The sequence below is a fragment of the Nitrospiria bacterium genome, from assembly GCA_035517655.1.
Taxonomy (GTDB): Bacteria; Nitrospirota; Nitrospiria; order JACQBZ01; family JACQBZ01; genus JACQBZ01.
This window is the reverse complement of sequence record DATIYJ010000044.1, coordinates 57053-103018: the sequence shown is the minus strand read 5'-3', so window position 1 is coordinate 103018 and position 45966 is coordinate 57053. Positions and strand designations below refer to the sequence as shown.

Annotated in this window: 49 protein-coding genes (1 of these 49 running past the window's edge); 24 read left to right on the top strand and 25 right to left on the bottom strand. The window is 60.1% G+C overall.

Annotated features, from left to right (window positions below):
* Positions 1 to 263 precede the first annotated feature (263 nt).
* Both VLY20_08805 and VLY20_08800 read right to left on the bottom strand, forming a co-directional pair.
* The gene (locus VLY20_08805; protein ID HUK56740.1) at positions 264 to 596 is read right to left on the bottom strand and encodes an addiction module antidote protein; all 333 of its coding nucleotides are present in this window, start codon (positions 594 to 596) and stop codon (positions 264 to 266) included.
* Between the two features lie 305 nt (positions 597 to 901).
* On the bottom strand, positions 902 to 2323 hold the full coding sequence (locus VLY20_08800) for a phospholipase D-like domain-containing protein (protein ID HUK56739.1): 1422 nt from the start codon (positions 2321 to 2323) through the stop codon (positions 902 to 904).
* Positions 2324 to 3145: 822 nt separating this feature from the next.
* Between VLY20_08800 and VLY20_08795 the strand changes: the two genes are divergently transcribed.
* Positions 3146 to 3784, top strand: a complete 639-nt coding sequence (locus VLY20_08795; GenBank protein HUK56738.1) for a hypothetical protein — start codon at positions 3146 to 3148, stop codon at positions 3782 to 3784.
* On the top strand, positions 3753 to 3929 hold the full coding sequence (locus VLY20_08790; protein HUK56737.1) for a hypothetical protein: 177 nt from the start codon (positions 3753 to 3755) through the stop codon (positions 3927 to 3929). The genes VLY20_08795 and VLY20_08790 overlap by 32 nt, the downstream gene beginning before the upstream one ends.
* A 26-nt stretch (positions 3930 to 3955) precedes the next feature.
* Here VLY20_08790 and VLY20_08785 read toward each other — a convergent pair whose 3' ends face one another.
* The 12 genes from VLY20_08785 to thiS form a co-directional block, all read right to left on the bottom strand.
* Positions 3956 to 4264, bottom strand: a complete 309-nt coding sequence (locus VLY20_08785; GenBank protein ID HUK56736.1) for a non-heme iron oxygenase ferredoxin subunit — start codon at positions 4262 to 4264, stop codon at positions 3956 to 3958.
* A 45-nt stretch (positions 4265 to 4309) separates the two neighbouring features.
* Positions 4310 to 5353: an NAD(P)-dependent alcohol dehydrogenase gene (locus VLY20_08780; protein ID HUK56735.1), complete on the bottom strand. Its 1044-nt coding sequence runs from the start codon at positions 5351 to 5353 to the stop codon at positions 4310 to 4312.
* 71 nt (positions 5354 to 5424) lie between these two features.
* Positions 5425 to 5970: a tetratricopeptide repeat protein gene (locus tag VLY20_08775; protein HUK56734.1), complete on the bottom strand. Its 546-nt coding sequence runs from the start codon at positions 5968 to 5970 to the stop codon at positions 5425 to 5427.
* A complete protein-coding gene (locus VLY20_08770) occupies positions 5967 to 8345 on the bottom strand; it encodes a PBP1A family penicillin-binding protein (protein HUK56733.1) in 2379 nt (792 codons plus the stop codon). Before VLY20_08770 ends, VLY20_08775 begins: the two co-directional genes overlap by 4 nt.
* Positions 8323 to 8739 carry a M67 family metallopeptidase gene (locus VLY20_08765; GenBank protein HUK56732.1) on the bottom strand — a complete coding sequence of 139 codons (417 nt, stop codon included), beginning with the start codon at positions 8737 to 8739 and terminating at the stop codon, positions 8323 to 8325. The genes VLY20_08770 and VLY20_08765 overlap by 23 nt, the downstream gene beginning before the upstream one ends.
* A gap of 13 nt (positions 8740 to 8752) precedes the next feature.
* Complete coding sequence (gene moeB, locus VLY20_08760) at positions 8753 to 9553, bottom strand: molybdopterin-synthase adenylyltransferase MoeB (GenBank protein HUK56731.1); 801 nt, start codon at positions 9551 to 9553, stop codon at positions 8753 to 8755.
* Between the two features lie 97 nt (positions 9554 to 9650).
* The gene (locus tag VLY20_08755; protein HUK56730.1) at positions 9651 to 9890 is read right to left on the bottom strand and encodes an NIL domain-containing protein; all 240 of its coding nucleotides are present in this window, start codon (positions 9888 to 9890) and stop codon (positions 9651 to 9653) included.
* The gene (locus VLY20_08750) at positions 9878 to 10183 is read right to left on the bottom strand and encodes a MoaD/ThiS family protein (GenBank protein HUK56729.1); all 306 of its coding nucleotides are present in this window, start codon (positions 10181 to 10183) and stop codon (positions 9878 to 9880) included. Before VLY20_08750 ends, VLY20_08755 begins: the two co-directional genes overlap by 13 nt.
* Positions 10183 to 11427 carry a threonine synthase gene (gene thrC, locus VLY20_08745; protein HUK56728.1) on the bottom strand — a complete coding sequence of 415 codons (1245 nt, stop codon included), beginning with the start codon at positions 11425 to 11427 and terminating at the stop codon, positions 10183 to 10185. The genes VLY20_08750 and thrC overlap by 1 nt, the downstream gene beginning before the upstream one ends.
* A 16-nt stretch (positions 11428 to 11443) precedes the next feature.
* Positions 11444 to 12244 (bottom strand): molybdopterin-synthase adenylyltransferase MoeB, encoded by an 801-nt coding sequence (gene moeB, locus VLY20_08740; protein ID HUK56727.1) that lies wholly within the window; start codon positions 12242 to 12244, stop codon positions 11444 to 11446.
* A 38-nt stretch (positions 12245 to 12282) separates the two neighbouring features.
* Complete coding sequence (cysK, locus tag VLY20_08735) at positions 12283 to 13212, bottom strand: cysteine synthase A (protein ID HUK56726.1); 930 nt, start codon at positions 13210 to 13212, stop codon at positions 12283 to 12285.
* Positions 13213 to 13216: 4 nt separating this feature from the next.
* Positions 13217 to 13621 carry a sulfur carrier protein ThiS gene (gene thiS / locus VLY20_08730; protein HUK56725.1) on the bottom strand — a complete coding sequence of 135 codons (405 nt, stop codon included), beginning with the start codon at positions 13619 to 13621 and terminating at the stop codon, positions 13217 to 13219.
* Positions 13622 to 14114: 493 nt separating this feature from the next.
* Here thiS and mraZ point away from each other — a divergent pair, with 493 nt between their 5' ends.
* From mraZ to VLY20_08620, 22 genes are all read left to right on the top strand, one after another.
* Positions 14115 to 14582 (top strand): division/cell wall cluster transcriptional repressor MraZ, encoded by a 468-nt coding sequence (mraZ, locus tag VLY20_08725; protein HUK56724.1) that lies wholly within the window; start codon positions 14115 to 14117, stop codon positions 14580 to 14582.
* On the top strand, positions 14507 to 15523 hold the full coding sequence (rsmH, locus tag VLY20_08720; protein HUK56723.1) for a 16S rRNA (cytosine(1402)-N(4))-methyltransferase RsmH: 1017 nt from the start codon (positions 14507 to 14509) through the stop codon (positions 15521 to 15523). The genes mraZ and rsmH overlap by 76 nt, the downstream gene beginning before the upstream one ends.
* Complete coding sequence (gene ftsL, locus VLY20_08715) at positions 15520 to 15855, top strand: cell division protein FtsL (GenBank protein HUK56722.1); 336 nt, start codon at positions 15520 to 15522, stop codon at positions 15853 to 15855. The genes rsmH and ftsL overlap by 4 nt, the downstream gene beginning before the upstream one ends.
* A complete protein-coding gene (locus VLY20_08710) occupies positions 15852 to 17573 on the top strand; it encodes a penicillin-binding transpeptidase domain-containing protein (protein ID HUK56721.1) in 1722 nt (573 codons plus the stop codon). Before ftsL ends, VLY20_08710 begins: the two co-directional genes overlap by 4 nt.
* Before the next feature lie 23 nt (positions 17574 to 17596).
* On the top strand, positions 17597 to 19132 hold the full coding sequence (locus VLY20_08705) for a UDP-N-acetylmuramoyl-L-alanyl-D-glutamate--2,6-diaminopimelate ligase (GenBank protein HUK56720.1): 1536 nt from the start codon (positions 17597 to 17599) through the stop codon (positions 19130 to 19132).
* Between the two features lie 10 nt (positions 19133 to 19142).
* Positions 19143 to 20633 (top strand): UDP-N-acetylmuramoyl-tripeptide--D-alanyl-D-alanine ligase, encoded by a 1491-nt coding sequence (gene murF / locus VLY20_08700; GenBank protein ID HUK56719.1) that lies wholly within the window; start codon positions 19143 to 19145, stop codon positions 20631 to 20633.
* Between the two features lie 6 nt (positions 20634 to 20639).
* Positions 20640 to 21713: a phospho-N-acetylmuramoyl-pentapeptide-transferase gene (gene mraY, locus VLY20_08695; protein HUK56718.1), complete on the top strand. Its 1074-nt coding sequence runs from the start codon at positions 20640 to 20642 to the stop codon at positions 21711 to 21713.
* 4 nt (positions 21714 to 21717) lie between these two features.
* Complete coding sequence (murD, locus tag VLY20_08690) at positions 21718 to 23082, top strand: UDP-N-acetylmuramoyl-L-alanine--D-glutamate ligase (protein HUK56717.1); 1365 nt, start codon at positions 21718 to 21720, stop codon at positions 23080 to 23082.
* Positions 23083 to 23085: 3 nt separating this feature from the next.
* The gene (ftsW, locus tag VLY20_08685) at positions 23086 to 24276 is read left to right on the top strand and encodes a putative lipid II flippase FtsW (protein ID HUK56716.1); all 1191 of its coding nucleotides are present in this window, start codon (positions 23086 to 23088) and stop codon (positions 24274 to 24276) included.
* Positions 24264 to 25361 (top strand): undecaprenyldiphospho-muramoylpentapeptide beta-N-acetylglucosaminyltransferase, encoded by a 1098-nt coding sequence (gene murG / locus VLY20_08680; protein HUK56715.1) that lies wholly within the window; start codon positions 24264 to 24266, stop codon positions 25359 to 25361. Before ftsW ends, murG begins: the two co-directional genes overlap by 13 nt.
* Positions 25351 to 26730, top strand: coding sequence for a UDP-N-acetylmuramate--L-alanine ligase (gene murC / locus VLY20_08675; GenBank protein HUK56714.1), 1380 nt, complete (start codon positions 25351 to 25353; stop codon positions 26728 to 26730). The genes murG and murC overlap by 11 nt, the downstream gene beginning before the upstream one ends.
* Positions 26727 to 27638: a UDP-N-acetylmuramate dehydrogenase gene (gene murB, locus VLY20_08670; protein HUK56713.1), complete on the top strand. Its 912-nt coding sequence runs from the start codon at positions 26727 to 26729 to the stop codon at positions 27636 to 27638. Before murC ends, murB begins: the two co-directional genes overlap by 4 nt.
* A 3-nt stretch (positions 27639 to 27641) precedes the next feature.
* Entirely contained in the window at positions 27642 to 28577 is a 936-nt protein-coding gene (locus tag VLY20_08665; protein HUK56712.1) for a D-alanine--D-alanine ligase, read from the top strand.
* Positions 28578 to 28670: 93 nt separating this feature from the next.
* Positions 28671 to 29534 carry an FtsQ-type POTRA domain-containing protein gene (locus VLY20_08660; protein HUK56711.1) on the top strand — a complete coding sequence of 288 codons (864 nt, stop codon included), beginning with the start codon at positions 28671 to 28673 and terminating at the stop codon, positions 29532 to 29534.
* Between the two features lie 76 nt (positions 29535 to 29610).
* Positions 29611 to 30861 (top strand): cell division protein FtsA, encoded by a 1251-nt coding sequence (gene ftsA / locus VLY20_08655; GenBank protein ID HUK56710.1) that lies wholly within the window; start codon positions 29611 to 29613, stop codon positions 30859 to 30861.
* A 39-nt stretch (positions 30862 to 30900) separates the two neighbouring features.
* Positions 30901 to 32028: a cell division protein FtsZ gene (gene ftsZ / locus VLY20_08650; protein ID HUK56709.1), complete on the top strand. Its 1128-nt coding sequence runs from the start codon at positions 30901 to 30903 to the stop codon at positions 32026 to 32028.
* Between the two features lie 28 nt (positions 32029 to 32056).
* Entirely contained in the window at positions 32057 to 32791 is a 735-nt protein-coding gene (gene pgeF / locus VLY20_08645; GenBank protein ID HUK56708.1) for a peptidoglycan editing factor PgeF, read from the top strand.
* 68 nt (positions 32792 to 32859) lie between these two features.
* Positions 32860 to 33573 (top strand): YggS family pyridoxal phosphate-dependent enzyme, encoded by a 714-nt coding sequence (locus VLY20_08640; GenBank protein ID HUK56707.1) that lies wholly within the window; start codon positions 32860 to 32862, stop codon positions 33571 to 33573.
* Between the two features lie 2 nt (positions 33574 to 33575).
* Positions 33576 to 33875: a YggT family protein gene (locus VLY20_08635; GenBank protein HUK56706.1), complete on the top strand. Its 300-nt coding sequence runs from the start codon at positions 33576 to 33578 to the stop codon at positions 33873 to 33875.
* A gap of 46 nt (positions 33876 to 33921) precedes the next feature.
* A complete protein-coding gene (locus VLY20_08630; protein HUK56705.1) occupies positions 33922 to 34446 on the top strand; it encodes a DivIVA domain-containing protein in 525 nt (174 codons plus the stop codon).
* A gap of 21 nt (positions 34447 to 34467) precedes the next feature.
* On the top strand, positions 34468 to 34707 hold the full coding sequence (locus VLY20_08625; protein HUK56704.1) for a type II toxin-antitoxin system HicB family antitoxin: 240 nt from the start codon (positions 34468 to 34470) through the stop codon (positions 34705 to 34707).
* Positions 34676 to 34990 (top strand): DUF167 domain-containing protein, encoded by a 315-nt coding sequence (locus tag VLY20_08620; GenBank protein HUK56703.1) that lies wholly within the window; start codon positions 34676 to 34678, stop codon positions 34988 to 34990. Before VLY20_08625 ends, VLY20_08620 begins: the two co-directional genes overlap by 32 nt.
* Before the next feature lie 9 nt (positions 34991 to 34999).
* Here the strand turns inward: VLY20_08620 and VLY20_08615 are convergent, their stop codons facing one another.
* The 11 genes from VLY20_08615 to hemC form a co-directional block, all read right to left on the bottom strand.
* On the bottom strand, positions 35000 to 35749 hold the full coding sequence (locus VLY20_08615) for a cytochrome c3 family protein (GenBank protein HUK56702.1): 750 nt from the start codon (positions 35747 to 35749) through the stop codon (positions 35000 to 35002).
* A gap of 56 nt (positions 35750 to 35805) precedes the next feature.
* Positions 35806 to 37179, bottom strand: coding sequence for a phosphoglucosamine mutase (gene glmM, locus VLY20_08610; GenBank protein HUK56701.1), 1374 nt, complete (start codon positions 37177 to 37179; stop codon positions 35806 to 35808).
* 1 nt (position 37180) lies between these two features.
* Complete coding sequence (locus VLY20_08605; GenBank protein ID HUK56700.1) at positions 37181 to 37843, bottom strand: CdaR family protein; 663 nt, start codon at positions 37841 to 37843, stop codon at positions 37181 to 37183.
* On the bottom strand, positions 37840 to 38655 hold the full coding sequence (gene cdaA / locus VLY20_08600) for a diadenylate cyclase CdaA (GenBank protein ID HUK56699.1): 816 nt from the start codon (positions 38653 to 38655) through the stop codon (positions 37840 to 37842). The genes VLY20_08605 and cdaA overlap by 4 nt, the downstream gene beginning before the upstream one ends.
* Positions 38648 to 39535: a dihydropteroate synthase gene (gene folP / locus VLY20_08595; GenBank protein HUK56698.1), complete on the bottom strand. Its 888-nt coding sequence runs from the start codon at positions 39533 to 39535 to the stop codon at positions 38648 to 38650. The genes cdaA and folP overlap by 8 nt, the downstream gene beginning before the upstream one ends.
* Before the next feature lie 90 nt (positions 39536 to 39625).
* Positions 39626 to 41410, bottom strand: a complete 1785-nt coding sequence (gene ftsH, locus VLY20_08590; GenBank protein ID HUK56697.1) for an ATP-dependent zinc metalloprotease FtsH — start codon at positions 41408 to 41410, stop codon at positions 39626 to 39628.
* A 104-nt stretch (positions 41411 to 41514) separates the two neighbouring features.
* Positions 41515 to 42078 carry a hypoxanthine phosphoribosyltransferase gene (hpt, locus tag VLY20_08585; protein HUK56696.1) on the bottom strand — a complete coding sequence of 188 codons (564 nt, stop codon included), beginning with the start codon at positions 42076 to 42078 and terminating at the stop codon, positions 41515 to 41517.
* 186 nt (positions 42079 to 42264) lie between these two features.
* Entirely contained in the window at positions 42265 to 43203 is a 939-nt protein-coding gene (locus VLY20_08580) for a bifunctional riboflavin kinase/FAD synthetase (protein HUK56695.1), read from the bottom strand.
* A 17-nt stretch (positions 43204 to 43220) separates the two neighbouring features.
* Positions 43221 to 44195, bottom strand: a complete 975-nt coding sequence (hemB, locus tag VLY20_08575; GenBank protein HUK56694.1) for a porphobilinogen synthase — start codon at positions 44193 to 44195, stop codon at positions 43221 to 43223.
* 17 nt (positions 44196 to 44212) lie between these two features.
* Positions 44213 to 45751: a uroporphyrinogen-III C-methyltransferase gene (gene cobA / locus VLY20_08570; protein ID HUK56693.1), complete on the bottom strand. Its 1539-nt coding sequence runs from the start codon at positions 45749 to 45751 to the stop codon at positions 44213 to 44215.
* A 4-nt stretch (positions 45752 to 45755) separates the two neighbouring features.
* On the bottom strand, positions 45756 to 45966 hold the 3' end of the coding sequence (gene hemC, locus VLY20_08565) for a hydroxymethylbilane synthase (protein HUK56692.1). 716 nt of this gene lie beyond the right edge of the window; only the last 211 of its 927 coding nucleotides appear in the window; its start codon lies beyond the right edge, outside the window; the stop codon is at positions 45756 to 45758.

Below are 45966 nucleotides of genomic sequence, written 5' to 3'. Positions count from 1 at the left end.
GAGGTTGAAAAACTTCTCAAGCTAGTTCGGCGGATACGGAATAACCTGTTCCACGGCGGAAAGCACGACGTTCCCCATAACGAAGCTAAGAGAACAGAAACCCTATTGAGGCATGGGCTCGTTATTTTAAATGCGTGTCTTGATCTGTCCCCAGAAGTCAGAGCCACCTATGGAGACGCTCGAATTTAGAAAAACAGGGAATAGAAACCCAGTACACGTATATTATATTTTGACCCCGCGTACGTCGGGCCGGGGCGGCGGAGTTAAGCGGCCTTTCTGATCTTTGATGATTTGGCCCTCTTGTTTTTCGGCTCGACGGACAGTTTCAGCCCCATCGATTGCAGTAGACGTAACACACTTTTGATTTCAGGGTTTCCTCGCTCAGAGAGCATGCGGTAGAGGTTCTCCCTATTCAAACGCGCTTTCTCTGCCACCGATGCCATGCCGCCGTGCGCTTCCGCGACATTCCGCAGAGCGAGCAGGAAGACGGCGCGGTCGTCTTCCTCCATCGCGGCGTTCAGATAAGCTGCTGCCTCCCGAGGTTTTTTGAGGGCCTCGATCAAGTCTTCCTGATAGGTCGTTATCTTGTTAGCCATGAATGGATTGTAGCGTATCGACTACAGCCATGCAAGGCAAATAACCTTCGCTCTAACCTTCGACGTCCAACTGTTCGTGTTATTTGTTCGTTTCCAAAACCCTTTCAATCGTATTCCAATTTCGCGTGGTGATCTTCCGGCCGAACTCTTTTTCGAAAAAATTCCAAATTCCGAAATTCCAGGGACACGATACTTAATTCGGTTATATTAAAGCCGGGGAGTTTTATTTTTAAACCCCACCCGCGTTGGGCCGGGGCGGCGTTTGAATTTTTTGACCGTGCGGAATTACGCTCGGGGCCCTGTCGCTATAGATAGGGGGCAAAGAGTTTGGTCGTGGCGTCCCGAAGCTTGATCAGGAACGGGCGGCCGCCCACCTCCGCAAGCGTCGTGAGCCGGGAGCGGCCGCGCACCTCTTCAAAATGTTTCCGGAGGGCGGCGATGGTGGCGCCGTCATAAATTTCCAGATTGAACTCGAAGTTCAATCGAAGGCTGCGGGGGTCCAAATTGGACGAACCGACGAGGGCGTAGGCGCGGTCGATCAGCAGATATTTGGTGTGGACGAACGGCGGGGGTTGGTAGGAGATGCGGATGCCGTGCTGCAACAGGTCCCACAAGAGGGCCTGCGAGGCCCAGCCGACGTAGGGCAGGTTGTTGCGCTGCGGCAAGATGATCTCGACCTCGACGCCCCGGAAAGCCGCGGCCGTCAGGGCGGAGATCAGCGACGCGTCGGGAATGAAGTAGGGCGTCATGATCTGTACGCGGGTTCTGGCCGCGGAGATGGCGCCGGCGATGATCAACTGGAGTATTTCGAAGTCGTGATTCGGTCCGTCGCTGATCCCCCGGCAATAGGCCTCGCCGGCGCCCGCGGCCCGGGCCGGGGGCGACGTGGGTTCGGAATCACCCGTGGCAAAACGCCAATCTTCCAGAAAGACCTCCTCCATCTGCATGACCGCCGGTCCGTCGATCTGAAAGTGGAGGTCGATCACGCGCCGGGGGTTTGCCTCGTTCAGCGCCAGATGGCGGTCGCCGATGTTCATCCCTCCGGTAAAGCCGACGGAGCAATCGACGACCAGCAGTTTCCGATGATTGCGGAGATTGATGTAGATTCCCTCGCTCAAGGGCAGGAACCGGGCGGCGCGGACCCCGGCCTTTCGAAGGCGGCCGGGCGCCGGCGGGAGGGAATAAAGCGCGCCCACCCCGTCCACCAGGACCCGTACGTCGAGGCCATGGGCCGCCGCCGCGGCCAGGGCGTCGATGAATTGTCGGCCGGTGGGGTCCGTGTCGAAAATATAGGTGGAAAGGTAGACCGATCGACGGGCCGCTGCGATCGCGGCCAGCATGGCGGGGTAGGCCTGTTCTCCGTTATGCAGGATGCCCACCCGGTTGCCGCCCAGCACCGGCCGGTGGGTGACCCGGTCCGAGACGGCGTGCAGGACGGCCACGTCCTCCTTCAGTTCGGCGGGCATCTCGGTTTTCTGAATGTGGTAGAACCGACGGATGTGCGGCGCCAGCCCCCAGTCGCCGCGCTGTTGCCACCGTTGCGCCCGGGTGTGGATGCGATTGACGCCGAACAGCCAGTAGAGGAGCGCGCCGGCCGCGGGATGGACTAAAAGGCAGACGGCCACCCAGCCCAGCGCCGATCTGGGGTCCCGCTTGTTCAGCAGCGCATGGCCGGCCGAGTAGAGACTGAAGAGCGCGGACAGGGCCCCGACCATCACGAGCAACACAGAAGGCCCCCTCCGATTATGGGTTTCCGATGAGATGTCTTGCGTCCGCCGCTTCATTCATAAACGTTCGCCTACCATAGTCCCGCACGCCGATTCAGTCAACAAAAAAACCGCCGGCTTATCACCTTGACAGGTCCCGCCGCTTCTGGCAGAGTGGCCGGTATGAGCAAATAATGAGATCGGAGCACGTTTGTTCCGGGGGGATTTATTTTGAAACCCCCATGCGTTGAGCCAAGTCGACGACCCATCAAAAGGTTGGAGTGGCAGTCTATACGATGGTCAATCTAAGGTGCAGGTGTAAATTGTGATGCAATATCTGTCCGATCTTGCGGAAAACCTTTTGAATAGAAAACGGCTCATAGGATTGTTCGCAGCCTGGATGGTGATTTATTTTCTGGCCGTCGAAATCCTTCTCTATTTTCTCCCGATTAGGCTCAATTTGAAGTTTTATTTATCTCCGTTAATGCAGGGAATAGGGGTGGCCAGCGCTGTTATAACTATTGGGTTGATATGTCTTTGTGTTTATCACTTTAATAACAAGATGGTTTATTTTTCGGATTCTACGAGGTGGATCTGGAACATAATATTTGTGTTCTCCGGGCTGTTTGGCATCCCGGTCTATTGTTATCGTTATATCTTGCGATCGGGTATTGAACGGACGCCTCACACTGAATTCCGTTGGGCGGTAGGCATTTTGATCGGCATGATATTCGCGATGTTTCTTTTTTTGTACTATAACTTCAAGGGTTTGGTCTGAACTCTTTTCTTTGAGTCAATGTCGATGGCATTGTTCTTCCCTCCTCTGCGCAACGGCATGACAACGTGACCGGACGGCTTCGTCTGGGAGTCGGGGCGCTCGGTCTGATGGTCGCGCTGTTGGCGATCTTTCCGGCGCCCACCACCTTGCTTTGGATGCTGGCGATCGGCGTCACCGAGTGGGGCTATCTGGCCGCGCCCCTTCCGCTCCTGCTCTTTCTTCCCGGATGGCGGTCCACCCGGTTCGGACGAATCGGGGCGGGGCTCGGGCTTGCCGCCTCGGTTCTTCTCCTCGTCACTCCCTTGAGAGCCTGCCAGGTCGCGCGGGCGCTTCCGGACCGGCTTGCGGCGGCGTTTGGAGCATCTTCGCCCCGTTTGACGGGCGACGCATCCCCGAGGCCAGCGCCGCTGGTCGCGGCCGACCTCGTCCGGGGCGTCGCCTCGCCGCCGGTTCAAAAAAGCAGTCGGATTTATTCTACGGTGGAAGGCGATCCGTTGTCGCTCGACCTCTATGCTCCGCGGACGGCGCAGGGTCCCGCTCCCGGGGTGATCGTGATCCATGGGGGCGGATGGCAAAACGGCGATAGCGGCGAGCTTCCGGGACTGGATGTCTATCCGCTTCATCGGCCCGCACAGCCCGCCGACCCTTCTGATCCACGGCGGGCGCGACGAGTTGGTTTCCTTCGAGCAGAGCGGGCGGCTTGAGATCCGGCTGGCCGAATCGGGAGCCGCTCATTTCCTGCTGCGCCTTCCCTGGGCCACGCACGGCTGCGATGTCCATTTTAACGGCCCCTGCGGTCAGATCACGACCTATGCCGTCGAGCGCTTCCTGGCGTCCGTGATGAAATAATGTTTTGATGAGCGGCCTTTCCGATCTCAAACCTCGACCTCGATGCTGTCGCCCGACACGCGGACGTTGTAGCGCGCGACCCCCTTGGTCGCCGGGGCCCCGAGGGTGTTTCCGGTTTTCACATCGAAGACCGCGCCGTGCCAGGGACAGGTGACTTCGTTCCCCGAAAGCTCGCCCTCCGACAAGGGGCCGCCCCGATGGGAGCAGGTGTCGTCGATCGCGTAATACGTCCCGTCGACGTTGAACAACGCAATCTTCTTGCCGCCCGCCTCGACCTTCTTTCCCTGTCCCGGGGCCGGGTCCCCCGTCGTTCCGACCTTCACGAATCCCGCCATACGCCACCTCCCGTTTTTCGCTTTACTTTAATGGAATTCCTTCCGTCACAGCGTTTTCATGTCGAGGCTGAAACGATAGCGGACATCCCCTTTCATGACCCGCTCGTAAGCCGCCTCGACCTGTTGAATGGAGATCACCTCGACATCGGAGGCGATGTTCTTGGCCGCGCAGTAATCCAGCATCTCCTGGGTCTCGCGAATGCCGCCGAACATCGAGCCGGCCAATTGTCTTCTCTTGGGAATGAGCGAGAAGGCCTGGATCTCGACGGGTTTTGCCGGCGCGCCCACGAGCACCAGGGTTCCGTCCCGGCGCAACAGATTCAGATACGCGTTTAGATCATGGGGAGCGGACACCGCGTCGAGAATGAAATCAAAGCGGCCGACATGGACGGCGAGGGTCTTCGGATTCTTCGTTAGGATGAAATCCCGCGCACCCAGCCGTCGCGCATCCTGTTCTTTCGAGTTGGACCGGCTGAAGACGGTGACCTCCGCGCCCATCGAGGCGGCCAGCTTGACGGCCATGTGTCCCAGACCGCCCAGCCCGACCACCCCGACCCGTTGTCCCGGCCCGACCTTGAATCGCCGGAGCGGCGAGTACGTGGTGATCCCGGCGCAGAGTAGGGGCGCGGCGTTGGCCGGCGGGAGCTTGGGCGAGATCTTGAGCGTGTAGTGCTCGTCCACGACGATTTGCGAGGAGTAGCCGCCGTAGGTGGGCGTTTTTCCGTCCTTCTCGCGGCCGTTGTAGGTAAAGTTCGGGCCGCGATCGCAGTACTGCTCCAATCCTTCCTTGCAGCTCGCGCATACCCGGCAGGAATCCACGAAGCAGCCGACCCCGGCGATTTCGCCGGTTTTGAATCGTTTCACCGCGTAGCCGACGCGGGTCACGCGTCCGATGATTTCATGGCCGGGGACCATGGGGAAGATCGCGCCGCCCCACTCGTCCCGCGCCTGATGGATGTCGGAGTGGCAGATTCCGCAGTAGAGGATTTCAATGAGCACGTCGTGAGGGCCGGGTTCGCGCCGCTCGAAGCTGAACGGCTCAAAATTGGATGACGGGCCTTTGACGGCGTATCCGCGAGTCGATAACATGATGAGTCTCCTTTCCCTAATTACCATAGCCCCGCGGTCCGGCCCAGTCAACAAAAAACCGGTGGATTATTTTATTCGGCGGGCGGCGCGAGGGTTTGGACCCGCGCAAGTCCGTCGCGGGCTTCCGGGTTGCGGGAGTCAAGGGCGAGGGCTTTTTGGTACTGGTTGCGCGCGTCGTCGAATTGTGAGAGCGCTTCATCGACCTGTCCATGCAGTGCGTGGACGCGGGCCAGCCAGGCCGGATCGTCCGAGAGGTAGAGCTCGGCCTGCCGGAGCGGGGTCAGCGATCGGGTATAGTCCTTCCTGAGGTAGCGGGCCTGGCCTAGATAATAATAGGCGTAGGGATTGTTCGGATAGAGCGAGATCGCCTTCTGGAATACCGAGTCGGCCTCGTCCAGGCGGCCCGAGGCCATCAGCCGACGTCCCTGATCGGTCAATTGCAGCGAGGCCTCCTCTTGTCCGGTCCGGGAAGGATCGGCCGTCCGACCGGTGATCGGCGTCAACGGCGGCTCGCCCGTGGGCGGCTCTCCGGACGGCGGGATGCAGCCCGGCAGTAAAAGAAATGCGGCCGCGACGATCCACCACGGCCCGAGGAAAGCGCATGCTCGTTTCTTCATCGCGACGAGATCAACTGTTTGAACCAGCGGTAAATTTTTTTCGGCAGCCCGTCCGACTCGCCGCAGCGGAGCCGGGGTTCCGTCCCCTGGATGAAGGCCTCCCGGACTCCGTCCGGGCAGTCCCGGCCCGAGATCAGGCCGGAGGCCGGATCGATCATCTCGAAGACGATCCCGGGCGGAACGGCGAAGCGGGAAACCGGCTGGCCTGCCGTGGCCTGTTTCATGAAATCGGTCCAGATCGGGAGGGCGGCCTGCGATCCGGGCAGCCTCAGGTCGGCCGGGCTCGACTCCCCCGCCGGCCCGGCGTCGAAGCCGACCCAGACGAGGCCGAGCAGGTCCGGTGTGAAGCCTAAGAACCACGCGTCCTTGTCGTTGCTCGTCGTGCCGGTCTTTCCGGCCGCCGGCCTCGTAAAGCCGCGGCTGACGACGCCCCGCGCCGTTCCGCGCTCCACCACGCCTTCCAAAAGCGTCGTGAGGAGATAGGCCTGCTGGGGCGTGAGCGCGGGCGTCATTTCGAGCGAACGCCGTTCCAGCACCCGGCCGTCGGCCGAGACGACCTCTTTCACCGCGATCGGCTCAACCCGGATCCCGCCGTTCGCGATCGTGCCGTAGGCGATCGCGATCTCGAGCGGGACGACCTCGGACGTTCCCAGGGCCAGCGAGGGAAGGTTCTTCAGCGGGCTTCGGATCCCCATCGCCTGGGCCATCGCGATCACCCGCTCCGTTCCGATCGTGTCGGCCAAGCGGACCGTGGCCGCGTTCAGCGAGTTTTCGAGCGCCGTCCGCAGCGTCACCGTGCCGTGGAAGATTTTGTCGTAGTTCTGGGGGCTCCAGACCCCGTCGGGCGAGGAGAGAGTGACCGGCGCATCCTCGATGCGCGTCGCGGCGGTGTAAGGCGAGCCGTCGGGTGTGACGGCCTGCGACAGCGCCGCGGCGTAGACGAAGGGTTTGAACAGCGATCCGGGCTGCCGGCGCGCCTGGACGGCCCGGTTGAACTGGCTGACGGCGTAGTCCCGCCCGCCCACCATCGCCTTGATCCGGCCGGTCTGGGGCTGGACGGCGATCAGGACCCCCTGAAGCTTCGCCCTCGGGTCGCCGCGACGGAGATGGGGATAGGCCGCCTCGAGCCCGCCCAAGCCCTTCGAAAGGACGGTTTCGGCCGCCCGCTGCTGCTGCGTGTCCAGCGTGGTGAAAATCCGGAGACCTTCCGAGGTCAGGACGTCGGGCGCGTAATGATCCGCGAGCTGCTGGCGGACGAAGTCGACGAAGTAGGGGGCGAAGCGTTCCTGAAGCGCCGGCCGGCCGGTCGGAATCGGCTCGTTGAGGGCGCTCACGTATTCCTCCCGGCCGATCTTGTTCAGCGCGAGCATCCGGTCGAGCACGTAGGCCTTCCGGGCCGCGGCCCGCTTCGGGTTGTGAAAGGGCGAATAGATGTTCGGCGATTTGATCATCCCGGCCAGAAGGGCCGACTCCCCGAGGGTGAGTTCCTGGGGCCGCTTCCCGAAATAGAACCGGGAAGCCTGGCCGATGCCGTAGACCCCCATCGTTCCGCTCTGCGCGAAATAGATCTCGTTCAGGTAGGCCTCGAGGATTTCATTCTTGGGGTAGCGCAGGTCGAGCAGGATCGCCATGAAGATCTCGTTCAGTTTCCGGTTGAGCGTGCGCTCCTGATTGAGATAAAAATTCTTGACGAGCTGCTGCGTCAGCGTGCTGCCGCCCTGGACGATCGCGCGTTCCCGGAGGTTCACCCAGGCCGCGCGGAGCAGGCTCCGGGGATCGATCCCGCCGTGTTGATAAAAGCGACGGTCCTCGGCCGCGAGGACGGCGTCGATCAGGCGCGGCGGGACCTGGTCGAGGCGGACGAGGTCGCGTTCTTCCCATGCCTGATCGTAAAAAGCCGCGATCAGCTCGGGCTCGAGCTCGACGAGGGCCAGCCGGTTTTCGGACGGCATTTCCCGGATGGCGGCGATCCGGCCGTTTTCAAGATCCAGCCGGACCGGAAGACCCTTGAAAAGATGATCCGGGTATTCGAAATCGTGGAGGTAGAGCGTGAGGGAATCCGGTTCGAGACGGAATTCGCCGGCGTGCTCGGGGGCAACCGCGACCGGGCGATAGTCCAGCCGCCGCAGGCGGTCCCGAAGCCGGATTCCGTTGATGTCCTGTCCGGGATAGAGAATGAAGGAGTCGGAATAGACCTTGGAGGGCAGCCGCCAGCGCTGTCCTTCGAAGCGGTGGGTGACGATGACGTACAGCGCGGCGAGATAGATCGCGAAGGCCGCCCCGAGGATCGGGAGGCCGAAGGCCGCGATCCGGCCGCGGCCGCGCCAGAGCCGGCTCAGCCCCCGGCGGAGGTCATGCGGGATGCGTCGGTCCATCGACCTTCCACTCCTCCGGCGTGATCGTGTCGTCGACGATCCGGTAGGCGTTCACGACGGGACGGCCGCGGTCGCGAAGCGAGATGACGATGTAAACCGCATCGGGATAATAGGCCAGCCGGACGTCGGTGGCCGACGGGTAGGCCTCCGTCTGCGGATGGGAATGATAGATCGCCAGCAGCTCGGTCTCTTTGGCCCGCATATCCTTGAAGGCCGCGAACTGTTCCTTGGGATCGATCAGGTAGCGGACCGGCGACCGCTCGATATTGGTCATGGGAAAAATCCGGTCGACGGTCCCGTCGCGCCCGGCCAGCAGGCCGCAGCATTCGTTCGGCGCCTCGGCCCGGGCCTGGACCAGCATCTGGTCGTAGATCGCTTTCGGAATGTTCAGCATGGGGTCGGGAGGATCAGAGGGTACAGGACTGCTCGTAATCCAGGAGCGTCGTGATCCTGGGCGACTTTCCGCAGAGCGGGCAGTTCGGGTCCTTGTGGATCTTGACCTCGCGGAAGGTCATTTCCAGGGCGTCGTAGATCATCAGTCGATCGTAGAGGGGCCGTCCGATACCCAGAATTTCCTTCAAGGCCTCCGTCGCCTGGAGAACGCCCACCGTTCCGGCCAGCACGCCCAGCACGCCGGCTTCCTGGCAGCTCGGAACCAGTCCGGCCGGAGGCGGCTCGTGGTAGAGGCAGCGGTAGCAGGGATAACCGGCATGGGCCTTGATCGTCGTGAGTTGGCCGTCAAACCGGAAGATGCTGGCCGAGACCAGGGTCTTCTTCGTGAAAAAGCAGGCGTCGTTCATCAGAAAGCGCGTCGGAAAATTGTCGGAGCCGTCCAGCACGACGTCGTAATCGCGGAGGATCTCCATGACGTTTTCGGACGTCAGGCGCACGGGATAGGTCCGGACCTTGACGTCCGGGTTCATCGCGGCGATCGTCGCCCGGGCCGATTCGACCTTGGGCGTGTTCAGGCGGGCGGTGGTATGGATCACCTGCCGATGAAGGTTGGACAGATCCACCGTGTCGGCGTCCACGATGCCGAGCGTCCCGACGCCGGCGGCGGCCAGGTACAGCGCGGCGGGCGATCCGAGACCGCCGGCCCCGATGCAGAGGACCTTGGATTTGGCGATTTTCTGCTGCCCCTTTCCCCCGACCTCTTTTAAAATAATATGACGGCTGTAACGCTGTATCTGCTCTTCGGTGAAGTCCATGGTCCGTCCTTTTTATGGAGGCTCACGTCGCCCCCTCCATTGGCAAAGCCGAATGGAGCCTCCCCCTCTCGCGCGCTTTGCGCGCTGAGTATCTAGTTCATTCGATAATATTGCGTTCGATGGGGTCCACCTTGACGCCCATTTTTTTCAGGCCTTCCACGGCCCGCTCGATCTCTTTCGGGTCGCCGGTCAGCTCCAGGTCCACCCATCCCGTTTTTTCCGTGACGTCGGCCCGCCGGACATTCGTGATCACCTGGTACTTCTGGCCGATCTGGTAGATGATCGGCTCCTTGATCTTGTTTTCCGGAAACGTGATATGAACCTTCAGGCTGGCCATCGTCCGCCCTCCCCCCCGGCGCCGCCCGCGATCGCCGGGATGATCGAGACTTCATCCCCTTCGCGCAGAAGGGTCGCCTGTCCCTGTTTGAACCGGATGTCCTCCTCGTTCACGTAGATATTGACGAAGCGCCGGATCTGATTCTCTTCGTCGCAAATGCGGGTCTTGATGCCGGGGTATTGTTTTTCAAGGCGCTCGATCACCTCTCCGATGTCTTTTCCGGCCACCTCCACCACGCTTTGTCCGGCGGTGAGCGACCTCAGCGGCGTGGGAATTCGAACCTTCACCGACATTACGCGTTCCTCCGTTTGATGTTCTGAAAGGTTTCCTCAAAGCTGGCGAGGCTGGGCTGGATCCGCACCGGCGCGCCCACGGCCTGCAGGACCGCTTCCTGGGTCTTTAACCCGTGCCCGGTGATGTAGGCCACCGTCAGGTCCCCTTTGCGGATCACGCCCTGCTCCACCAATTTCTTCAAGACCGCTACGGTCACCCCGCCGGCGGTTTCGGCAAAGATGCCTTCGGTCTCGGCCAAGAGGGTGATCCCCTGGACGATTTCCGGGTCGGTGGCTGTCTCGATGGATCCGCCGGTCTCCTTCGCGGTCTTGAGGGCGTAATAACCGTCGGCCGGGTTTCCGATCGCCAACGACTTGGCGATGGTCTGCGGCTTCACCGGCTTGATGAAGTCCCGTTTGGCCTTGAAGGCCTCGGCCACGGGCGAGCAGCCCTCCGCCTGGGCGCCGTTGACCCGCGTCTTGACCGCCGGGATCAGTCCCAGCTGCTCGAACTCCTTCAGCCCTTTCCAGATCTTGGTCAGCAACGACCCGGAGGCGATGGGGACGACCACATGGTCCGGGCTGCGCCATCCGAGCTGTTCGACCGTTTCGTAGGCGAGGGTCTTGGATCCCTCCGCATAGTACGGCCGGATGTTGATGTTCACGAAAGCCCAGGCGTATTCGGAGGCGATCTCGCTGCAGAGGCGGTTGACGTCATCGTAATTGCCTTCCACGGCGACGACCCTCGGCTTGTAAATCAGATTGCCCAGGATCTTGGCGGCTTCCAGATCGCTGGGGATGAAGACGTAGCCTTTCAGCCCGGCCTGCGCGGCGTGGGCCGATACGGAATTGGCCAGGTTTCCGGTCGAGGCGCAGGCGACGGTGTCGAATCCCAGCTCCTTGGCCCGGGTGAGGGCCACGGCCACGACCCGGTCTTTGAAGGATAGGGTCGGATGATTCACCGTGTCGTTTTTAAGATAAAGCGCCTCGAGCCCCAGAACGCGCGCCAGGTTGTGGGCCTTGACCATCGGGGTCAGGCCGCCGTGAAGCCCGACGGTCGGCGGGCCCTCGACCGGCAGGAGGGCGGCGTAACGCCACAGGCTTTTCGGCCCCTTAAGGATCGTTTCCCTCGAGATCATCGTGCGAATCTCGTCGTAATTGTAATTCACCTCGAGCGGACCGAAACAAAACTCGCAGACATGGAGCGGCTCGGCCGGGTACTCCTTCTTGCATTCGCGACATTGAAGACCTTTGATCTTGGCCATATGAATCCTGAAACGGCTAAATTTCGCAGACCGCCTGGTCGTACTCGATCAGCTCGGTGATCGTCGGCCGATCCCCGCAGAGGGGGCAGTGGGCCTGACGTTTGACGCGGGCGGATCGGAACTGGGCGGTCAACGCGTTGTAGATGAGCCACCGGTCGGTCAAGGGCTGGCCGATGCCCAGGATGAGCTTCAGCGCCTCGGTCGCCTGAATCGTTCCGATCACGCCGGCCAGAACACCGATCACCCCGGCCTCCTGACAGGTCGGGATCAGACCGTTCGGGGGCGGGTTACGGTGAATGCAACGATAACAGGCGCTCTGGCCCGGCCGAATGGTGATCACCTGTCCGTCGAAACGGAGGATACCGCCGTGGATCAACGGCTTTTTCGCGAAAAAACAGGCGTCGTTGATCAGGAATTTGGCGGGGAAGTTGTCCGTTCCATCCAGAATGATGTCGTAGTCGTTCAAGATGGAAAGAGCGTTTTTGGCCGTCAGCCGTTCATAATAGGTCACGACGTTCACGTCCGGATTGATCGCGAGCATTTTGTCGCGCGCGGAGAACACTTTCGGATGGGCCACGTCCGGCGTGTGGTGAAGAACCTGCCGGTGGAGGTTGGTCAGATCGACCACATCCCCGTCGATGATCCCGATCGTTCCCACCCCCGCGGCGGCCAGATAGAGGGCGGCTGGAGAGCCCAATCCGCCTGCGCCGACGATCAATATCTTCGCCTGGCAGATCCGTTTCTGTCCCTTCCCCCCGACTTCGGGAAGGATAATGTGCCGGCTGTAGCGCTGTATTTGTTGGTCGTTGAATTCCAAATTGATTGATCGGGGCCGGCGTCGCCCCCTCCCAGCGATTAAATGTTAAAATATTTTTCGATGCTGATATACCGCTCGCCCGTGTCGGGCAGGATCGTCACGACCTGCTTTCCCGGGCCGAGGGCCTTGGCCACTTTCTGGGCGGCGAAGACGTTCGCTCCGGAAGAGATCCCCACCAGCAGGCCTTCCTCCCGCGCCAGAAGTTTCGCGGTGCGGTAGGCTTCTTCATCCGTCACCGTGACGATCTTGTCGATGATGCTTCGATTCAGAACCTTGGGAACGAAGCCGGCCCCGATGCCTTGGATCTTGTGGGGGCCCGGTTCGTTGCCGGACAGAACGGCCGACGCCGTGGGCTCCACCGCGACGATTTGGACATCGGAAAGGCGCGACTTCAGCAGTTCGCCGATGCCCGTGATCGTGCCGCCCGTTCCGACGCCGGCCACGAAGGCGTCGATCCGCCCGTTCATGGCCTCCCAGATCTCGACCGCCGTCGTCTTGCGGTGCATCTCCGGATTGGCCGGGTTCGAAAATTGATCCGGCATGAAATAAGTCGGGTTCTGTTCAAGAAGCTGCTCCGCCTCCTTGATCGATCCGCGCATTCCCTCCCAGGCCGGCGTCAGCACCAGCTGGGCGCCGTAGGAGGAAAGAAGACTGGCCCGCTCCATGCTCATGCTCTCCGGCATGACGAGGATCAGTTTGTATCCGCGCACGGCCGCGATCATGGCCAGGCCGATGCCGGTGTTGCCGCTGGTCGGTTCGACCATGGTGGCGCCGGGTTTCAGCCGGCCCTGCCGTTCGGCTTCATTGATCATGTTCAGGCAGATCCGGTCCTTCACGCTGCCGCCGGGGTTGAAAAATTCCACCTTGGCAAAAACGGCGGCCCCGTCCGGGGGACTCAAACGATTGAGCCGGACCATGGGTGTGCGGCCGATCAACCGGGAAATATCATTGTGCCATGGGTCCGTCATCTTTTTATAGGGGCTCGCGTCGCCCCCTCCACTGAAGCTTCCGCGGGTTCCGGTTTCCCTTATTTACGATTTGCCATTCTCGAGTCACCAAATTCCCCGCCCAAGGACGTAAATCGTAAATAGGGGAAAATTTCCCTGCGGGGAATTTTCGGCCTCCCCCTCCCTGCCTGCCGGCAGGCAGGTCGCTCGCCTTGCTCGCTGGATAAAAACTTCCGCCTCCGCCCATGAAGAATAGGAACTCCAGCAAGTCTCCCTCTTTTAATGACGTGGCGGCATAAGCCTCCCGATCGACGATGATTGAGTTGAGTTCAACCGAAACCATCCGGGGTTCGATCTCTTTCGCCCGGAGCAATTCCAGGACCGTTTTGGCTTCGATTTCCTCTGGCTTGCCGTTGATTTTTATCCGCATGGCTATTTTCGAAACGGCCCTTTTTGTTTAATGCATTTTATCCGGGCGATTCGCCTATAAATTCACGGCCGAAGACTTATCAACTTAACAGAAAATGACCAATACTGTCAAGAAGTTTGGTCCCGATCCAAGCCTGCGATCCTTGCCGTTTCGTCCGAGCCCGATAAAAAACCGTTGCGAACCGTGCAATGTTCCGTTGCATGCCCAGTGAAGAAAGGGTCGTTTGAATCGGATATGGAAGATTCGGACCGCATGGTTTGCAGCACTTGGGTAAAAACTAATCAAGAAACCATGACAGTCCGCCGTGAGGTTGGACCATTATAAATGGTTGTGTTTCACCTCATCCGACTACAGATCGGGGTCCTCGTTACCCGTTAACCCCAAATATGGTGTCTGATCCAATTCGGTAATAATTTCCATAATCTAATCGTTTTTTTTCTTGACAAGAGAGCCTCTTGGTGTATACTTGTGGCTGCAAGTGGGATAAAGTGGGATGAAATGGAGAAGCGGGGGATCGATGTTCCTCGGTCGCTTTCAGCACACGGTGGACTCGAAGGGTCGCGTCAGCATTCCAATCAAGTTCCGCGAAACCCTGGCCGAGCGTTATGAAGAGAAACTGATCGTGACCACCGACCTCGATCAATGCCTGGTGGCCTATCCCATTGAAGAATGGCAGATCATGCAGGAGAAGGTCAAGACCATCCCGGCGATGCAGCAGGAAGTGAAAGACTGGCTTCGGTTTTTTTATTCCGGCGCGGTAGAATGCCCGCTGGACCGGCAGGGAAGGATCCTGCTTTCCCCGGCGCTCCGGGAGTACGCCCGGATCACGAAAGAAATCGTCATGCTTGGAATTTTCAACAAGATCGAAATCTGGGATGCGAAGCGATGGAAAGAGAAAGAATCCCAGATGCCGAAGAACTCCGAAAAGATCGGCGCGGCGTTGTCCGGTCTTGGTCTTTGACCACGGACGAAAATTATTGCCATATCCCCGTTCTTAAGGACGAGGTGATTCAAACGCTCCGCTTGCGACCGCACGGGATTTACGTGGACTGTACCGTGGGGGAAGGGGGCCACGCCGAGGCGATCCTTAACGCGACGGCGCCGGACGGTTTGCTCTTCGGAATCGACCGGGATGAGGAAGCGGTCCGGAGGGCGGGGGAGCGGTTAAAACGGCACGGGAGCCGCGTGCGACTTTTGCACGGCGGTTTTAAAAACCTCGGAACGCTTCTGAGCGCTCAGGGCGTTCGGGCGGTTGATGGAATCCTGATGGATTTGGGCGTGTCCACATTGCAATTGACGGATTCCGAACGGGGCTTCAGTTTCCAAAAAGACGGCCCTCTCGATATGCGCATGGACCGGCGATCGCCGGTCACGGCCGCGGTCTTGGTGAATTCCCTTCCCGAACGTCAACTCATGCAGGTGCTGTTTGAATACGGCGAGGAGCGGTGGTCTCGGCGCATCGCCCGGGCCATCGTCGACGAACGTCAAAAAGCGCCGGTTAGTCGGACCCTCCAACTGGCCGACCTGATCCGCCGGGCGGTTCCCCGGTCGGGCCAAGGGCGGCGGATTCACCCGGCGACCCGAACCTTTCAGGCCTTGAGAATCGTCGTGAATCAGGAGTTGGACCAGTTGGGCGTCGGGTTGGCCGAAGCCGTTTCCGTTCTGAACGACGGCGGGAGATTGTGCGTCATCTCGTTTCATTCCCTGGAGGACCGCATCGTGAAAAGGACCTTCAAAGCCTTGACCCAGACCGAGCCGCCGCAGTTGCGGCTGATCACCAAGAAGCCCGTCGTTCCCGGCCCCGAGGAGATCCGGGTCAATCCGCGTTCCCGGAGCGCCAAACTCCGTGCGGTGGAACGGATGGCGGCCGCGCCGGCGCCGGGCGATTCGGGAACGGTATGATCGTGCGACGCGTCGGGATCGGGGCGGCCCTTGTGCTGGTGGTCCTTCTGGATATCTGGCAGCATGTTCACATCGTGACCCTGGGATATGAAGTCGAGCAGTCGGAGCAGAAGCGGAAGGCGATGCAGCAGATGCACAAGCAACTCCTCGTCGAAGTCGAAACGCTTTCGGACCTGGATCGCATTGAACGGATTGCGACCGCAAAGCTCGGGATGATCAAACCGCAGGAAGGGCAGGTCGTGTTGGTTCAAAGGGGGGCGCCGTCCGATGCGTCCCGCGATTTGTCCCGTCCTCTCGCGACGCCGCTGCGGATCGCAAAAAAAGGACCATGAGAGCCTTCAACGGTTCCACAAGCCGAATCTTTCTGACCGGCGTTCTTCTGGCGATCGGTTTCATCGGTGTTCTCGTCCGGTTGTGCGCGCTGCAGGTGGTCGAAGCGACGGAACTTTCGAAGCGGGCCGAACGGCAACATGAAAAAAGCGTGATTCTGGAGGGGGAACGGGGAACCATTTTCGACCGGAAAGGGAGGATCCTGGCCACCAATGTGGAGGTCCCTTCCGTCTATGCCATGCCCTCCCTCATTTCGGATCGCGGAGCGGCGGCTCTTGAACTGGCCCGCGTTCTTCGGTCCGACGACAAATCGATCCAAAAACGGCTGGAGGGCAACAAGAACTTTGTCTGGATCGAGCGAAAAGTCAGCCCGGCCGTGGCCCGGAGCGTCATGGATCTGGGCATCGACGGAGTCGGAACGTTAAACGAAAGTCAGCGGTTCTATCCCAAACGAGACCTGATGGGCCACCTCCTGGGCTTCGCCGGGGTGGACAATCAAGGACTCGAGGGCATCGAGCTGGCGTACAACCGGCAACTGCAAGGAGAGAAGGGATGGGCGGTCGTGGAGCGCGATGCGTTCGGCCACGCGATTTTTCAAAAGGGCTTGGATTCCTTTGCGCCGTCCCGGGGAAAAGACTTGGTGCTGACGATCGATGAAGTGATTCAGCACATTGCGGAAACCGAACTGGATGCCGTGATGGAGGAGACCCGGGCCGACGACGGCTCCGTGATCGTGATGGACCCTAAAACGGGCGAGATCCTGGGCCTGGCCGTTCGTCCGGAATTCAACCCCAACCGCGTCGAATCGCGGCGTCCCGAGTTGTGGCGCAACCGGGCCGTAACGGACGCCTATGAACCGGGATCGACGTTTAAAATCGTGACGGCGTCCGCGGCCCTGGAGGAACACGTGGCCGGCCCCGACGATGTTTTTTATTGTGAAGAGGGGAGGATGGCCATCGCCGGCGGGTTCATTCGGGACGCCGAAAAGGAAGGCTACCTGACGTTTCGGGAGGTCATCCAGAAATCCAGCAACATCGGAATGATCAAGATCGCCATGCGGATGGATGCGGACCGCCTGTACCGGTACATCCGGGCCTTCGGGTTCGGCGAGAAGACCGGGATCGATGTCGAGGGCGAATCGCCCGGATTGATCAAACCGCCGCGTGATTGGTCGGGACGGTCTCTGCCCTCCATCGCCATCGGCCAGGAGGTGGCCGTGACGCCCCTTCAACTCGTCGCGGCCGTTTCCGCGATCGCCAACGGAGGCGTATTGATGCGCCCGCGTCTCGTTTCGGAGATCCGGGACGAGAACGGCCGCGCGATCCAGACCTTCCTTCCCGAGGCCCGACGGCGCCCCGTGTCCCCCGAAACGGCCGCCCGGATGATGACGGTCCTGGAGGGAACGGTGTCCAAAGACGGCACGGGCGAGAAGGCCGCCATTCCCGGCTATCGGATCGCCGGCAAAACGGGAACCGCCCAGAAGATCGACCCGGCTACCCGGCAGTATTCCGCGCGGGACGGGGTCGTTTCCTTCGTCGGAATCGTTCCGGCGGATGATCCCCGGATCGTCGTGCTGGTTGTGGTGGACGATCCCAAGGGAGTATCATGGGGGGGCACCGTGGCGGCGCCCGTATTCCGGAACGTCGCCGAGCAGGTTTTGAGATACCTGGGAGTGCCGCCGCGGTCGCAGGAGCGAATCGTGCTGACCTCGGCCGGATAGACGCGGGTGTTGTCGTGGAGACCATGCGATTGGACAGACTGTTGCGGGCGATCCCGGAAGCCCGGGTGATGACGAAGGACGAAAACCGGTCGCCGGAGATCCGCCACGTGGTGTCGGATTCGCGGCAGGCGCGGCCCGGCAGTTTGTTTGTCGCCATCCGCGGCCGGCATTCGGACGGCCACGCCTTTCTCAAGGAGGCGATCGAACGGGGCGCCGCGGCCGTCGTGACGGAGAGCCCGGCCATCCCGCCCGCGTTGAAAGGGGAGGTCCCGGTCATCCAGGTGAGGGATGCCCGGGTCGCCCTGGCGCGTTTGGCGGAAGAGTTCTACGGCCATCCTTCGTCGCGTCTTCGCGTCGTCGGCGTGACCGGGACCAACGGCAAAACGACCGTGACCTATGTGATCCGGAGCATTCTTCAAGCGGCCGGTTATCCCGTCGGGTTATTGGGCACCGTGACCTACGATCTGGCCGGGGAGGTCGTGGCCTCGACCCACACCACGCCCGAATCCCCCGTCCTGCAGGCGCTGTTGGCCCGGCTGGTTGAAAAAGGGGCCGGGCACGTCGTGATGGAGGTTTCCTCGCACGCGTTGACGCTCCACCGGGTCGACGGGTGCGAGTTCGACGTGGCCGTCTTCACCAATCTGACCCAGGATCATCTGGATTTTCATCATACGATGGAGGACTATTTGGAGTCGAAGCGCATGCTGTTTATAAGCCTGGCGGCGCCGTCCCGGAAAACCGCGCCGAAACGGGCCGTCATAAACGAGGATGACGGTTGGGGCCGCCGCTTGATCGAATCCGTTTCGGTCCCGGTATGGACCTACGGCCTGGACCGCCCCGCCGACCTGACCGCCAAAGACCTCCGCAGCCATCTGGATGGACTGGCCTTCACGGCCGTCACGCCGGCGGGGTCCTTTCCGGTCCAATCCAGTTTGGTGGGCCGCTACAATGTCTACAACCTTCTGGCGGCGATCGGTGCGGCTCTCCACCTGGACATTCCGTTGGAGAATATTCAACGGGGCATTGCGTCCCTTCCGGGCGTGCCGGGCCGATTCGAACGCCTCGATTCCGGACAGGGCTTCAAGGTGATCATCGATTTTGCGCACACCGAAGACGCGCTGGACCGCCTGCTCCGTGTGTTGACGGAGTTGACCCCGGGAAGGATCATTACGGTCTTCGGCTGCGGGGGCGACCGGGATCGGGGAAAACGGGCCCCCATGGGCCGGGTCGCGGCCCTCTACAGCGACGTGGTGGTGATCACCTCCGATAATCCCCGCGGCGAGGATCCCGCCGGGATCATAAAGGAAGTGGAAGTCGGCGCGCGGGAAGGGGCGGCGCGGGGAAAAGAGCCCGTCCAGGTTATGACGATCGTGGACCGGGAGGAAGCGATCATGCGGGCGTTGGGTCTGGCCCGGCCGGGAGATGCCGTCGTTTTGGCCGGCAAGGGCCATGAGGAATACCAGATCATCGGCGATCGCATGATTCCCTTCAACGATCGACGGCTGGCCGACGACTGGATCCGAAACCATCGATCCGGAGGCGGCACGCGTGGGTCTTGAGGCGATTGGAATGGAGACGTTGTTTACAGCGGCCGAGATCGTGTCGGCCACCGGCGGACGGTTGATACGGGGCGATTCGTCCCTGGCCGTTCCGGGGATTTCGATCGACTCCAGAACGATCCGCTCGGGAGAGCTCTTCCTGGCCATCCGGGGAGAACGGTTTGACGGCCACCGGTTCGTTTACGAGGCCTTGGCGCGCGGAGCCTGCGGCGTGGTGGTGAATGTTTCGGCCCATCGCATTCCGAAAACGGCGGATGAAGAGGCGCTGTTGCGCGGCAAAATCCTCATCGGCGTAACGGACACCCTGGCGGCGTTGCAGGAGATTTCGAGGTTTCACCGGAAGCGGTGGTCTCTGCCCGTCATCGCCGTGACCGGCAGCAACGGCAAGACCACGACCAAGGAAATGATCGCGGGGATTTTGTCGGGCCGGTATGTCACGTTGAAAAATGAAGGGAACATCAACAACCAGATCGGCGTTCCGCTCACGCTGCTTCGTCTCACCGCGCGCCATCAGGCGGCCGTTCTGGAAATGGGAATCAGCCGGGCCGGAGATCTTCGGCGTCTGTGCGAACTGGCGACGCCTCGGGTGGGGTTGATCACCAACATCGGTCCGGCCCATCTCGAAACACTGGGAGACATCGATGCGGTCGCCTCGGCCAAGGCCGAACTGCTGGAGGCACTGCCCCCGGCGGACGGGGTGGCCCTTCTCAACCGGGATGATTCGTTTTATGCCACCCTTCGATCCCGCGCGCCGGGCCGTGTCGTGACCTTCGGATTTGACCCGGACGCCGATATCTCGGCCGAAGAGGTCCAAGAGACGGGTTCGCAAATCCGGATGACCTTGAGCTGGAATCCGGCCGTCGTTGGAATCGGGCGATCCCCGGGACGCTCCGGTCGCGGAGCGGGCGCGCCAAACGCGTTCGGGTCCGATCGAACCCGGGCGCCGATCCTCCTGCCGATGATCGGTCGCCATAACGTCCTGAACGCCGCCGCCGCGGCCGCGGCGGGCCTGGTCCTGGGATGTGAACCGGCGGAAATCAAGCACGGCCTGGAGGCGTTCCATCCGGTCGCCATGCGTTCGGAATTGATTTCCTGGGAAGGTCGGACCGTCCTGTACGACGTCTATAACGCGAACCCGGCCTCTGTGCGGGCCGCTCTGGAAACCTTGAGCCGATTCGGCGGGACGGGCCGACGGATCGCGGTGTTGGGCGATATGTTGGAACTGGGCGCGGCTTCGGCCGACGCGCATCGGCGGATGGGCCGGGCGGTTGCGGCTTTTGGCATCAACGCGCTGATCACCATGGGAGATCTCGCCGCCGCCATCGCGGAATCGGCGCGGGCCGATGGATTGGACCGCGATCGCGTGAGGGTCTGCCGGGAGCCGTCCGAGGTCGCGCAGGCCTTGAAGGGAATGACGGAAAGCGGCGACGTGATTTTGATTAAGGGCTCGCGGGGAATGCGAATGGAACGGATCTTGGATTATCTTCTGAACGGGCGATAGGGGGCCATGTTTTATCTCCTGTATTTTTTGCACGCCAATAATCCATTTTTCAACGTCCTCCGCTATATTACGTTTCGGACCAGCTATGCCGTTCTGACCGCTTTTGTGATCTGCATTGCGATCGGCCCCTGGGTGATCCGGCAGCTGCAGCAATCCCAGATCGGACAGCAGATCCGGTCCGACGGACCGAAGACCCATCTTTCGAAGGCCGGGACGCCGACCATGGGGGGCCTCATCATCCTCGTGGCGGTGCTGGGAGCCACCTGGCTCTGGGCCGATCTTGAGAGTCCGTATGTCTGGCTGACCGTTTTATCGCTGGCGCTTTTCGGACTGATCGGTTTCGTGGACGATTATCTCAAGTTCGTCAAAAAACACTCGGCGGGATTATGGCCGAGATACAAATTGGCGGCCCAGACGGCCGTCGCCGCGGGGATTGTGGGCATTCTCTACGGAGGCCTGAATTACTCCACGCAATTGAGCCTGCCGTTCTTTAAAAATATCCATCCCGATCTTGGATGGGCGTATCTGCCGTTCGCCGTGCTGGTGATCGTGGGGGCCTCGAACGCCGTGAATCTGACGGACGGCTTGGACGGTCTGGCAACGGGGCCGGTCGCCGTCGCCGCCGTGGCCTATACCATCGTCACCTACATCACCGGCCATCGCATTTTCGCGGACTACCTGCTGATTCCCTATCTGGAAGGGGCGGGGGAACTTGCGGTGGTCTGCGGCGCGCTCTTCGGCGCCTGCTTGGGGTTTCTCTGGTTCAACAGTCATCCGGCCTCCGTGTTCATGGGGGATGTGGGCTCCTTGCCGTTGGGCGGGATGCTGGGCACCGTGGCCGTGATCACCAAACACGAATTTCTTCTGCTGTTTGTCGGGGGGTTGTTTGTGATCGAGGCCCTGTCGGTGATCCTTCAGGTGGCCTCGTTCAAGTTGCGGGCCAAGCGGATTTTTTTAATGGCGCCGCTGCACCATCACTTTGAACTCAAAGGGTGGTCGGAGTCCAAGGTGGTGGTGCGGTTCTGGATCATTGCCATCGTCATGGCGCTTCTGAGTTTGAGCACCCTGAAGCTCCGGTGACGGGATGGCGCAGGACGTCGAGGGCAGAAGGGTCACGGTCGTGGGCCTGGGTCGGAGCGGCCAGGCCGCGACCCGCTTATTGATCCAACGGGGGGCGCGGGTGACCGTGACGGACCGTCGGCCCGCCGCCGAGTTGGAAGGACCGTTGGCCGTCTTGAAAGGAAGCCCGGTCCGGTATGAGATCGGTGGACATCCTGAATCGGCGTTTCAAGATGCGGACCTCGTCGTGATGAGCCCGGGGATTCCTTTGGACCGCGTGGGGCCGGCCCGGGCCGCGCAGGCGCGGGGGGTGCCGGTGATCGGCGAGATCGAGCTGGGTTTCGGTTTCGCGACCGCTCCCGTCGTGGCGATCACCGGGACCAACGGGAAGAGCAGCACCACCGCGCTGACGGGTGAAATCTTGAAAGCCGCCGGCCGACGGGTTTTTATCGGAGGCAACCTGGGACGGCCGTTGTGCGAGGCCGTTCTGGAAAAAACCGAATGGGATTGGATCGTTGTGGAGGTCAGCAGTTTCCAGCTTGAAACCGTCCGGACGTTCCGTCCCCGGGTGGCGGTGTTGCTCAACGTGACGCCCAACCACCTGGATCGCTACCGGAGCCTGGAGGAGTATCGGACGGCCAAGGCGAGGATTTTTGAGAATCAGACGGCCGACGATGCGGCCGTCATCAACGCCGATGATCCATGGGTTCTCAAGCGGGCCGATTTGATCCGATCGAGACGGGTCTTCATCGGCAGAACCCGCCGTCCGGAGCCGGGGGTGTATCTGGATTCGGGTCGGGTGGTTTCCGTGGACGCATCGCGTTCCTCCGGCGGTCTGGAAATCCTCCGCCGGGATGAGATTCCGTTGCGGGGGGACCACAATCTCGAGAATGTCCTGGCGGCGTCGGCCGTGGGGATCGTTTCCGGTTGCCCGGTGCGTCAAATCCGGGAGGCCGTTCGGGGATTCAAAGGGCTTGAACATCGGCTCGAGCCGGTCCGAAAACGGAACGGCGTGCTCTACGTCAACGATTCAAAGGCGACCACCGTCGCGGCGCTGGCCAAGGCCTTGGAGGCTTTTTCGGAGACCATCGTGCTGATCGCGGGAGGCCGGGATAAGGGAGGGGAATTTACCCTCGTTCGCGATCTCCTGAGACGGCGGGTGAAGACCGCCCTCTTGATCGGCGAGTCGCGTCCGATCCTCCGGGCGGCGTGGGCGGGCCTCCTGCCCTTGGTCGAGGTCGACGGTCTCGAAGAGGCCGTGCAACGGGCCGCTCAGATCGCGGGTCCGGGAGACGTCGTGCTTCTGTCGCCGGCCTGCAGCAGTTTTGATATGTTCCGGGATTTTGAGGACCGGGGAGACCGTTTTAAGGAGGCCGTGAACCGGCTATAACGCATGGACCGAGTCCGGGGAGACCGCCCGTTGATCCTCCTCACCCTCTTACTGTTGGTGATCGGCGTGGTGATGATCTACAGCGCCAGCGCGGTTTTGGCCAGCCGGCAATACGGCGACTCGCTTTTTTTCTTCAAACGGCAGATGCTTTGGGCCGCCTTTGGATTGGTCGTCTTGGCGGCGGCCTCGCGTGTTCCGTACGAGTTCTGGAATCGGATGGCCTTGCCGCTGGTTCTGGGGACGGTGATTCTGTTGGGGTTGGTTTTAATCCCGGTGGTCGGCCTCGAGCTGAATGGGTCCCGTCGCTGGTTGCGGTGGGGGTGGCTGACGCTGCAACCGTCGGAAGCGGCGCGCCTGTGCTCCGTCATCTACCTGGCCCGGTATCTGATGAAAAAGAAGAACCGTCTGGATGACTTCTTTCGCGATTTTCTGCCGCCGATGATCGTGATCGGTGTTTTTTTGGCCCTGATCATGGGGGAGTCCGATCTCGGGACGGCGTTGGTGCTGGGCGGGGTGGCCGGTCTCTTGCTGTTTATCGGCGGGGCGAGATGGCGGCATCTATGGGCGATGGGGCTGCTGGCGGCTCCGGTGGTGTACGCCATGATTATGAAGATCGGATACCGTCGCCAACGGCTGATGGCGTTTCTGGACCCGTGGCGGGATCCGACCGACACCGGTTTTCAGGTGATCCAATCCTTTCTGGCCATGGGCGGAGGCGGACCGGTCGGGATGGGATTGGGTGAGGGACGGCAAAAACTGTTTTTCCTTCCGTATCCGCACACCGATTTTATATTTGCGGTGATCGGCGAAGAATTGGGATTGCTGGGCACCTTGACCGTTTTGATCTTGTTCGGAATGCTGGCCTGGCGGGGACTGTCGATCAGTTTAAGGGCGCCCGATCTATTCGGACGTCATCTGGCGTTTGGACTCACGATGATGATCGTTGTCCAGGCGATGGTCAACATGGCCGTGGTGACGGGCCTGGTCCCGACCAAGGGTCTGACGCTGCCTTTCCTGAGTTACGGCGGGTCCTCGCTCGTCGCCAACTTGGCGGCGGTCGGCATTCTCTGGAATATTTCGAGGACGGCCTCCGTTGGAGGGTGGAGCCTGTACCGAAGCAAGAGCCGGTTCGGATCCGAGATCCGGTCGGCAGGCCAGAATCGCGCGAAGAGGTCGGAGGGATGCGTGTCGTGATCGCGGGGGGCGGAACGGGCGGCCATCTCTTCCCGGGGGTTGCGCTGGCGAACGAATTTCAACGGCAGCGGCCCGGCACCGGGATCCTGTTCGTTGGAACCGCCGGGGGGCTCGAAACCAGGATCATTCCCCGGGAGGGCTTTGAGCTTCGGCTGATCCCCATCGGGGGTTGGGTCGGCCAGGGAGGATTTCGCAAAATCAAGACCGTGTTGCAACTGCCGGCCGGTCTCTGGCGATCCTGGAGGATTTTGACGGATGTCCGTCCCGATCTGGTGATCGGCGTGGGCGGATATGCTTCCGGACCGGTGGTGGCGATGGCCGGTGTGATGCGGTTGCGCCGTGTTCTGGTGGAACCCAATGCGGTGCCGGGCCTGACCAACCGGCTCTTGGGGTCGTGGGTGGATCGGATCTATCTGTCGTTTGAAGAAACCCGGCGGTGGTTCAGAGATCGGGGCGCCGCCGGATCGATCCGCGTTTTCGGAAACCCGGTTCGCCGGGACATCCTTTCGGCGGGCCAAGGACCATCCAAGAACGCTCCGAAATCGACGCTGCTGGTGATGGGCGGCAGTCGGGGGTCCCGGGCCCTCAATCGCGCCATGATTGAAGCCTTGGCCGGCCTGGACGCGGTGAAGACAACGATCCGGATCGTCCACCAATCCGGGGAAAGGGATGCCGGATGGCTAGAAGAAAAATACGCCGTGGGGGGATTTGAAGCCGTTGTCACGCCGTTTCTATCGCCGGTCTCGGAGGCGTACCGCGCGGCCGATCTGGTGGTCTGCCGGTCCGGTGCGACGACGGTGGCCGAGCTGACCGCCTGCGGCCGTCCGTCCATCCTGATCCCGTTTCCGTTTGCGACTCACGGCCATCAGGAAAAAAACGCCCGGGCGCTGGCCGATGCCGGAGCCGCGGAGCTGATTCTTGAACGGGATCTGACGGGAGAACGGCTGGCCAAGACGATCACGACCCTGCTGGCCCAGCCGACCCTCCTGGGCCGGATGTCCGAGCGGAGTCGTCGGTTGGGACGTCCGGACGCGGCCGAAAAGATCGTGAACGATTGTTTGGGACTGATCGGACATGTTTGGTAAAATTCAGCAGATCCATTTTGTGGGCATCGGCGGAGCCGGGATGAGCGGAATCGCCGAAATCCTGCTGAATATGGGATATCGCGTGACGGGATCCGACCTGTCCTATTCCGAGACGGTGAAACGCCTAGAGGGGATCGGCGGAAAGATCTTCATCGGGCACCATCCCTCCAACATCGGTCCGGCCCAGGTGGTGGTCGTCTCCTCGGCCGTCTCTCCTCAGAACCCGGAAGTCCTGGCGGCCCGCGAGCGTTTGATCCCCGTCATCCCGCGGGCCGCGATGTTGGTTGAGCTGATGCGGCTTAAATACGGCATCGCAATCGCCGGCGCGCACGGCAAAACGACCACGACGTCGCTGGTGGCCTCGGTCCTCGCGGAAGGCGGGCTGGATCCGACGGCCGTGATTGGCGGCAAGGCCTATCAATTTGGGAGTAACGCCAAACTAGGCCAGGGCGATTTGCTGGTGGCCGAGGCGGACGAGAGCGACGGGTCGTTCCTGCGGCTTTCCCCAATTTTCGCCATTGTGACGACGATCGATCGGGAGCATCTCGATTACTACCACGACCTGGACCGGATCCAGCGCGCTTTCCTGGATTTCTTGAACAAGGTGCCCTTCTATGGATTGGCCGTGGTCTGTCTGGATCAGGAGTCGATTCAGGAGATCATCCCGCAACTGCATGTCCGCTATGTGACCTTCGGAATGACGCCGCAGGCCGATCTCGTGGGCAGCAAGGTGGAGTTCAAAGGGTGGGAGTCGGAATTCACGGTCCATTTCCGTCAAAAGAATCTGGGGCGCTTCCGTCTCGCGCTTCCGGGACTGCACAACGTTTATAACGCCCTGGCGGCGATCGCGGTCGGTCTGGAGCTGGAGGTGGGTCTCGCTGCGATCCGAAAAGCCCTCTCCGAGTTCGCCGGCGTGGAGCGGAGGTTTCAACTGGTGGGGGAGAAACGCGGGATCATGATCGTCGACGATTACGGACACCATCCCACCGAGATCAAGGCGACGCTGTCCGCGGCGAAAACCGGTTGGAACCGGCGGCTGCTGGTTGTTTTTCAGCCGCACCGCTACACGCGGACGCGGGACTTGCTCAAGGAATTCGGCACCGCCTTCTACCAGGCCGACAGCCTGATCCTCACCGAGATTTACGCCGCCGGCGAACCGCCCATTGAGGGAGTCACCGGCCAGAGTTTGTACGACCAGGTGAAACAGCACGGGTACAAGGATGTGCGCTTTCTTCCGACGCACGAGGCGATTGTGGAACAGATTCTTGCCGCCGTTCGGCCCGGGGACATGATTCTCACGCTCGGAGCCGGCGATATTTGGAAGGTCGGGACGGCCGTGTTGAAGGGATTGGAAGGCGGAACGGAATGAAAACGTCGGATCAGCAGGCGCTTCGCGACGCGGTGCAAGGGGTCGAGGGTGAAATTCTTTGGAAAGAGCCGTTGAGCCGGCACACCACGCTCCGGATCGGCGGCCCGGCCGATGTTCTCGTGATTCCCGGCAACCTGGAGGCGCTGGTGCGGCTGGTTCGACAGGCGAGGGAAAGAAACGAGCGGGTCTTCGTCATGGGGGGCTCGAACCTTCTGGTCCGGGACGGCGGAATCCGGGGTATTGTCGTGAAGCTTTCCCGTCTTGAAAAGATCACCGATCCGGACGCGACGCGGATCGACGCGGAAGGCGGCGTCCTTCTGTCCAATCTGGCCCGACACGCGATGAAGCGGGGTTTGAGCGGCCTCGAGTTCGCTCAAGGCATTCCGGGAACGGTGGGAGGCGCCGTCGTCATGAACGCCGGAACGCGCGAGGGAGAGATCGCCGACCGGCTGACCGCGATCCGAATCGTTCAGCCGGACGGAGCCATCCGGACGATGACCCGGAGTGAGATGGAATTCGGCTACCGGTCGTCTCGAATTCCCAAGGGCGTGATCGTCGGAGCGGTGTTTCAGCTCCAGCCGTCGAGCTCTCCCGAAATCCAGCGGCGGATGCGTGTCTTTATCGATCAGCGCAAGGCGACCCAGCCGCTGACCCTGCCCAACGCGGGCTCGGTCTTCAAAAACCCGAAAGGCCGTTTCGCGGCCCAGTTGGTCGAAAAGGTCGGACTGAAAGGCCACCGCATCGGCGACGCCCAGGTTTCGGAGCGACACGCCAATTTTATCGTCAACCTGGGAAGGGCCACGGCCAAGGACGTCTTGGAATTGATCCGGACGATTGGAAAACGGGTCGAGGAACAAACGGGGATCACGTTGGAACTGGAGCTCCGGATTGCGGGCCAGGAACGTTGACCGATGGTCACGAACAAAAAGATCGCCGTCCTCATGGGCGGGAAGTCGGCCGAACGGGAGATCTCATTGAAAAGCGGCCGGGCCATGGAGGCCTCGCTCCGTCGGCAGGGTTGCACGGTCGTGGCGATCGATCTTAATGAAACGGTGGCCGAGCGGCTCCGCCAGGAGAAGATCGAGCTGGCGGTGAATGCCCTTCATGGACGCGGAGGGGAGGACGGCTCGATTCAGGGGCTGCTCGAAATCCTGGGGATTCCCTATACGGGTTCGGGTGTGCTGGCCAGCGCCATCGGAATGAACAAAGGGATGACGAAGCGGCTTCTGCAAGCCGACGGGGTGCCGACTCCAAAATACTCGGTCCTTCGATCGACCCGGCTGTCGACCGACGATTTTAAGGAAATTCCGGCCGGGCTTGACTGTCCTGTGGTGGTGAAGCCGTCCTCGGAAGGATCCACGATCGGGGTTACGATCGTCCGGGACCGGGGCTCCGTCGAGTCGGCCTATCGGGAGGCGTTTCGGCACGGTGAAGAGATTCTGGTGGAAGAATACATCGAGGGACACGAGGTGACGGCCGGGATTTTGGATGAAACCCCGCTCCCGTTGATCGAGATCGTTCCCAAGGGGGCCTTTTACGACTACGAGGCCAAGTACACAAAGGAAATGACGGACTATATCGTGCCCGGCCGTTTTCCCTCGGAGGTCACGCGGGAGGTCCAGGCGTTGGCGCTGAAGACGCACCGAATCATCGGGTGCCGAGGATGCAGTCGGGTCGATTTTCGTGTCGATCGCAGCGGCCGTCCGTTTGTGTTGGAGATCAATACCGTTCCCGGCATGACCGAAACAAGCCTCCTTCCCAAGGCGGCTGCGGCGGCCGGGATTGCCTATGATCAATTGGTGGCTAAGATCGTGCAATCGGCGTTGCACTCGACCATCGAAAGGTAGCCAACAAGCGTTGCCCGGGGCTGCCGCGGGGCCCGGTCGCGTCGGAGGAGCGACCGCCCCGTACGGGCTCGGGGATATGAAGGTGCGAAAGTGATGTATCGATACCATCTTTCCAGAAAAAAATTAAACCGGTCTTCCGCGGGGACTCGGGAGAAGACGGGCGTTTTGAGAAAACAACGGTCGGGATGGCGCGGGATCGGATCCCAATGGTCCGGGCCGGTTTTCCGCGTCACGAAGCTTTTATTGTACGTCCTTCCGCCGGCGGGTATCCTCGCCGCGGGCGTATGGGGGTGGAACGCCGTGACGAACGGCATGAGGCATTCCAACCTGTTTGCCCTTCAAGAGGTCCGCACCGTGGGTTGGGAACGGCCGCAAAAGATCGGAGCCCTCGAACGCCTCCGTTCTTCATCGGGGGCCAGTCTGCTTGATCTGGATCTTGTTGCCCTGAAGGGGGCTTTGTTGGCCGAGCCATGGATAAAGGATGTGAACCTGCGCAAGGAATATCCGGACACGTTATCCGTTCATGTGACGGAACGTCGTCCCGTGGCTGTCTTGGCCGGTCGGGAGGCCGGGGCGGTCGTGGATGAGACCGGAACGATCCTGGAACAATGGCCGAACGGCGGAGAGATCCCGTTCCACTGGTCGCGGCTTCCCGTCATCCATGGCCTCGAAGCGGCTTCCCTGCGGGATGGGGCTGCCGACGCCGTCCAACGCTTCGGCTCGGCCCTTCAAATTTTACGGGCGGCGCCTTCGTCTGCGGATCAAGGGCTGGATCTTGAAATCGGACGCTGGGACGACATTCGGGTTCAGCGGCATGGATACTGGCTTCGGTTCGGGGAGGGCTCTTTTGACGAGAAGTGGCGGCGTTTCCTGTCGGTCGCGGGGGAGATCGAGCGGCGGCATGAGGAGGTTCGAGAAGTCGATTTGCGGTTTCCGGATCAGGTGATTGTCCGATGAAGCGCGAACGACGGATTCCCGGTCAATGACCCGTCCCGCGTCGGCGCGGGCGGCATCGGAAAGGAGGTCATCGGAATTGGCGAAACGAGAAAATATCATCGTAGGCCTTGACATCGGCACGACGAAGATCTGCGCGATCGTCGGCGAGATCCAAGGCTCGTCCCGGTCGGACGGTCTTCCCGGCATCGACGTGATCGGCATCGGCACCAGTCCGTCCCGCGGACTCCGAAAGGGCGTGGTGGTGAATATCGAAAGCACGGTGGAGTCGATCAAAAAGGCGGTGGAGGAGGCCGAACTCATGGCCGGGGTTCAGATCCAGTCTGTTTATGCCGGGATCGCCGGCGGGCATATCAAGGGCTTCAACAGCCGCGGCGTCATCGCCGTGAAAGAGCGGGAGGTGAACCAGGCGGATGTGGAACGCGTCATCGACGCCGCCCGGGCCGTGGCGATTCCCCTGGACCGCGAAGTCCTGCATGTCCTGCCGCAGGAGTTCATCGTGGACGATCAGGACGGAATCAAAGATCCCCTGGGAATGGCCGGCGTCCGTTTGGAAGCCGAGGTGCATATCATCACCGGGGCGGTGACTTCGGCGCAGAACATCATCAAGAGCGTGAACCGGGCCGGGCTGGAAGTGGTCGACATCATCCTCCAGCCTTTGGCGTCCAGCGAGGCGGTTTTAACTCCGGAAGAGAAGGACCTGGGCGTCACGATGGTGGACATCGGCGGGGGGACGACCGATATCGCGACCTTTGTCGACGGGGGAATTTGGCATACGGCGGTGTTGGGGATCGGCGGAAATCATCTGACGGGGGACGTGGCGATCGGGCTTCGGACGCCGGCGGCCGAGGCCGAGAAGATCAAGATCAAATACGGCTGCGCGATGACCTCGATGGTGAAGGAGGATGAAACGATCGAGGTCCCCAGCGTCGGGGGGCGTCCGCCCCGGGTTCTGTCGCGGCAGATCCTGTCCGAAATCATCGAGCCGAGGGCCGAAGAGATCTTCGGACTGGTGGGCCGGGAAATCAAACGGACGGGTTATGAGGAGCGGGTGGCCTCGGGAGTCGTGATCACGGGGGGGAGTTCCACGTTGAGGGGGATGGTGGAGGTCGCCGAGCGGGTCTTGGATCTGCCGGTTCGCCTGGGCTCCCCGATCAACCTCGGCGGATTGGCGGACATCGTCAACAATCCGATGTATGCCACCGGAGTGGGATTGATCCTCTATGCGCTCAAGACCCAAGGGGAGCGGGACGTACGGCGGTTCAGGGATCGCCGACTCTTCCACAAAGTCGCCGGTCGGATGCGGGAATGGGTCCAAGAATTTTTTTAGTACATAACAATTTTAGTACATAACAAAAGGAGGTAGCGCATGATTCTCTTTGAAGAGGCCGAGATCAAACCGGCCAAGATTAAGGTGATCGGGGTCGGGGGCAGCGGATGCAACGCGGTGAACACGATGATCGCTTCCAAGTTTGCGGGAGTCGATTTCATTTCGGCCAATACCGACGTCCAGGCCTTGAGCCTGTCCAAAGCGCCTTCAACCCTCCCGATCGGCGCTCGATTGACCAAGGGGCTCGGGGCCGGGGCCGATCCCGGCGTGGGTCGTGAGGCCGCCTTGGAGGACGTCCAACGCATTCGTGAGATGCTGGAAGGAGCCGACATGGTTTTCGTGACGGCCGGGATGGGGGGAGGAACCGGAACCGGCGCGGCGCCCATTATCGCGAACGTCGCCCGGGAACTGGGAGCCTTGACCGTGGCCGTCGTGACCAAGCCCTTTCAATTTGAAGGGGCGCTTCGGATGCGTCGTGCCGAGGAGGGCATCAACGAATTAAAGAAGGTGGTGGATTCGCTGATCGTGATCCCGAACCAGAGGCTTCTCTCGATCGTGGACAAAACCGCGTCGGTGCCCAAATCCTTCAAAATCGTGGACGATGTGCTTCGCCAGGCCGTTCAGGGCATTGCGGATCTCGTTACGACGCCCGGTTTGGTCAATGTGGATTTCGCCGATGTCCGGACCGTCATGGCTCACATGGGGCGGGCCGTGATGGGAATGGGGTTCGCCCGGGGCGATCATCGCGCGGTGGAGGCGGCCCAGAAGGCGATCTCCAGTCCCCTGCTTGAAGAAGGCGGGATCCACGGGGCGAGAGGCGTGCTCCTCAACATTACCGGAGGCGAAGGGTTGTCCCTCCACGAAGTCAGCGAGGCCTCCACGATTATTCAGGAGGCGGCCGATCCCGAGGCCAATATTATCTTCGGTTCGGTGATCAACAAACAGATGAAGGAGGACGTGATCGTCACCGTTATCGCGACCGGTTTCGAGAAGGACTTGATTCGGGAAGAACCCGTCAAAGCGGCGGCGTCCAAGCCGGTGCCTTCGAAGAGCCTGGATCGGCCCGCATTTCTCCGCAAGGTGGCGAACAGCGGCTATCCGCCGAACGGTCTCAATGTCGATGACGAATGGGACGTGCCGACCTTTTTGCGAAAACAGGCGGATTGAATTGAGTAGAATGGTTCAAGGAACGGCGGTGTCATTTCACGTACTCGAAATAGAGGGTCATCGTGCCCTCGAACTGCCCGCGCCGGACCGGAATCCGCCATGGCGAGCCCTGTTTGGTCTTCGCGGCCCTCGTCCGCTGGAGATTCTGAGAGGGCAGTTCAATCTTCAAAAAGACGGGGTCGCATCCGTTCGTCAGGTGCACGGCGATTCCATCTGGGTCATCGATTCGGCCCCATCGGCCGTTTCATCGGTTCCGGAACGGGAAGCCGACGCGATGATCACGAACCGGGCCGGGTTGGCGATCACGGTTCGGACGGCCGACTGTCTTCCGATTTTGATTTGGGACGGGGTGCGCAGGGTCGTCGCGGCCGTGCATGCGGGCTGGCGGGGATCGCTTAAGGCGATCGCATCCAAGACCGTTGAGACCATGGGGTCATCCTTCGGGAGCCGTCCCGGCGATCTTTGGGTCGGAATCGGGCCGGCGATCGGGCCTTGTTGTTATGAAGTGGACGGGCCGGTGTTGGACCCGCTTCGCGAGCGGTTCGAGTATTGGAAACAAGTGGTCCGGGAAAAAGGGAACGGCAGGGCGATGTTGGACCTGGTCGGCTTGAATGTCCGTCAACTGACGGCTTCCGGGGTCGCGCCCGGCGGGATTATCGCAGCCGGAGCCTGCACCGTTTGTCATCCGGAACGCTTCTATTCCTACCGGCGCGACGGGAACGCGTCCGGCGGAATGATCAGCGGGATTATGATTTGCCCATGATCGTTTTCGATCGTTCGCGCATGTCTAGGCCGGGTCAAACCGTTGGCGGGTTCTTGCCGGATGGTGTGATGAATGAATCGATCCCCACAAACCTGCGACGGGTTCGGGAGCGGGTCGTCGCTGCGGCGGAACGGTCGGGGCGCGATCCGGCTCGAATTGGTCTGGTGGTTGTGACCAAGGGGGCGACCGGCGACCGAATCCGGGAGGCCGTGGCGGCCGGGGCGACGGCCCTGGGAGAGAACCGAGTCCAGGAAGCCCTGCCGAAGATCAAGGCCATGGATGGCGCGATCCGATGGCATTTGATCGGTCACCTCCAAAGGAACAAAGTCAAGCAGGCTGTCGGCGTGTTTGATCTGATTCATTCGGTGGACAGTCCCGAATTGGCCCGAGAGATTGATCGACGGGCCGAACGGCTCGGGCTTCGACAACGGGTGCTGATTCAAGTCAACGTATCCCGTGAACCGAGCAAGCACGGGGTTTTGCCGGAAGAGGTGGACCGCTTGTCTCAGGAAACGGCGGCTTTATCGCATCTTGCGTTCGAAGGTCTGATGACGATTCCGCCGCCGTCCATCGATCCGCAACGGTCCAGGACCTATTTCCGGTGGCTTCGTGAAAAAGCGGAGGCGTTGAAGAGGGCCGGATGGCCCGTTCGCGAACTGTCGATGGGAATGTCCGACGATTTTGAGGTGGCCATCGAAGAGGGGGCGACCCTCATTCGTGTTGGAACCGCGATTTTCGGCCCGAGGAGAAATCCGGAGGGGAACCGAGGGAGACCGGAATAGAAATGTTTATCGCCGCCAACCTGGTTACGGCCGTCGCGGAGGTGATCGGCCTTGTGTTGAATTTTTATATGTGGGTGGTCATTGTCCGGGCCCTGATTTCCTGGGTCAATCCGGATCCCTATAACCCGATCGTCCAGTTCCTCTACAAAGTCACGGAGCCGGTGCTGAATCCCATCCGTCGGCTCCTGCCGGTGTATAATATGGGTATTGATCTTTCGCCGTTGATCGTGATCCTGATTCTTATCTTTTTGAGGAGTTTTTTAGTGGGAAGTTTGTATCAATTGGCCCTGAGGTTGCAGTAACCAAGCGCCGCGGGGTTCAACGGATATCAGCAGGGAGGGGACGGGGATGAAGATTACACCTTTGGATATTCAGCAGGCCGGGTTCAAGGTCCGGATGAGGGGCTACGACCGGCAGGAAGTGGACGGCTTTCTCGACGCTATTACCGAAGACTACGAAGCGCTGGTCCGGGAAAACAACGCCCTTCGTGAAAAAACGGCCGAATCGGAAAATCAATTGGCCGAGTTGCGAAAGAAGGAAGCGACCTTGAACAACACCTTGATGAAGGCCCAGGACCTGGTGGAGGAAATGAAGCACGCCGCCCAGAAGGACGCGGAGTTGATCGTCAAGGAAGCGGAACTGAAAGCGGAAGGGATGATCCATCTGGCCCGTGAAGAAATGATCGCGATCAAACGGGACATCCTCGATCTTCAAAAGCAGAGGCTCGTGTTTTTGGAAAAGATCCGGTCCACGATCAAAATCTTCCAACGGGTGGTGGAGCTCGAGGATCGTGAAGAGGACAAAAACGGGAAGAAAGACCGAACGGAAGAGGAACGGGACGACAATATCCGCCTGTTAAAACCGAAGACATAGAGGCAATAACAAGGACTGGTCATGGAGGTGAAGATGCATTACGACGTGTACATCACCCAAAAGGACCGGCTCTATATGGCCATGGTTCCGGCACTGCCCGGATGTTCCGCCCTCGGGCGTTCGGAGGACGAGGTGTTGGGTAACATCCGGGATGTGATTGAAGGCTACTTGCGCTTGCTGCAGAAACAGCGAAAACCGTTTCCCAACGTCAAGGTGGTGAAGATACACCATGCCCGATATCCCGCCGCTCGATCTGCGTGAATCGAAAGAGGGCGTTGTTCTCAAGGTTTGGGTACAACCCAAAGCCTCTCGGCAGGAGTTGTCCGGCATCCATGACGGTGCGTTACGGTTACGTTTAATGGCTCCCCCGGTTGAAGGAGCCGCGAACGAGGCCTGCCGGATCTTTCTGGCGGAACTCTTTCAAATTCCTCAAAGTCGGATCCGGATCATCCGGGGCGCTCGCTCCCGACAAAAGTGGGTTCAGATCCATGGAATGACCTCCAAGACGGTTCTGCGGCGGCTGCGGCAATCGGCGATGACTTAGAAATTTCAACTACCGGTCGTGACAGACCAAGCAGAGTGTCTTGTTGGGGGCGCGGAGAAAAGGGCGGGTGTCGTTATTGTGAGGGTTGTGGCAGGAATCGCAATGGATGACCCCTCGGAAGGTCCGAACCAATGCCGAAGCGGCCGCCGGGTCATTTGGGTCGATGTTTTGCAGATTCAACGCCGCGGAGCGGGGGCCGGTCGGCAAGACCACGCCGTTGTCGTCACGGTCGGGAATCGACCAGTACCTTCTGAGCTTTGGATCCGGCCGATCGGCGATCATGCTTCCGTCCGGTTGACGGGGGTACAGGATCGAATCGGGATGGTCCGAGGTTCGAAGACCGGTCTGCAGAGCCTCCACGGCCTGGGGATTATAGGTCGCCGCCGGGCCGGAAAATCCCAATTGATGGATGTTGTTTCCCAATACGCCGTCGTGGCACGTCAAGCAGTCAAACGAAGGTCCGAATGGTTTTGTGTCGGGTGTTCCCTTTCCCAACGGCGGAAGCGCAACGTGACTTGTATGGAAGGCCTTGGTCGGATTCTCCTTATCCCACGCCGGGACGGCCTGAGTCGCGTTGGCTTTAATATGACAGGAGCCGCAGACCGTTTCCATCGTGGAAGCGGGCCCGGCCGGAAGCACGTTGTGCTTGCTGGATAAGACCTGATCAAATCCTTGCCCGCCGGCGATCTCCGGGAGAAGCCCCGCCGCTGTAATGAAAACCAATGTAGTGAAGACCAGCGCCCGTTGTCCGAAGGTCATGGGTTTCCCTCCGTAAAAGCTATACCACAAACCGCTTTTGTTTGTCTATTTGGAACTCACCCTCCGGTGCCGACGGCATTCCGGATGGTTTGTGCAAGGTCGTCGGCCCATTTCCGGATTTCCGGTTCGCGTTCGCCTTCGATCATGATCCGGACCAACGGTTCGGTCCCGGAATAGCGGACCAGGAGGCGTCCGGAACCGTCCAGTTTCTTTTCGAGTTTATCCATGTGCTGCCTGACCTTGGGCAGGGACGACAGGTCAAGCCGTTCCTTGACCCGGACATTCACGAGCACTTGGGGGAAGTTCGTCATGACCTTGGTCAGCTCCGAGAGAGGCTTCCCGGTGGTCTTCATCATGGCGAGGACTTGCAAGGATGTGATCAGTCCGTCGCCGGTGGTGTTGTAATCCAAAAAGATCAAATGGCCGGACTGTTCACCGCCGAAATTGTAACCGTCCCGAAGCATCCGTTCCAGCACATACCGGTCTCCGACCGCGGTTTTCACGATGCGAATACCGGCCGTTTTCATGGCCCGATCCAGGCCCATGTTGCTCATCACGGTCGTGACCAGGGTGTTTTTACTGAGCCGACGCATCTTTTTCAGGGACACGGCCAGGGCCGCCATCACTTGATCTCCGTTCACCAAGCGGCCTTTCTCACAGGTGAAGATCGCCCGGTCGGCATCGCCGTCGTGCGCGACGCCGACGTCCGCGCGCTGTTCCCTCACTGCTTTCTGGATCACTTCCGGATGCGTGGAGCCGCAGCCCTGATTGATGTTCATCCCGTTCGGTTCGTCGCCCAGAACGATCACCTTGGCGTCCAGCTCCCGAAGAATCGTCGGAGCGACTTTGTAGGCCGCGCCGTTGGCACAATCGACCACCACCGTTAATCCTTGGAGGGTCAACCCCTTCGGGAGGGAACTTTTAACGAACTCGATGTATCGCCCCTCCGCGTCGTCGACGCGGAAGGCCTTGCCGATCTCATCCGCCGTCGGGCGAATGGAGTCAATCTTTCCCGAGAAGATGAGCTCTTCCATCTCGTGCTCCATCCGGTCCGGAAGTTTCAACCCGTCCCGGGAGAAGAACTTGATTCCGTTGTCCTCGAACGAATTATGGGAGGCCGAGATCACAACGCCGGCGTCCGCGCGAAGGCTCCGCGTGAGAAAAGCGATGCCGGGGGTGGGGAACGGGCCCACCAGAAGCACGTCCACGCCCATCGAACAGATTCCGGAGGTCAATGCGCTTTCAAGCATGTAGCCGGACAGCCGGGTGTCTTTTCCGATGACGATACGGTGCCGACCGGCTTTGTTCTTGAACAGGTAGGCGGCCGCCCGACCCAATTTCATGGCCATCTCGGAGGTCATCGGCTCCTGGTTGGCGATTCCGCGGACGCCGTCCGTGCCGAATAATTTTTTAGTCCGACCGGGTTTCATTTTAGTTTTGTCTGATGACATGGATCTTCACTTGAATCGGTTCTTTGACATCCGCCTGGAGGTTCTTCCCCAGAAGGTTCAACCTGGTCTCGCGGACGAGGACTTTCCGTATACCGGTGACATCGATCGGGTCCGTCAGGAGTTGAGTGAGCGGATCGACGACGCTTCGCGCGCCCTCGACCGTGACCCACGCCGGCGTTACATCCACCCTGCCGATCCGGAAGCCCGCGGCGGGCGCGCCATAAACCCTGGCGGAGACCTGGACCGCCTTTTTTAACAGGGCTTCCGTGCGGACCACGACCCGTCGAGGGTTAATCCAAGTAATCTGAATATTGGAGGGGACCGCAATGACCGAGGGATCCAAAAAATAAACGTTATCGCCTTCCCGGGCTCCCGTCAAATCCAAAACGGCGCTGACGGAGCGCCCAGTCATTCTCTGCAGAATCCGTTCACGGCCTTTGATCCGGACATTGACATCGTCGATCATGTCTCCAACGACGACCAAAGTGGGAGGGAGGTTTTTCAATTCCAACGGCACCGTCATTTCCATCTCTACTCCGCCCTTCGCATTCACGTAGAGCCAGAGGACGACCGCGAAGGCCAGCGAGGCGATCTTGATCAGATAGTTGTCCAGCAACAGGGCCTTCAGTTGATTCAGAATCATTTGGATCGGGCCGGAAAAAACTCCTTCAGCCGTTCAACAATCGCCAGCCCTTCCCGCTTTTCCCGCAGGAAGATCCGGTTCAGGACCCGCCGGAGGGCGGCCGCGTCCAGTTCGCGTGTCAACTTCCCGGCAATGATGACCGAAATCGACCCGCTTTCTTCCGATACGACGATCACGACCGCGTCGGTCTCTTCCGTGATTCCCATCGCGGCCCGATGGCGGGTGCCGAGCATCTTACTGATGTCCGAGCTCAGCGTCAACGGCAGGAAGCATCCGGCGGCGATCAGCCGGTCGCCCTTGATGATCACGGCGCCGTCGTGAAGCGGCGAATAGGGCATGAAGAGGCTCAGAAGCAGTTCCTTGGAGAGCTTGGCGTCGACCGCCACGCCGACCTCCACGATATCCTTCAACTCGATCTCCCTTTCAAGGACGATGATAGCCCCCATCCGCTTGTTGGCCATCGAGACGACCGCGCGGATGATTTCTTCCAGCGTGCGGGACTCTTCACTGGTGCTCATGTTTCGACCGAACGGGGTTTGGCCAATTTGGGCGAGTGCCCGGCGGATTTCAGGCTGGAAAAGTATGACGATGACAAGCACCACCTGGGCCCAGAAGCTCGTCACAAGCCAATCCACCGTATAGAGGTCCGCCGATTTGGATAGGACGGAGGCCAGCAGCAACAACGTCAATCCCACCAGCATCTTCAGGGCGCGTGTGCCCTTCAGGATCAGAAACAACCAATACAACACCGTCGCGACAATGGCGATGTCAAGAATATCCTGCCACCGTATGTTCAACAGGACCTCACGCATGTCGGACCCGCTCGATGGCCTCGACCATTCGAACCACGCGCCCCATGGCTTTGACGTCGTGGACACGGACGATGGAAGCCCCGTTCAGGACCCCGACGGCCACGGCCGCCGCCGTTCCCTCAAGCCGCTCTTCAACCGGCAGCCCCAGGACTCGGCCGATGAATGATTTGCGCGAAGGGCCGATCAGAAGCGGTCGGCCGCTCGCCCCGAGTTCGCCCAGCCGGGAAAGGATTTCCAGGTTGTGTTCGGCCGTTTTCCCGAAACCGATGCCCGGATCCAACACGATGCTGTTTCGAGATATTCCGGACTGTTCGGCCCATTGAATCCGGGTTTCAAAAAAATCGCGAATCTCACGGATGACATCGGTATAGACGGGACGGGCCTGCATGGTTTTCGGCGTTCCCTGCATATGCATGAGCACAACCGGAACACCTTCTTGCGCCACGAGGGGGGCCATTTCCGGATCGAAGCGCAGCGCGCTGATGTCGTTGACGATCCTGGCCCCGGCCGCGAGAGCCCGCCGGGCCACCTCGGTTTTACGGGTGTCGATCGAGATCGGGATCGCGAGCCGTTTCGCGAGGCGCTCGATCACCGGCACCACGCGCTGGATTTCTTCCTCCACCGGCGCCGGATCCGCTCCGGGCCGGGAGGATTCCCCGCCGATGTCGATCAGATCGGCGCCCTCGTCCGCCAGGGTTTCTCCCCGCCGGACGGCTTCATCCGTTTTTAGATAGAGGCCGCCATCGGAAAAGGAGTCTGGGGTGACGTTCAGGATGCCCATCAAAAGGGTTCGCGGTCCGAGAGATAGATCCAGACCGGGGCCTTGAAGATGCGACGTCGGATTCTTACCGGATGATTGTTGCAAGGGTTGTAACGTCAATCCATCCTCCTCCATCCCGAAGCCGGCGGAAAGCGATCAAGTGAGGATGAAAAAAAGGCGGGGCAGATTTGGGTGCAGGAGCGATACCGGTTATGCGGAAGCCCCTTCGATGAGCTTGTCGATCTCGGGTGCGTCCAAAACCTCCTTTTCCAGCAGGGCCTCCGCAATGGCCCGCAGCGCCTTGATGTTCTCCCGTAAAATGTTCTTCGCTCGCTCGTAATTGTCCATGATCAGCCGCTTGACCTCGTTGTCGATCTCGATCGCGGTATTTTCGCTGTAGTCGCGTCGGGTCGCGATCTCGCGACCGAGGAAGATTTCTTCGTCTTTTTTTCCGAAGGTCAAGGGGCCCAACTTATCGCTCATGCCCCATTCGCAGATCATCTTTCGGGCCAGGTCCGTCGCGCGTTCGATATCGTTGCCGGCACCGGTCGTGATGCGATTGAGAACGATCTCTTCGGCCGCGCGGCCTCCCATCAGAATGGCGATATTATTGTAGAGAAACTCGCGTGGGAATGTGTACCGGTCGTCCGTCGGCAACTGCATCGTCAGGCCTAAAGCCCGTCCGCGGGGAATGATGGTTACCTTGTGAACCGGGTCCGTTCCCGGAATCATTCGGGCGACCAAGGCATGTCCGGCTTCGTGATAAGCCGTCGTGCGCTTCTCTTCCTCGTTCAGGACCATGCTTTTTCGTTCAACGCCCATCAGGACCTTGTCCTTGGCCGCCTCGAAATCGGACATTTCGACGACCTTTTTATCCATCCGGGCCGCCAAAAGCGCGGCTTCGTTGACCAGGTTGGCCAGGTCCGCGCCGGAAAAACCGGGGGTCCCGCGCGCGATTACTTCGAGGTTAACGTCTTTGCCCAGGGGAAAGCGTTTCGTGTGGACCCGAAGCACATCCAAACGGCCTCGGACATCGGGACGGGATACCACAACCTGGCGGTCGAACCGGCCGGGGCGGAGTAGCGCCGGATCCAAAACATCCGGTCGGTTTGTCGCCGCGATCAGAATAACGCCTTCGCTTGTTTCAAACCCGTCCATTTCCACCAGCAACTGGTTCAGGGTCTGCTCGCGTTCATCATGGCCCCCGCCCAGACCCGCTCCCCGGAGTCGTCCGACCGCGTCGATTTCATCAATGAAGATGATGCACGGGGCGTTCTTTTTGCCCTGCTCGAACAGGTCCCGAACTCGCGAGGCCCCGACCCCGACAAACATCTCGACAAAATCGGACCCGCTGATCGAGAAGAAAGGTACTCCCGCCTCACCGGCGATGGCCTTGGCGAGAAGGGTCTTGCCCGTCCCCGGCGGACCCACGATCAGTACCCCTTTGGGAATTCGTCCCCCCAATTTCTGGAATTTGGGCGGATCCTTCAAGAACTCGATGATCTCCGTCACTTCTTCTTTCGCTTCATCGATTCCGGCGACGTCTGCAAAAGTGACTTTTTTGCGGTCTTCGGTCAGAAGACGGGCCCGGCTTTTTCCAAAAGAAAGAGCTTTATTGCCCCCGATCTGCATTTGTCTCATCAGGAAAAACCAGAGCACCAGGAACAGGACGAAAGGCCCCCAAGTCACAAGAAAGGTGATATACCATGGACTCTCTTCCGGCGGTCTGGCCACGATCTTCACATTCTTATCCCGCAGAAGCTTCACGAGGTCGGGATATTCCACCGTGTAGGTCTTGAATTTATTCCCGTCTTTTAAAACGCCGTTGATTTGATTGGGTTTGATTGTAACTTCGGTGACTTCTCCCTTGTCTAACCGGGTCATGAAATCGCTGAAAATAATCTCTTCTTCCAACGACTGACTCGGGGCCTGAAAAAGATGGAACATCAAGATCATAAAAAGGCCCACGAGCAGCCAAAAGACCATATTTTTCATTCTTGAGCTCACTACAAAAACCTCCTTAACTTCTCGTTCGCATTCCGAACAATTGCTCCGCTGCAACGTGAGGAAACAATGAAAATCATTTTAACACAGCTTTATTATTCTTGCCAATAGAAAAGCTCCTCAGCTTCCGAGACCTTGTCCATGACCGCAATGTACGGAAGATTACGATAACGGTTCTGGTAATCCAACCCGTATCCAACGACATATTTGTTCGGAATGGTGAAGCCCACGTAGTCGATTGAAACCCGAACCTTGCGGCGCTCCGGTTTATCCAAAAGCGTGCAAACTTTAAGCGACTTGGGTTTCCGGGCCAGCAGCTGCTTCTTCAAGAAACTCACCGTCATTCCAGAATCGACGATGTCTTCCACGAGAAGGACATCCTGTCCGGTCACCTCTTCGGCCGTATCCGAAAGAATCTTGATTTTACCCGCGACCGACCGCTTTTGGGTGGGCCGGGTGGTCACTACGATGAAGTCAACGCGGAGCAGAAGACGGATGGCCCTGACGAGATCCGCGTAGAAGGCGAAGGCCCCTTTGAGTACGCCCACCATGAGCAGGTTTTTGTCGGCATAATCAAGGGTGATCTGGTTGCCCAGTTCCCGGATTCGTTTCTGCATTTCATCCTGTGTAATGATCGGCCGGCCGAAGATTCGCTCCATCCATGGTCCTTTCTATTATTAAAAGGGGCTCACGTCGCCAATAATCTTTTCTGGGGGCCCTGTGCGGTGCTGTCGCTCCTCCGATGCCCCCAGACCCCGAGCCCGGACAGGCGAAGCCTGATCCTCGCTCTCCACCGGCCTGGCCGGATGGAGCCTCCCCTCTCGCTCGCCGGCGAGCGAGAGACTTTAAAACACCGGAGTGGCCGCCAAGATCGCCTTGGCTTTGTGAATATCTTCTTCCATATGACGGACCAATGCCCTCTGGTCCTGGAATGTTTGTTCGGGTCGAATCCATTCTACAAAACTTACCCGGAGGTGCTGATCGTATAAATCCGGCTGGGACTCGAATAGATGGGTCTCCACCATCCGCTCCTTAGACCCCAGAGTGGGTTGCGTCCCGATATAGGTCACGCCGTTGAATATCCGGCCGTTGATTTCGGCCTGCACCGCGTAAATCCCGTTGCACGGAATGACCAACTCGCCCGGAGGCCGAAAATTCGCGGTCGGGTATCCCAGGGTGCGTCCCCGTCGGGCGCCGGGGATGATTCGACCTTCGAGACAGTAAGCACGTCCCAGGAGTTCCCGTGCAGCGGAGACCCGGCCGTCCAGCAGGCATTGACGGATGCGGGACGAACTGACCGGAGACCCTGCGACAGACACCGCCTCCACGGGGTGCACTTGAAATCCCAAGTCATTCCCCAGCGACGCAAGATCACTGACCGTTCCCTTCCGGTCTTTGCCGAACGCGAACCGTGAACCCACAAATATCTCTTCCGCCCCCAAGTCGTCCCGGAGAACGTTTTGAGCAAATTGGGCCGGCGTCAGGTTGGCGAAAGCATGTGTGAAGGACACCACCCTGACCTGTTGAATTCCAATCATTTCGATCCAATGCAGCCGCTCCCCGAAGGTCATTAAAAACTTCAGATCCAGTGTGGGGGCCAGCACCTTCAGGGGATGCGGGTCGAAGGTCAATACAATACCCGTTCCTCCGGCGGCCTTGGCCCGATCAACCGTCCGGCTGAGAATGGCCTGGTGGCCCCGATGAACTCCGTCGAAATTGCCGATGGCCACGACCGCGAAAGTCGCCTTCCGACCTTGACTGGTGTGATTCCGAATAATCTCCACGAATACGCATCGTCCTCTCAGGACCGTAGAAGCCGGGCCGCATCTTTGGCGTAGTAGGTCAGAATCAGGTCCGCGCCCGCCCGTCGGATCGAGGTGAGCGTTTCAAGCATAACCCGATCCTCATCCAGCCACTTTAATCGAGCGGCCGCTTTGAGCATCGCATACTCTCCGCTGACGTGGTAGGCGGCCACTGGAACATTGAAGGCGCTCCGGACACGATAGATCACATCGAGGTAAGGGAGCGCCGGTTTGACCATGACGATGTCGGCGCCTTCCTCGATGTCCATCGAGACTTCCCGCAGAGCCTCGCGCACGTTGGGCGGATCCATTTGATACGATTTGCGGTCCCCGAATTGAGGGGTCGATTCGGCGGCTTCGCGGAACGGTCCGTAGAAGGCCGAGGCGTATTTGGCCGCATACGACAAGATCGGCGTCATCTCAAAGCCTGCTTGGTCCAAGGCTGTGCGGATCGCCTTGACCCGACCGTCCATCATGTCGGAAGGCGCGACCAGATCCGCTCCGGCCTCGGCGTGGGAAACGGCTTCGCGGGCCAACAATTCCAGTGTCGGATCATTCAGGACGCGACCCTCTTTCACGATGCCGCAATGGCCATGGCTGGTATACTCGCAAAGACAGACATCCGTGATCACGACGAGGTCCGGCACACGATCTTTGACGGCTTTCACGGCCTGCTGGACGATGCCGGTCGGAGCATAAGCCTCCGACCCTTTTTTATCCTTTTTTCGGGGAATGCCGAATAATAGGACGGCCGGGATCCCCAGGCGCCGAGCTTCCTGGGCCTCTTTGACCAGATAATCGATCGAAAGCTGATACGTGTTCGGCATCGAGGTGATCTCTTTGCGAACCCCTTTCCCGTGGGTGACGAATAAGGGATAGATGAAATTTCCGACGGAAAGCGCCGTTTCCTGGACCATTTTCCGGAGGAGGGGGGATTGTCGGAGTCTTCGCGGACGTGATTGGGGGAACGACATCGCTTCTTGAGGCCTTATCAGGTCGGTTGAACTGTAAAATGTTCCACGATTGCCTGCGCCAGAGAGGGAATGGTGGAATCTTTGGGTAAAATATGCACGGACAATCCATGCTCTTCGGCCGTTTTAGCTGTGATCGGCCCGATGCAGGCCACCACCGCGCTGTTTAAGAGTCGCCGAGCCTCTCCCGGCTCGAACATCTCGACAAAATTTCTGACGGTGGACGAGCTGGTAAATGTTATAACAGAAATCTGACGGCCTTGCAAAAGATTTTTGACCCAGGCCAGGTCGCGGGTCGGGCGCACGGTGCGATAGGCCGTCACCACATCCACGCGGGCGCCCATCCGGGTCAAGGCGTCCGGCAGGACGTCGCGGGCCACTTCGGCTCTCGGAATTAGGATCCGTTGGTCCCTCAAGTCCTTCCGGCCCATCTGCTCGATCAAGGCCTCGGCGACGTAGTCGTCCGGCATCAAGTCCACGCGTATTCCCATGCGCTCGATCTCCTGGGCGGTTCGGGGACCGATGGCGCAGAGTTTGATTCCCTTCAACGCGCGGACGTCCTTGCCGCCGTTCCGGAGTCGTTCCAGAAAGTACAGGACTCCGTTGACGCTCGTGAAGATCACCCAGTGGTATCCCTCGATGTCGCGGATCGCGCCGTCCAAGGCTTCCCACGACTCGGGAGGAACAATCTCGATGGTGGGAAATTCGACGGGATCGGCTCCATAGAGTTTGAGGAGATCGGTAAACTCGGTCGCTTGATCCCTTGCCCGGGTCACCAATATTCGCTTCCCGAATAACGGCCGGCCTTCAAACCAATTGAGTTGCTCCCGCAATTTTACCACCTCCCCCACGATAATCAGCCCCGGCGGCCTGAGCGCTTCGGTCTGAACTTTCTCGACGATATTTTCCAGCACTCCGACCACGGTTCGCTGTTCCGGCTTCGTTCCCCAGCGAACGACCGCCACCGGTGTCTGGGGCGTTCGGCCGTGTTGAATCAGTTGCCGCGCGATCTCGGCCAGGTTGCTCAGGCCCATAAAAAAAACCAGTGTTCCCCGGTCGGGAAGTTGGTTCCACGGCACATAGCCGTCCCGTTTGTCCGGATCTTCATGCCCGGTCACAAACGTGACGAGGGAGGCGACATCCCGATGAGTCAGAGGAATGCCGGCGTACGCCGGCACGCCGACGGCTGCCGTTACGCCGGGAACAATTTCAAACGGAATCCCGGCGGCGGCTGCGGCGGCGGCTTCTTCTCCTCCTCGACCGAAAATAAAGGGGTCGCCCCCCTTGAGTCTGACCACGATCTTCCCTCGCCGCGCTTTTTCGATGAGCAGGCGATTTATGTCTCCCTGCCCGAGATGGGTCTCTCCGCCTTTTTTGCCCGCGAAAATTCGTTCGGCCTGAGGTCGGGCGTATCGAAGAAATTCCTCGTTGGCCAGGTAATCGTAGACGATCACATCCGCCTGTTCGATGCAGGCCTTGCCTTTGATCGTTAAAAGGCCCGGATCGCCGGGTCCGGCACCGATCAGATAGATTCTTCCCGTTTGTTTAATGGGCCGCATGGGTTCATTGGTAAATTTCCCGTAAGATGGCATCCGCACCTTGCGCCAGAAGCCGTTCCGCAAGATCGAGGCCCAACATCTCCGGCTGTTCGGGGTCGCCGGCGATCCCGTCACGAATCACCCGATTTCCATCCACGCTGGCCACCAGGCCTTCCAGGACCATACGTTCCTCGTCTCGGATCTGGGCATAGGCGGCGATCGGAACTTGGCAGCCG

Excerpts from the sequence above, each read along its gene's own strand:
- cysK (HUK56726.1), bottom strand. The coding sequence starts at position 13,212 with ATGACGGACCCATGGCACAATGATATTTCCCGGTTGATCGGCCGCACA.
- VLY20_08640 (HUK56707.1), top strand. The coding sequence starts at position 32,860 with ATGAATGAATCGATCCCCACAAACCTGCGACGGGTTCGGGAGCGGGTC.
- murF (HUK56719.1), top strand. The coding sequence starts at position 19,143 with ATGGAGACGTTGTTTACAGCGGCCGAGATCGTGTCGGCCACCGGCGGA.
- VLY20_08620 (HUK56703.1), top strand. The coding sequence starts at position 34,676 with ATGCCCGATATCCCGCCGCTCGATCTGCGTGAATCGAAAGAGGGCGTT.
- murB (HUK56713.1), top strand. The coding sequence starts at position 26,727 with ATGAAAACGTCGGATCAGCAGGCGCTTCGCGACGCGGTGCAAGGGGTC.
- VLY20_08750 (HUK56729.1), bottom strand. The coding sequence starts at position 10,183 with ATGTCGGTGAAGGTTCGAATTCCCACGCCGCTGAGGTCGCTCACCGCC.
- VLY20_08755 (HUK56730.1), bottom strand. The coding sequence starts at position 9,890 with ATGGCCAGCCTGAAGGTTCATATCACGTTTCCGGAAAACAAGATCAAG.
- mraY (HUK56718.1), top strand. The coding sequence starts at position 20,640 with ATGTTTTATCTCCTGTATTTTTTGCACGCCAATAATCCATTTTTCAAC.
- VLY20_08630 (HUK56705.1), top strand. The coding sequence starts at position 33,922 with ATGAAGATTACACCTTTGGATATTCAGCAGGCCGGGTTCAAGGTCCGG.
- glmM (HUK56701.1), bottom strand. The coding sequence starts at position 37,179 with ATGAAACCCGGTCGGACTAAAAAATTATTCGGCACGGACGGCGTCCGC.
- rsmH (HUK56723.1), top strand. The coding sequence starts at position 14,507 with ATGGAAAGAGAAAGAATCCCAGATGCCGAAGAACTCCGAAAAGATCGG.
- moeB (HUK56731.1), bottom strand. The coding sequence starts at position 9,553 with ATGGACTTCACCGAAGAGCAGATACAGCGTTACAGCCGTCATATTATT.
- VLY20_08805 (HUK56740.1), bottom strand. The coding sequence starts at position 596 with ATGGCTAACAAGATAACGACCTATCAGGAAGACTTGATCGAGGCCCTC.
- mraZ (HUK56724.1), top strand. The coding sequence starts at position 14,115 with ATGAAATGGAGAAGCGGGGGATCGATGTTCCTCGGTCGCTTTCAGCAC.
- ftsH (HUK56697.1), bottom strand. The coding sequence starts at position 41,410 with ATGAAAAATATGGTCTTTTGGCTGCTCGTGGGCCTTTTTATGATCTTG.
- VLY20_08625 (HUK56704.1), top strand. The coding sequence starts at position 34,468 with ATGGAGGTGAAGATGCATTACGACGTGTACATCACCCAAAAGGACCGG.
- cobA (HUK56693.1), bottom strand. The coding sequence starts at position 45,751 with ATGCGGCCCATTAAACAAACGGGAAGAATCTATCTGATCGGTGCCGGA.
- VLY20_08775 (HUK56734.1), bottom strand. The coding sequence starts at position 5,970 with ATGAAGAAACGAGCATGCGCTTTCCTCGGGCCGTGGTGGATCGTCGCG.
- ftsZ (HUK56709.1), top strand. The coding sequence starts at position 30,901 with ATGATTCTCTTTGAAGAGGCCGAGATCAAACCGGCCAAGATTAAGGTG.
- murC (HUK56714.1), top strand. The coding sequence starts at position 25,351 with ATGTTTGGTAAAATTCAGCAGATCCATTTTGTGGGCATCGGCGGAGCC.
- VLY20_08780 (HUK56735.1), bottom strand. The coding sequence starts at position 5,353 with ATGTTATCGACTCGCGGATACGCCGTCAAAGGCCCGTCATCCAATTTT.
- VLY20_08770 (HUK56733.1), bottom strand. The coding sequence starts at position 8,345 with ATGGACCGACGCATCCCGCATGACCTCCGCCGGGGGCTGAGCCGGCTC.
- VLY20_08660 (HUK56711.1), top strand. The coding sequence starts at position 28,671 with ATGTATCGATACCATCTTTCCAGAAAAAAATTAAACCGGTCTTCCGCG.
- VLY20_08605 (HUK56700.1), bottom strand. The coding sequence starts at position 37,843 with ATGATTCTGAATCAACTGAAGGCCCTGTTGCTGGACAACTATCTGATC.
- hemB (HUK56694.1), bottom strand. The coding sequence starts at position 44,195 with ATGTCGTTCCCCCAATCACGTCCGCGAAGACTCCGACAATCCCCCCTC.
- VLY20_08785 (HUK56736.1), bottom strand. The coding sequence starts at position 4,264 with ATGGCGGGATTCGTGAAGGTCGGAACGACGGGGGACCCGGCCCCGGGA.
- thiS (HUK56725.1), bottom strand. The coding sequence starts at position 13,621 with ATGCGGATAAAAATCAACGGCAAGCCAGAGGAAATCGAAGCCAAAACG.
- VLY20_08665 (HUK56712.1), top strand. The coding sequence starts at position 27,642 with ATGGTCACGAACAAAAAGATCGCCGTCCTCATGGGCGGGAAGTCGGCC.
- hpt (HUK56696.1), bottom strand. The coding sequence starts at position 42,078 with ATGGAGCGAATCTTCGGCCGGCCGATCATTACACAGGATGAAATGCAG.
- murG (HUK56715.1), top strand. The coding sequence starts at position 24,264 with ATGCGTGTCGTGATCGCGGGGGGCGGAACGGGCGGCCATCTCTTCCCG.
- VLY20_08710 (HUK56721.1), top strand. The coding sequence starts at position 15,852 with ATGAGAGCCTTCAACGGTTCCACAAGCCGAATCTTTCTGACCGGCGTT.
- VLY20_08765 (HUK56732.1), bottom strand. The coding sequence starts at position 8,739 with ATGCTGAACATTCCGAAAGCGATCTACGACCAGATGCTGGTCCAGGCC.
- VLY20_08705 (HUK56720.1), top strand. The coding sequence starts at position 17,597 with ATGCGATTGGACAGACTGTTGCGGGCGATCCCGGAAGCCCGGGTGATG.
- VLY20_08615 (HUK56702.1), bottom strand. The coding sequence starts at position 35,749 with ATGACCTTCGGACAACGGGCGCTGGTCTTCACTACATTGGTTTTCATT.
- VLY20_08635 (HUK56706.1), top strand. The coding sequence starts at position 33,576 with ATGTTTATCGCCGCCAACCTGGTTACGGCCGTCGCGGAGGTGATCGGC.
- ftsL (HUK56722.1), top strand. The coding sequence starts at position 15,520 with ATGATCGTGCGACGCGTCGGGATCGGGGCGGCCCTTGTGCTGGTGGTC.
- murD (HUK56717.1), top strand. The coding sequence starts at position 21,718 with ATGGCGCAGGACGTCGAGGGCAGAAGGGTCACGGTCGTGGGCCTGGGT.
- ftsW (HUK56716.1), top strand. The coding sequence starts at position 23,086 with ATGGACCGAGTCCGGGGAGACCGCCCGTTGATCCTCCTCACCCTCTTA.
- cdaA (HUK56699.1), bottom strand. The coding sequence starts at position 38,655 with ATGCGTGAGGTCCTGTTGAACATACGGTGGCAGGATATTCTTGACATC.
- thrC (HUK56728.1), bottom strand. The coding sequence starts at position 11,427 with ATGGCCAAGATCAAAGGTCTTCAATGTCGCGAATGCAAGAAGGAGTAC.